This window comes from Lysinibacillus sp. G4S2, assembly GCF_030348505.1.
GTDB lineage: Bacteria > Bacillota > Bacilli > Bacillales_A > Planococcaceae > Lysinibacillus.
On sequence record NZ_JAUCFJ010000002.1, the window covers coordinates 634,386 to 692,056 of the forward strand.

General features: G+C 38.7%; 59 protein-coding genes and 1 riboswitch (1 of these 60 only partly in view). Of the genes, 50 read left to right on the top strand and 9 right to left on the bottom strand.

The annotated features are described in order from the left end of the window. Positions 1 to 409 precede the first annotated feature (409 nt). The 9 genes from QUF91_RS03430 (at position 410) to tnpC (ending at position 7,420) form a co-directional block, all read left to right on the top strand. Complete coding sequence (locus QUF91_RS03430) at positions 410 to 589, top strand: hypothetical protein (RefSeq protein ID WP_289416851.1); 180 nt, start codon at positions 410 to 412, stop codon at positions 587 to 589. A 235-nt stretch (positions 590 to 824) separates the two neighbouring features. Further along, complete coding sequence (locus tag QUF91_RS03435) at positions 825 to 1,154, top strand: hypothetical protein (RefSeq protein ID WP_289416852.1); 330 nt, start codon at positions 825 to 827, stop codon at positions 1,152 to 1,154. Beyond that, complete coding sequence (locus QUF91_RS03440) at positions 1,142 to 1,402, top strand: hypothetical protein (RefSeq protein WP_289416853.1); 261 nt, start codon at positions 1,142 to 1,144, stop codon at positions 1,400 to 1,402. The genes QUF91_RS03435 and QUF91_RS03440 overlap by 13 nt, the downstream gene beginning before the upstream one ends. Then, complete coding sequence (locus QUF91_RS03445) at positions 1,402 to 1,704, top strand: S24/S26 family peptidase (RefSeq protein WP_289416854.1); 303 nt, start codon at positions 1,402 to 1,404, stop codon at positions 1,702 to 1,704. Before QUF91_RS03440 ends, QUF91_RS03445 begins: the two co-directional genes overlap by 1 nt. Positions 1,705 to 2,891: 1,187 nt before the next feature. Beyond that, complete coding sequence (locus QUF91_RS03450) at positions 2,892 to 4,304, top strand: AAA family ATPase (protein WP_289416855.1); 1,413 nt, start codon at positions 2,892 to 2,894, stop codon at positions 4,302 to 4,304. Next, positions 4,294 to 4,986, top strand: coding sequence for a hypothetical protein (locus QUF91_RS03455; RefSeq protein WP_289416856.1), 693 nt, complete (start codon positions 4,294 to 4,296; stop codon positions 4,984 to 4,986). The genes QUF91_RS03450 and QUF91_RS03455 overlap by 11 nt, the downstream gene beginning before the upstream one ends. Before the next feature lie 255 nt (positions 4,987 to 5,241). Beyond that, positions 5,242 to 5,436: a hypothetical protein gene (locus tag QUF91_RS03460; RefSeq protein ID WP_285395386.1), complete on the top strand. Its 195-nt coding sequence runs from the start codon at positions 5,242 to 5,244 to the stop codon at positions 5,434 to 5,436. Beyond that, positions 5,433 to 5,786 carry an IS66 family insertion sequence element accessory protein TnpB gene (gene tnpB / locus QUF91_RS03465; protein WP_289416857.1) on the top strand — a complete coding sequence of 118 codons (354 nt, stop codon included), beginning with the start codon at positions 5,433 to 5,435 and terminating at the stop codon, positions 5,784 to 5,786. The genes QUF91_RS03460 and tnpB overlap by 4 nt, the downstream gene beginning before the upstream one ends. A gap of 62 nt (positions 5,787 to 5,848) precedes the next feature. Then, on the top strand, positions 5,849 to 7,420 hold the full coding sequence (gene tnpC / locus QUF91_RS03470) for an IS66 family transposase (protein ID WP_289416858.1): 1,572 nt from the start codon (positions 5,849 to 5,851) through the stop codon (positions 7,418 to 7,420). Positions 7,421 to 8,048: 628 nt separating this feature from the next. Here tnpC and QUF91_RS03475 read toward each other — a convergent pair. Further along, positions 8,049 to 8,765 carry a 3-ketoacyl-ACP reductase gene (locus tag QUF91_RS03475; RefSeq protein WP_289416859.1) on the bottom strand — a complete coding sequence of 239 codons (717 nt, stop codon included), beginning with the start codon at positions 8,763 to 8,765 and terminating at the stop codon, positions 8,049 to 8,051. Positions 8,766 to 8,933: 168 nt separating this feature from the next. Between QUF91_RS03475 and QUF91_RS03480 the strand changes: the two genes are divergently transcribed. The 4 genes from QUF91_RS03480 (at position 8,934) to QUF91_RS03495 (ending at position 11,303) form a co-directional block, all read left to right on the top strand. Further along, positions 8,934 to 9,320: a winged helix-turn-helix transcriptional regulator gene (locus tag QUF91_RS03480; RefSeq protein ID WP_285398978.1), complete on the top strand. Its 387-nt coding sequence runs from the start codon at positions 8,934 to 8,936 to the stop codon at positions 9,318 to 9,320. A 159-nt stretch (positions 9,321 to 9,479) separates the two neighbouring features. After that, positions 9,480 to 9,674: a hypothetical protein gene (locus tag QUF91_RS03485; RefSeq protein ID WP_285398979.1), complete on the top strand. Its 195-nt coding sequence runs from the start codon at positions 9,480 to 9,482 to the stop codon at positions 9,672 to 9,674. Between the two features lie 301 nt (positions 9,675 to 9,975). Continuing rightward, positions 9,976 to 10,545, top strand: coding sequence for a TetR/AcrR family transcriptional regulator (locus tag QUF91_RS03490; RefSeq protein WP_289416860.1), 570 nt, complete (start codon positions 9,976 to 9,978; stop codon positions 10,543 to 10,545). Further along, complete coding sequence (locus QUF91_RS03495; protein ID WP_289416861.1) at positions 10,542 to 11,303, top strand: CPBP family intramembrane glutamic endopeptidase; 762 nt, start codon at positions 10,542 to 10,544, stop codon at positions 11,301 to 11,303. The genes QUF91_RS03490 and QUF91_RS03495 overlap by 4 nt, the downstream gene beginning before the upstream one ends. Positions 11,304 to 11,367: 64 nt before the next feature. Here QUF91_RS03495 and QUF91_RS03500 read toward each other — a convergent pair whose 3' ends face one another. Then, positions 11,368 to 12,303 carry a threonine ammonia-lyase gene (locus QUF91_RS03500; protein ID WP_289416862.1) on the bottom strand — a complete coding sequence of 312 codons (936 nt, stop codon included), beginning with the start codon at positions 12,301 to 12,303 and terminating at the stop codon, positions 11,368 to 11,370. A 733-nt stretch (positions 12,304 to 13,036) separates the two neighbouring features. Here QUF91_RS03500 and QUF91_RS03505 point away from each other — a divergent pair. The 3 genes from QUF91_RS03505 (at position 13,037) to argS (ending at position 16,291) form a co-directional block, all read left to right on the top strand. Further along, positions 13,037 to 13,756, top strand: coding sequence for a hypothetical protein (locus tag QUF91_RS03505; protein ID WP_289416863.1), 720 nt, complete (start codon positions 13,037 to 13,039; stop codon positions 13,754 to 13,756). A 436-nt stretch (positions 13,757 to 14,192) separates the two neighbouring features. After that, the gene (locus QUF91_RS03510; protein ID WP_289416864.1) at positions 14,193 to 14,624 is read left to right on the top strand and encodes a YwiB family protein; all 432 of its coding nucleotides are present in this window, start codon (positions 14,193 to 14,195) and stop codon (positions 14,622 to 14,624) included. After that, positions 14,624 to 16,291, top strand: a complete 1,668-nt coding sequence (gene argS / locus QUF91_RS03515) for an arginine--tRNA ligase (RefSeq protein ID WP_289416865.1) — start codon at positions 14,624 to 14,626, stop codon at positions 16,289 to 16,291. The genes QUF91_RS03510 and argS overlap by 1 nt, the downstream gene beginning before the upstream one ends. 51 nt (positions 16,292 to 16,342) lie before the next feature. On the opposite strand, the gene QUF91_RS03520 is transcribed toward argS, so the two are convergent. Both QUF91_RS03520 and QUF91_RS03525 read right to left on the bottom strand, forming a co-directional pair. Then, positions 16,343 to 17,209: a hypothetical protein gene (locus QUF91_RS03520; RefSeq protein WP_289416866.1), complete on the bottom strand. Its 867-nt coding sequence runs from the start codon at positions 17,207 to 17,209 to the stop codon at positions 16,343 to 16,345. Next, on the bottom strand, positions 17,140 to 17,541 hold the full coding sequence (locus QUF91_RS03525) for a hypothetical protein (protein ID WP_289416867.1): 402 nt from the start codon (positions 17,539 to 17,541) through the stop codon (positions 17,140 to 17,142). The genes QUF91_RS03520 and QUF91_RS03525 overlap by 70 nt, the downstream gene beginning before the upstream one ends. Before the next feature lie 180 nt (positions 17,542 to 17,721). Here QUF91_RS03525 and QUF91_RS03530 point away from each other — a divergent pair, with 180 nt between their 5' ends. Genes QUF91_RS03530 through QUF91_RS03540 form a run of 3 tightly spaced genes read left to right on the top strand, consistent with a single transcriptional unit; the run spans position 17,722 to position 21,275 of the window. Next, positions 17,722 to 18,111: a MerR family transcriptional regulator gene (locus QUF91_RS03530; RefSeq protein WP_285396872.1), complete on the top strand. Its 390-nt coding sequence runs from the start codon at positions 17,722 to 17,724 to the stop codon at positions 18,109 to 18,111. Continuing rightward, positions 18,104 to 19,606 (top strand): class I adenylate-forming enzyme family protein, encoded by a 1,503-nt coding sequence (locus QUF91_RS03535; RefSeq protein ID WP_289416868.1) that lies wholly within the window; start codon positions 18,104 to 18,106, stop codon positions 19,604 to 19,606. The genes QUF91_RS03530 and QUF91_RS03535 overlap by 8 nt, the downstream gene beginning before the upstream one ends. A gap of 1 nt (position 19,607) precedes the next feature. Continuing rightward, positions 19,608 to 21,275 (top strand): acyl-CoA dehydrogenase family protein, encoded by a 1,668-nt coding sequence (locus tag QUF91_RS03540; protein WP_289416869.1) that lies wholly within the window; start codon positions 19,608 to 19,610, stop codon positions 21,273 to 21,275. A 43-nt stretch (positions 21,276 to 21,318) separates the two neighbouring features. Here the strand turns inward: QUF91_RS03540 and QUF91_RS03545 are convergent, their stop codons facing one another. Further along, a complete protein-coding gene (locus QUF91_RS03545) occupies positions 21,319 to 21,477 on the bottom strand; it encodes a hypothetical protein (RefSeq protein ID WP_289416870.1) in 159 nt (52 codons plus the stop codon). Positions 21,478 to 21,591: 114 nt separating this feature from the next. After that, positions 21,592 to 21,774, top strand: a riboswitch (cobalamin riboswitch). A gap of 211 nt (positions 21,775 to 21,985) precedes the next feature. On the opposite strand from QUF91_RS03545, the gene QUF91_RS03550 reads away from it, so the two are divergent. From QUF91_RS03550 to QUF91_RS03610, 13 genes are all read left to right on the top strand, one after another. Beyond that, a complete protein-coding gene (locus tag QUF91_RS03550; protein WP_285396812.1) occupies positions 21,986 to 22,987 on the top strand; it encodes a FecCD family ABC transporter permease in 1,002 nt (333 codons plus the stop codon). Next, positions 22,984 to 24,456, top strand: a complete 1,473-nt coding sequence (locus tag QUF91_RS03555) for an adenosylcobinamide amidohydrolase (protein ID WP_289416871.1) — start codon at positions 22,984 to 22,986, stop codon at positions 24,454 to 24,456. Before QUF91_RS03550 ends, QUF91_RS03555 begins: the two co-directional genes overlap by 4 nt. A 97-nt stretch (positions 24,457 to 24,553) precedes the next feature. After that, a complete protein-coding gene (locus QUF91_RS03560; protein ID WP_285396814.1) occupies positions 24,554 to 25,117 on the top strand; it encodes a cob(I)yrinic acid a,c-diamide adenosyltransferase in 564 nt (187 codons plus the stop codon). A gap of 476 nt (positions 25,118 to 25,593) precedes the next feature. Next, positions 25,594 to 27,816: a heterodisulfide reductase-related iron-sulfur binding cluster gene (locus QUF91_RS03565; RefSeq protein WP_285396815.1), complete on the top strand. Its 2,223-nt coding sequence runs from the start codon at positions 25,594 to 25,596 to the stop codon at positions 27,814 to 27,816. Positions 27,817 to 28,013: 197 nt separating this feature from the next. Next, the gene (locus QUF91_RS03570; RefSeq protein ID WP_289416872.1) at positions 28,014 to 29,219 is read left to right on the top strand and encodes an acetyl-CoA C-acetyltransferase; all 1,206 of its coding nucleotides are present in this window, start codon (positions 28,014 to 28,016) and stop codon (positions 29,217 to 29,219) included. Then, positions 29,219 to 30,070: a 3-hydroxybutyryl-CoA dehydrogenase gene (locus QUF91_RS03575; protein ID WP_285396817.1), complete on the top strand. Its 852-nt coding sequence runs from the start codon at positions 29,219 to 29,221 to the stop codon at positions 30,068 to 30,070. Before QUF91_RS03570 ends, QUF91_RS03575 begins: the two co-directional genes overlap by 1 nt. A gap of 69 nt (positions 30,071 to 30,139) precedes the next feature. Then, the gene (locus tag QUF91_RS03580; RefSeq protein ID WP_285396818.1) at positions 30,140 to 31,276 is read left to right on the top strand and encodes an acyl-CoA dehydrogenase; all 1,137 of its coding nucleotides are present in this window, start codon (positions 30,140 to 30,142) and stop codon (positions 31,274 to 31,276) included. A gap of 533 nt (positions 31,277 to 31,809) precedes the next feature. Next, positions 31,810 to 32,946, top strand: coding sequence for an acyl-CoA dehydrogenase (locus tag QUF91_RS03585; protein WP_285396819.1), 1,137 nt, complete (start codon positions 31,810 to 31,812; stop codon positions 32,944 to 32,946). A 3-nt stretch (positions 32,947 to 32,949) separates the two neighbouring features. Continuing rightward, positions 32,950 to 33,582, top strand: a complete 633-nt coding sequence (locus QUF91_RS03590; RefSeq protein ID WP_285396820.1) for a TetR/AcrR family transcriptional regulator — start codon at positions 32,950 to 32,952, stop codon at positions 33,580 to 33,582. 129 nt (positions 33,583 to 33,711) lie between these two features. Further along, positions 33,712 to 36,960, top strand: a complete 3,249-nt coding sequence (icmF, locus tag QUF91_RS03595; protein WP_289416873.1) for a fused isobutyryl-CoA mutase/GTPase IcmF — start codon at positions 33,712 to 33,714, stop codon at positions 36,958 to 36,960. A gap of 128 nt (positions 36,961 to 37,088) precedes the next feature. Then, positions 37,089 to 37,247, top strand: a complete 159-nt coding sequence (locus tag QUF91_RS03600) for a hypothetical protein (RefSeq protein WP_289420138.1) — start codon at positions 37,089 to 37,091, stop codon at positions 37,245 to 37,247. A gap of 154 nt (positions 37,248 to 37,401) precedes the next feature. Next, positions 37,402 to 37,941, top strand: a complete 540-nt coding sequence (gene rpoE, locus QUF91_RS03605; RefSeq protein ID WP_289416874.1) for a DNA-directed RNA polymerase subunit delta — start codon at positions 37,402 to 37,404, stop codon at positions 37,939 to 37,941. 606 nt (positions 37,942 to 38,547) lie between these two features. Then, positions 38,548 to 40,140, top strand: a complete 1,593-nt coding sequence (locus tag QUF91_RS03610; RefSeq protein ID WP_289416875.1) for a CTP synthase — start codon at positions 38,548 to 38,550, stop codon at positions 40,138 to 40,140. 312 nt (positions 40,141 to 40,452) lie between these two features. On the opposite strand, the gene QUF91_RS03615 is transcribed toward QUF91_RS03610, so the two are convergent. Next, the gene (locus tag QUF91_RS03615) at positions 40,453 to 40,983 is read right to left on the bottom strand and encodes a DUF2529 family protein (RefSeq protein ID WP_285396824.1); all 531 of its coding nucleotides are present in this window, start codon (positions 40,981 to 40,983) and stop codon (positions 40,453 to 40,455) included. Positions 40,984 to 41,141: 158 nt separating this feature from the next. Here QUF91_RS03615 and QUF91_RS03620 point away from each other — a divergent pair, with 158 nt between their 5' ends. Further along, positions 41,142 to 41,498 (top strand): response regulator, encoded by a 357-nt coding sequence (locus QUF91_RS03620; RefSeq protein WP_285396825.1) that lies wholly within the window; start codon positions 41,142 to 41,144, stop codon positions 41,496 to 41,498. A 77-nt stretch (positions 41,499 to 41,575) separates the two neighbouring features. Here QUF91_RS03620 and QUF91_RS03625 read toward each other — a convergent pair whose 3' ends face one another. Next, positions 41,576 to 41,845 (bottom strand): hypothetical protein, encoded by a 270-nt coding sequence (locus tag QUF91_RS03625; protein WP_285396826.1) that lies wholly within the window; start codon positions 41,843 to 41,845, stop codon positions 41,576 to 41,578. A 304-nt stretch (positions 41,846 to 42,149) separates the two neighbouring features. On the opposite strand from QUF91_RS03625, the gene QUF91_RS03630 reads away from it, so the two are divergent. The 14 genes from QUF91_RS03630 (at position 42,150) to QUF91_RS03695 (ending at position 55,374) form a co-directional block, all read left to right on the top strand. Then, positions 42,150 to 43,004, top strand: a complete 855-nt coding sequence (locus QUF91_RS03630; RefSeq protein WP_289416876.1) for a class II fructose-bisphosphate aldolase — start codon at positions 42,150 to 42,152, stop codon at positions 43,002 to 43,004. Positions 43,005 to 43,285: 281 nt separating this feature from the next. Beyond that, on the top strand, positions 43,286 to 43,936 hold the full coding sequence (gene fsa, locus QUF91_RS03635; RefSeq protein ID WP_068986678.1) for a fructose-6-phosphate aldolase: 651 nt from the start codon (positions 43,286 to 43,288) through the stop codon (positions 43,934 to 43,936). Between the two features lie 64 nt (positions 43,937 to 44,000). After that, the gene (locus tag QUF91_RS03640; RefSeq protein ID WP_285396829.1) at positions 44,001 to 45,287 is read left to right on the top strand and encodes a UDP-N-acetylglucosamine 1-carboxyvinyltransferase; all 1,287 of its coding nucleotides are present in this window, start codon (positions 44,001 to 44,003) and stop codon (positions 45,285 to 45,287) included. A gap of 95 nt (positions 45,288 to 45,382) precedes the next feature. Continuing rightward, a complete protein-coding gene (glpX, locus tag QUF91_RS03645; protein WP_285396830.1) occupies positions 45,383 to 46,339 on the top strand; it encodes a class II fructose-bisphosphatase in 957 nt (318 codons plus the stop codon). A gap of 145 nt (positions 46,340 to 46,484) precedes the next feature. Further along, entirely contained in the window at positions 46,485 to 47,768 is a 1,284-nt protein-coding gene (rho, locus tag QUF91_RS03650) for a transcription termination factor Rho (RefSeq protein WP_053484460.1), read from the top strand. 367 nt (positions 47,769 to 48,135) lie between these two features. Then, positions 48,136 to 48,339, top strand: a complete 204-nt coding sequence (rpmE, locus tag QUF91_RS03655) for a 50S ribosomal protein L31 (RefSeq protein WP_285396831.1) — start codon at positions 48,136 to 48,138, stop codon at positions 48,337 to 48,339. A gap of 126 nt (positions 48,340 to 48,465) precedes the next feature. After that, the gene (locus QUF91_RS03660) at positions 48,466 to 49,038 is read left to right on the top strand and encodes a thymidine kinase (protein WP_285396832.1); all 573 of its coding nucleotides are present in this window, start codon (positions 48,466 to 48,468) and stop codon (positions 49,036 to 49,038) included. 162 nt (positions 49,039 to 49,200) lie between these two features. Then, the gene (gene prfA / locus QUF91_RS03665) at positions 49,201 to 50,277 is read left to right on the top strand and encodes a peptide chain release factor 1 (RefSeq protein WP_285396833.1); all 1,077 of its coding nucleotides are present in this window, start codon (positions 49,201 to 49,203) and stop codon (positions 50,275 to 50,277) included. Next, positions 50,264 to 51,124, top strand: a complete 861-nt coding sequence (prmC, locus tag QUF91_RS03670; RefSeq protein ID WP_289416877.1) for a peptide chain release factor N(5)-glutamine methyltransferase — start codon at positions 50,264 to 50,266, stop codon at positions 51,122 to 51,124. The genes prfA and prmC overlap by 14 nt, the downstream gene beginning before the upstream one ends. A 44-nt stretch (positions 51,125 to 51,168) precedes the next feature. After that, the gene (locus QUF91_RS03675; RefSeq protein WP_289416878.1) at positions 51,169 to 51,759 is read left to right on the top strand and encodes a stage II sporulation protein R; all 591 of its coding nucleotides are present in this window, start codon (positions 51,169 to 51,171) and stop codon (positions 51,757 to 51,759) included. Between the two features lie 101 nt (positions 51,760 to 51,860). Beyond that, a complete protein-coding gene (locus QUF91_RS03680; protein WP_289416879.1) occupies positions 51,861 to 52,895 on the top strand; it encodes an L-threonylcarbamoyladenylate synthase in 1,035 nt (344 codons plus the stop codon). Between the two features lie 224 nt (positions 52,896 to 53,119). Beyond that, positions 53,120 to 53,617 carry a manganese efflux pump MntP gene (locus tag QUF91_RS03685; protein WP_289416880.1) on the top strand — a complete coding sequence of 166 codons (498 nt, stop codon included), beginning with the start codon at positions 53,120 to 53,122 and terminating at the stop codon, positions 53,615 to 53,617. A gap of 24 nt (positions 53,618 to 53,641) precedes the next feature. Further along, positions 53,642 to 54,082: a low molecular weight protein arginine phosphatase gene (locus tag QUF91_RS03690; protein ID WP_289416881.1), complete on the top strand. Its 441-nt coding sequence runs from the start codon at positions 53,642 to 53,644 to the stop codon at positions 54,080 to 54,082. Between the two features lie 8 nt (positions 54,083 to 54,090). Beyond that, positions 54,091 to 55,374, top strand: coding sequence for a methyl-accepting chemotaxis protein (locus tag QUF91_RS03695; RefSeq protein ID WP_289416882.1), 1,284 nt, complete (start codon positions 54,091 to 54,093; stop codon positions 55,372 to 55,374). 300 nt (positions 55,375 to 55,674) lie between these two features. Here QUF91_RS03695 and QUF91_RS03700 read toward each other — a convergent pair whose 3' ends face one another. Beyond that, entirely contained in the window at positions 55,675 to 55,992 is a 318-nt protein-coding gene (locus tag QUF91_RS03700; RefSeq protein WP_289416883.1) for a hypothetical protein, read from the bottom strand. Then, on the bottom strand, positions 55,968 to 56,156 hold the full coding sequence (locus tag QUF91_RS03705) for a hypothetical protein (protein WP_289416884.1): 189 nt from the start codon (positions 56,154 to 56,156) through the stop codon (positions 55,968 to 55,970). The genes QUF91_RS03700 and QUF91_RS03705 overlap by 25 nt, the downstream gene beginning before the upstream one ends. Before the next feature lie 300 nt (positions 56,157 to 56,456). Here QUF91_RS03705 and rpiB point away from each other — a divergent pair, with 300 nt between their 5' ends. The 3 genes from rpiB to glyA form a co-directional block, all read left to right on the top strand. After that, the gene (gene rpiB / locus QUF91_RS03710) at positions 56,457 to 56,894 is read left to right on the top strand and encodes a ribose 5-phosphate isomerase B (RefSeq protein ID WP_285396844.1); all 438 of its coding nucleotides are present in this window, start codon (positions 56,457 to 56,459) and stop codon (positions 56,892 to 56,894) included. Positions 56,895 to 57,001: 107 nt separating this feature from the next. After that, positions 57,002 to 57,544, top strand: coding sequence for a TIGR01440 family protein (locus QUF91_RS03715; protein ID WP_289416885.1), 543 nt, complete (start codon positions 57,002 to 57,004; stop codon positions 57,542 to 57,544). A 60-nt stretch (positions 57,545 to 57,604) separates the two neighbouring features. Beyond that, a protein-coding gene (gene glyA, locus QUF91_RS03720; protein WP_289416886.1) for a serine hydroxymethyltransferase crosses the window boundary here: on the top strand, positions 57,605 to 57,671 show its beginning. 1,175 nt of this gene lie beyond the right edge of the window; only the first 67 of its 1,242 coding nucleotides appear in the window; it begins with the start codon at positions 57,605 to 57,607; its stop codon lies off the right edge, out of view.

Genomic DNA, 57,671 nt, shown 5'->3' on the forward strand with positions numbered 1-57,671 from the left:
TTTTTAAGAAGAAAAAGCCCTCAAATTCAACCTCTAACACGTTAGCAATTTTTCGTAAGTCTTGTTCGCTAAAATTATCCTTTTTCAATTTCGTATTAATATTTTGTCTTGATTGCCCCAGTATTTAGGCTAAATCTTGAACAGACATATCTTTTCTATTCAAAAGAACTTTAATTTTTTCCCCCATTGTTAAAGGCATCCTAACACCTCCTACAATGTTATTAAAAGTTATCAATAGCCAGTCGGTAAATGGACTAGAAATAACCGACATGCAACATAAAGGTAGGTGAATGTATGAATGTACTATCATTGCAAGAAAGCCAGAAAATAACACGAGACATGGTAAAAGGCTATATGAAGTTGCTCACACACCGAATTAATAAGTGACTAAGAGGAGAGGAGAAGCGATATGCGTTTACAAAACACACTCGATTATCTTAAAGATCAATTCTATGCAGCTGGAGCTGAATGGAAAGAAACGAAGGATAGTAAATTGCTGACGGAGTTGAATGCGTTAGTAGCGGCAATCAATGCGATTGAGGTTTATCTGTATGACCAGCGTATTACTGTAATAACAGATTGCGTATAAAAAGCATGCTAGAAAGTAAATTTGGATGGAAAAAAGAATGGCTTGCTATGTCGGACCTCAAAAAGAAGTTACCCATGAAAATCAAGCGAGGCATGTATAAGAAATATATTTTAATCTCATGTAATAGATTCTTAGTTTTTTGATCATAATGGTGAAAAGATAGATTTTAACTTTAGTAAATTTGAACTTTCGAAAAGGTTGCTTTGAAAACAAATACAGAGATTGGGTGAGAGGCGTGAAAAGTAAAATTTATAGCGATAGATTTTTAATTTGTAGCGATAACACAGCAGGTATTTTAACCTTGAAACTTATACACAAAGTAGAAGGTATTGTTCTACATGAATGGAAAGAAAAAGTTAAGAATGAACGTGAAGCTACTATATCTTTAGAGGCCTATAAACGCTTTATGTTTGAAGAGGACGGTGCTCTGGTATATTCGGTGAAATATGCAGCTAATCTTTTTGAAATAGACTATAAGGGAAAAGGCTTAATCGAAGTTACTGAGTTGATAAAACAAAAAGCAGTAGAGTTGGAAAAGAAGGAGGAAACAATATGTATTCTGTAACAGATCATCCTCGTTTCAATGAATTATGGGATGCGAAAGCAGCAGCTTATAACGCTATAACCGAAGTATTAGTTAATAATGGGTTAGAAGAGGAAATTAGCAAAGTGATAGCATACCGGGAAGCACACAATGAATTAATAGAAGTTTATGAAGAAGTTGCCTATGATAATGGCGCGTTAGGTACCATCAATGACATAGAAGAAATTTTATTAGGAAAGAAAACACTCGAAAAAGGGGAGTATGTGTAATGAGCGAATTCAAATTAGAAATATCGAATGACAATAATTATTTAGGGCTATTAGAAGGTGACGAGGTGCTAGTTTCAACAGTAGAACAGCCTCGAAGCAACGGAAAGGATTTAGCAGTATTTGAAGCGGCCGGGGTGCGTTTTGTTAGTACCTTCACCCGCTTCGGAAATCAAATTATGCTGCTGGGTGAGTGTATCCAAGTAGTGCGTGAACATCAGGTGAAGATTATTGGCAAGGTGATTGAAAGAAGTTTCGAGGGGAAAGAAAAAGCCGCAGCGTTTGCAGACTCTACAGCCCATTGATTCATGCCCTTTAGGCGCTCTTTCTATATTTACATCTCAATTATAGATAAGAACATTTGTTTGTGTTTTTGAGATTTTTTGTTTCAAAAGTCGTTTATAACAGTTATACTGGAGGTAAGGAAAAAGTAAGGAAGGGAGACGTTAAATGATTATGTACGATATCTCATGTTAGCTTTTAACTAACTTCGAAGTAAATAGAATTAAAATAGGTCCAAAAGGGAATGTATTTTGAAATTGGTCTAACTATATAGGGTGATATCAAGATATGTAACAATCCAATTTATAACACATTGGATATCTAAGAATACAAGTTAAGATTTTATAGATAAAGTCTCGAAAACTCCTGTTGAAGGATAAGAAAGAAAAAATAATGATTCATCAGAAGATTGGATATATGTTTAAGGGTATTGAGATGTCAATTGAAGATAAGATAAATTCACAATTCGAGAAAATTATTATACTATTGATGTATTTTCGAAAAGATGTTGTATCTTGCTCCGTAGCTTCAAAATTTATTTATGAAATAAATTTTGAGGATGGGGAGTATTTTTAGTAATTAGTAAGATTGTTGATTGGGAGATTTTAAATCTTGAACATGAAGAAGTATACATTACATAAAGGCAACAAATTTAATTAGGTATAAACCTATATTTGATTTTGCGGATTAAATATAAACGTTGAAATATATACAAAAATGCTTATTTAATCAAGTACATTTTTGATTTTTGTCTATATTACAACTTAACAGGGAGTGGTGAGCATGATAGCCTTGATTGGTTAGCCAGCTCTTGATATAGCTAGGTTCTGGCTACCGATTCTTGCGAGTAGAGGCTCTATATCAAGTTGTAATTATTCACGCACTTGTATAGAAAAGTAGTTAATCAGCGAAAGTGTACATGTTTAGACTAGCAAAAATGTACATTGTTATTTTGACATTTATAATTAAAGACAAATCTCTACTATCGTTAGAAATTTTCGTTTTTGAATAAACGATCTATTACTAGTCTTTTGATATGTACTATATTTACAATGTTCCTATTGTACGATTAGTAATAGACTTTGGCATAATAATAAATATGGCGCATAAATTAATAAAATATGGCGCATAATCAATATAAATTGAAATATGAAGACAAGTACTTCATATTTAAGATATTAATTCTATAATAATTAAGGAGACGAGCTTAATGAAAGTTTTGATAGAAAACTTAGCCTTAATAAAAGACTCCAAATTTTCGGATGCGCAATTTAATGTGGTTGTAGGGAACAATGGAAGTGGTAAAACTATTTTTTTAGAAACTATAGTTTATATAAAAAAAGCCCTAGGTCAACTACTGAAGAAGAAAATTAGTGATACAGAAATTTTAAAGAAACTTATAAAATTATATTGGGATGATAAAGCTATAGTAAGTAAATTACTTAATACACCTTTTACTGTGTTCGAACGATCTCGTTTTGAAGGCGAGTGTTCTTTCGAATTACAATATAAGTTGTTAGATGCTTTTTTAAAAGATACTTTAAGTGATTTTAATAAGAGTATTAACACTGAGATTTTAGTGAACATTCTAGGTGGAAATTCAAATAAGAAATCACATGGTATGCGGTTAGAGGTTACAGAGGTTGATTATCTTAAAATAGATAAGGTTCAATTTGCAATTTCAAAAGTAGATGATACACAAGTTCGTTTAGATGTATTTAATGGTTTCCAAAAAGAGTTCAAGCTCTTTAGTATTGTTAAAGAGATGGAATACGATGTTGATCAATCGGAAGCTGTGAATCAAATAGATGAAGAAAATACTTTTACATTTAGACCTGTATTATTTGGAGTAGAAGAAATTGAAGAACAACTTAAAGATTATATAAATGAATGTATAATAAAGTTAATTATCAATGATGTAGTCTATAGTGACATAGCATTTTTCCCAACCGAGAGATCGTCTTTTTATGACAAAGGAATAGTAAAGATGATAGTGCATAATCCAGAAGATGTAGATATACGCTATAGTGAAAAATTGTTTTATAAGTCATACGACAATTTTAAAGACTTTACAAAGAGATTTAGGTTGCCTAGTATTAGAAATTCAAAGGTATTATCTGAGATGGTTGATGGAGATTATATTTACGACGATGATGGAGAAATTGTTGGATTCAAGCAAAAAGATGGTATAGAAGTGCCTAAAAGATTGTTTTCTACTAAGCAGAATCGAATGATGCCATACTTAATGCTAGAAAATCCTTTAGAGCGTTTTGAACTAGTTGTTATAGAGGAACCGGAGGCACATCTATCAATAAGTAGTATGAGAAAGTTAATTCCGTTTTTTGAAAATATAATAAAGAATAAAAAACAAAAGTTAATTATTAGTACACATAGTGAAATCTTATTGCAATTATTGAATAATACTCTACTTTTAGACGAAGATATATCTTCTAATGTATATGAATTGATTAACTTAGAAGATGGTAGAACAAACTTAAAAGAAGCAGAAAAAACACCATTTGGATATCGCGTAAAATTAATGACTCAAGGACTGGAAAAACTATTCGAAGAATCTAATAAAATACATTCTAAAATACTAGAGGACATGGACGATGATATTTGAGGAAATGAAGTTTATTAAGAAGTTATACCTAAAACGCATTTTTAGTGATCACTTGATAGAAATTGATCCACAGAATAAATTTTCTATGGTATTAGATATTGATAGTGATGGGTTTAATGATTTATATAGGGGATTTGTTGAAGTTGATGAAACTAACAAAGTGGTAAATATACACCAATATGAGGGGATTAAATATTTTAAAACCCCTCCCTCAGGTTTTATGAGATTCCTTTCTTTCAATAATTTTCCAGATGGAATTTATTTTGAGTACTGTACAGGTAAATTTATAAATTTTCATATATTTGAACTTAAGTTAAATCCACTTAATCAATATCCTAAAATGGCTAAGCAATTTAAAGCAGGGAGTATTCACTGTGAAATGCTAGCCAGAATACTAGGGGTTGAGAACCAATACAGTATTAAATATTATACAGTTTATTCGAAATTAGAAGTTAAGACTTCAATGTACAATTATCTTAACCCACCTAGAGCGGATCCTGGTACTGATACGACTCAAGTTAAGAAAATTAGCGACGAAATAATGTCGATGTGGAAGCATTCCGAAACTTGCTTTAATATGGGGAACATTACAGAGAATATCAAATTTAAAAAAATAGCAATAGAAGATATAGGTAGAGATACAAAGGGATATAGGTTAATAAGGGGACGATATGAAATATAAAAAATTGTGTAATGCAAAAAATATATAAAGAAAATATCAGTTTTTACTGTTTGATTTTTTATTACATAGTATTTGATAGAAACATGATTTGAGAAAACCTGATTAAAACGTCAACTGAATTGCTGGCGTTTTTTTATTATTGAGAATGTTTTATTAATTCATTAATCCACTGTAAGCCCGTAATCAAATAACGCATATAAACAACCTGGCACCTCCGGTACGATAGATGTATCTATCTAAGGAGGTGCTTTCCTTATGTCAACTAACAAATTAACCATTGTACCAGTTAAACTGGATCCCATACCAACTGAAACAACCTCGACTAATTCTTTCCAACAGACAGCTGGGCCAAGCTGTCTGATTAAAACTGCTGCGGGCGAAATCTCCTTCTTCAATGGCGTAGATGAGCACATCATTCAAGCTGTGATGAAGGAGCTGGTTCAAAAATGAAGCATGATTTTACGCGCGTGCAAAATATTTATATTGTCTGCGGGAAAACTGACATGCGTAAAGGGATTGACGGTCTAGCGACCCTCGTTCAGGACTCGTTTGAACTGGACCCTTATAGTGACTCGATTTTTTTATTTTCAGGTATAAGTAAGGACCGCTATAAATGTCTTTATTTTGACGGTGACGGCTTTGCACTACTTTATAAACGTCTAGACAATGGCAGGCTACAATGGCCCAAAAATGAAAAGGAAGTACGAAATCTATCTCAACAAGAATTGCGTTGGTTATTGGAAGGTTTATCTCTTCAACAACCGAGGGCAATACAGAAATCTGCAAAAGGTGTCTTTTAATCACTACTTTCTAAATGGTATAATTAACCGCAGATAATTTGAACGGAAATGTGGTGAACAAGATGAGTATGGAAACAACAGAAAAATTAATTCACTTATTAGAAGAGCAACTCGCTGTTATGAAGCAACAAAACGAAGAGCTTTCTAAAAAGTTAGACGTGTCACTCGCCCAAAATAAATACTTGTCTGAACAAGTTCGCCAGTTAACCAAAATGATTTATGGTTCGCGCTCGGAGAAGTCAAAATACCAACCACCAGATGGACAATGTTCGTTATTCGATAATGATCCGTCTTTTAATGGGTCTGAGCAAACAGAAGAACAAAGCACGGAAACTGTGACGTATACAGTGACCCGTTTAAATAAAAAGAAAAAGCGTAACGATTCATTCGTAGAAGGTGTGGAAGTGGAAGAAATTCACCATCATCCAGTAAATCTCCAATGTGACTGTTGCCAAAGTCAGTTACATGAAATCGGCTCCACAATTACCCGTGAAGAAGCAGCGTTTATTCCGGCCAAGTTGGTGCGTGTGCAGCATATTGAGCATGCCTATGAGTGTAAGCAATGTAAAAAAGATCGTGAACAAAATCAGTTTATTCAACGTGGGAAAGCGCCGATGGCAGTGATTCCTCGTAGCATCGCAGGGCCAACGGTGTTGGCGAAAGTCATCTATGATAAATTCTCACTCTACCTACCACTTTATCGCCAAGTAAAAGAATGGGCACGTACGGGTTTAATCACCAATGATAAAAATCTTTCGAATTGGGTGATTCGTGTTGCAGAAGAGTGGCTATTACCAATTTATGAAGAGATGAAAAATGTCCTTTCAGTCAAAACGCTACTTCATATTGATGAAACTGTTGCCCAAGTATTGAATCGTTCTGATGGAAAGCGAGCACAATCAAACGCGTATAACTGGGTATTCCGAACAGTCCCAACTGAGGGGCCAGTAATCATTCTATTTGAACATGCGTTAACGCGAAGTCGAACGGTATTGGAGGAATATTTGGCCAATTTTGAGGGCACCATTATTTGTGATGGCTACTCTGCCTATGATAAGTTACCCAACATCACATTCGCCAACTGTTGGGCGCACGTTCGACGTTATTGGTTAAAAGTCGATAGCAAGAACGGACGTATTGGTTTGGCCTACTGTAATCAGCTCTACGCTTTAGAGCAAAAATTCAAAGGGCTGCCGCCGAAGCAACGTCGAAAAATGAGATGGCGCTACGCAAGACGGGTCATTCGGAAGTTTTTTAACTGGCTCGAAAAGTCTCAATTCTTTGGCAAAAACGCATTAGCCACAGCAACAGAGTATACGTTGAACAGAAGAAATGAACTAAAAGCATTTTTGTATAATGGGCAAATCGAAATCGATAATAATCCAGCCGAAAATGCGATCCGTCCAACCGTGATAGGAAGGAAGAACTGGCTCTTTTCTGTCAGTGAGGCGGGCGCAAAAGCCAATGCAATCTGCTTAAGTCTAGCGGAAACAGCAAAAGCGAATGGTGTAGATTTCTATAAATACCTCGTCAAGCTTTTGACGGATTTACCCAATCTCGCAATTCATCAACAACCAGAATTATTACAAGAATACATGCCTTGGTCCGAGTCGATTCAAGCTACATGTGCATAATAAAGCCAGCTATCTGAAAAAACATCAGAAAGCTGGCCATTTGTCGTGCGTGCCGTGAGGTGCGCATATTTTTTTGAATTCGGGCTTACAATCCACTCACTCATTCCTGTACACACGCTCGCCATTTTATTAGTCCTATTCAGCCCCACATTAGCCCCAACTAGCCCCAAATTAAAGTTGTTTTATTCTTTATCTTGCGTAGTTTAAAATTTCATGAAATACATTTGCGTATTGATATATCAATACTTATAGGTTTTAGTTAGATATAGTATGCAACCAATCCACTTTAGGCTGGGTAAAATAAAGCTAGAAACATTAACTAGTGCATTCTGCGACGAAAGTGAAACGTCAGTCGCAAACACAGCTTCTAAATTGCTAAGAGAAATGATCTTGGGCTGGGTAAGAGACTTCAAATTGTTAATATGAAGCGGTTAGAGTGGGGTTTAGCTATGAGCTAGCCCCACTTTTTTGCTTAGAGAAGGTGATAAAAGGTCTTATCAAGCTTTTAAGAGTGATGTTGTTCTTGTGATAGACGGTTGGTAGTACCCCGTTAGCGCTTGATTCTAAAAAAAAGAAAGACACCATCCCAAATACATCGGATAGCGCCTTGATATTTCAAAGAGTTCTACTAAGGGTTCGTTGACCAAAGTCCAGCATGTTTTAAGACAACACGTGGGTGAAGTTTTAGTTGTGCAACCATTAAATCTGCTAGATCCTCTGCTTGCATCACTTTTTCTGGATTGCCGTCTGTTAGGTCTAGCTCAACAGCCATATCTGTAGCAACTGTACTTGGCGTTAATGTTGTAACGCGAATATTTTTCTTACGCACTTCAAGCATTAATGATTCACTTAGTCCGATAACTGCAGCTTTTGAAGCTGAGTATGCACTAGTAATTGGTGCACCTTTTTGACCAGCTGTTGAGGAGATATTAATGATGTCTCCTGTGTTGCGCTCGATCATCTCCGGTAATACAGCGCGTGTTGTGTAGTACACACCTTTTACGTTGACATCGATAATATTTGTCCATTCTTCAGGTGTTAAGTCCATGAAGCCACCGAATTTTGAAATGCCAGCATTGTTTACTAAAATATCGATGGCGCCAAGCTCACCGCGAATAGATTCAACGGCTTTAGTAATAGAGTCTAGATCCGCTACATTTGCCGCAGCGATGGCTACCTTCACATCATACTGTTTAAGTTCCTCTGCTACTTGTTGTAAATTTTCAAGCGTACGTCCAACAAGACCTACGTGAATACCTTCTTGCGCAAAAGCTACTGCTGTTGCGCGTCCAATTCCACGTCCTGCTCCTGTAATTAACGCCACTTTACCTGCGATTGCTTGCATGTTTTTCTCTCCTTTAGATAAGATCGTTTTATTTAGACGAAAAAAAAGATTAAGATTTGTCTTTAAGACTAACCTCATTCTACTATGATTTTCTATATTGTGAAGAGTGCACTTTTTTGTGCGGAGGTTACTAAAAGTTACTTATGTATATGAAAGGGAGTTAGCTCTATGTCGGATAAATTAAGAGAAGAGATCAAAGAGAGAATATTAAATAATGATTATCATTGCGAAAAAGAACTTACCTTATCAATTATTAGTGGGAAATGGAAGGTTGTTATTTTGTGGCATTTAGGTGTAGAAGGACCACATCGCTTCAGTGAACTTCAAAGACTTTTCCCGAAAATATCTCATAAGATATTAACAAACCAATTACGTGAACTGATGGATGATGGAATTGTTCATAGAGAAGTGTTTCCAGAAGTTCCTCCGAAAGTCGAATATTCAATGACAGAACTAGGGATGACATTATTACCAATCGTTGAGATGATGTACGAATGGGGAAAAAATAGAATCGATCAAATTAAACAAGAAAGCCATAACGAGGTCATTGGATGATTTAAATTGTCAGTGATGTTTTTAGACAACTTTAAAAGAGCTAATAGATGGGTACATTATTTAACGATATTAATTCAACCTTTTTCATATACATAAATTTATTAAGATGGGTGAACTTTCCTTAACTTTGAACGTCTACTTTGTAAAAGGGGTGAACTAATGGGAGTTTGGTATTTCTTAATCCTATTTGTAGGGTTGTTTTTGATATTTAAAGGACTATATATGAAAAAGCAATCTTTGTTCATTAAGAAAATTGGTATTGTGTTTGTAGGATTATTATGTATTTCATTCTCAATATTTATGTTTTCACCAGGAAGTGCAGAAATAATTGCTGATTTGCTAAATTTGGAATAAAGAAAAATATGGATTGGTGATATTTCTCGGATAACACTAAGAGAAATGGTACTGGGCAAGGTAAAATAATTTATTTTATAATGTGGGGCTAAAAGTGGGAAGGTATAATGAGATTACTTTTAGCCCCGCCTGCTTTTGAAATTTGACTTACATAATCATTCCAGGCATCAATAGATATTTGGAATTAACGGACTTTCTTGGGGAATCTTTTGATTAGAATCAAATAACTTATTGACATAGCAAGGAAAATATTGCTACATTATAGGTAACGGATGTTACCTATCGGAAGGAGGAAAATTATTTGGCACCGAAAGAGCAGATTACAGAGGAAATTTTATTGGATTGTGCTTTTGAAATGGCTAGAAAGAGTGGGATTGATAGTGTTAATGCACGAGATTTAGCAAAAGAGTTAGGTTGTTCGACAAAACCTATTTTTCGATTATTCACGAGTATGGACGATTTAAAGTACGCAATATATGAACGGGCTAGCAATCTTTATAATGAAAGAATGTTTCAGGGCTTGCAAGAAAGTTCTTTTTTAGGAATGGGGTTAGCTTATATTAACTTTGCTCGAGAAGAAAAAAAGTTTTTTGAGTTATTATTTCTATCCAATAAATATAAGATTTCAAGTTTTTCGGAATTAATAAATGATGTAGAGAATCAAGGTATTATAGCACTTATTTCAAAAAACACAGGATTAACTCAAACCTCTGCTAAATCTCTATTTATCGATATATGGTTAACTACGCACGGTATTGCGACAATGTGTGCGACGAATACTTGCGATTTAGACAGCTCGGAAATTGAGGGTATTTTAAAAGATGTTTTTGAAGGAGTTAAACTAAAATTATTGGATGGAGGAAATAAATGAAAATGAAAAATTCACCTATTCTTTTATCGATACTATTTACTTTGTTTGCACTTGTTTTTCCTTTCATAGCTGGTGCAATTATAGCTGTCAAAAATATAAGTAGCTTAAGCTCTATAACTTTGATTCAATTTATTGCCTTTGCAGTTGGAGTAATATTTACTCTTTGGATCATGAAAAAAAGTAAATTCTCTTTACAGGATTTTGGATTTAGAAGGTTTAAAGCCGAGGCGTGGATGGCTGTGATCGTTATTTCTGAGCTGATTGCTTTCTTTAATGGTATTACATATAAAGAGGGTTTTTCTGCGCAGTATGTATTTATTTTGCTTCTATTTGTTATTGCAGTTGGTCTTTATGAAGAGTTTATTTTCCGTGGCCTAATTTTCAAATATTTATCAGCGAAAGGGCTTAAAACGGCTATTATCGGCTCCTCTATTTTGTTTGGAATTGGACATCTTGAAAATTTACTTGCCGGTCATGATTTTTTATTGACATTAGTACAAGTAGCTTTTGCATGCCTCTTTGGGTTAGTTTGTGCAGAAATTGTTCTAAAGACAAAAAGTATTATTTTCCCGATTGTCTGGCACGCTTCGCACGATTTTATTGCTTTCTTGACTGATCAAAGTGAGCCAACGGTTCTTGCTACTTCTCTTTATATCTTTCATTGTCTAGTGTTAATTGGTCTCGCAATTTATTTCTGGAGAGCTTTATTTCCTAAGAATGATGTTACAAAATTGGGGAATACTGAAAGTTACGTTTAAACACGACATGTCAAAAAAAGCATCTACTCATTTATTTGAGTCGATGCTTTTTTTGCTAGTTTCCTTAAGTCAAAGCCTCTAATCCAACATTACCTCCTGAAATAAGAAAACACACTTTTTCATTTTGATGAATAGGTAAAAGTCCTTGAAGGGCAGCTCCAATACCGATTGAGGAGGAAGGTTCTGCGATAAATTTACCCTCGGTGAGTAAGGTTTTCATTCCACGTTGGATCGATGCTTCATCCACACTTACAACCTCATCGACAAGCTGCTGAACAATTGGAAAGTTTCGTTCTCCCGGCTGTAAAGTTAATAGGGCATCTGCCAAAGATTTTTGTTCCTCTAAAAGCAATCTTTCGCCAGCTTCTAAGCTTTTGGCATAACGCGAAACAACGGCAGGCTCCACGCCAATTATTTTGATAGGAGGGGCCAGAGATTTTACAGCAGTAGCAATTCCACTAATTAATCCACCGCCACCCATAGGAACAACTATGGTATTAACATCAGGAAGCTGTGCAAATATTTCTAAACCTGCTGTCCCTTGCCCTGCCATGATATCGTAATCATCATAAGGATGTATAATGCAATAACCATGATCACGACTGAGCTTTTCTGTTACAACATGTCGTTCTGCAAGCTTACATTGTACAACCTCAGCTCCCAAAGTACGTATTCCTTCTATCTTAATTGTAGGAGCTGAATCCGGTAGGACAATGGTTGCCTTAACATTTAAGAGCTTGGCCGCGTAGGCAACGCCTTTGCCATGATTACCCGAGGAAGCGGCAACTACGCCTTTTTGCAATTGTTCTAAAGGCATGGATAGCATTTTATTAAGAGCCCCACGCAGTTTGAAAGAGTTTGTTTTTTGCATATTCTCGGCTTTTATGTAGACATGACATCCTAAAAGTTCATCGAGCCCATTTAACCGAATAATAGGTGTTTCATATACATAGGATGAAATTCTTTGTTTAGCAGTAAAGATTTGTTCAAGTGTTAACATACAGCAACCCTCACTTTAGTAAAATAATTGAAAATTCTGGCGTTATAATATAACTGTAGATTTACAGGCAATTTGTGTCAATGAATAAAATGACTGTGATTATGGCCGCGACTCCATAGAATACTTCCTTCAACCTTGAAAAAATATTTGCTGAAAGACGGGGTAAAACGCCTCAGATGGTCCACACGGTTTATTGTCGAGATGGAGCAAGAATCGGTGACAGTATTGAGTTAAAGCTTAAATGTAGTTGGGGTTAATTCTTAAGGAGATAGCCTTTTAAATGTGTTGCAACTGCTTATGAAGCAGAAATTCAAAGTGGTTGAGGTGGCTAAACGTTCCTGAATTTTCATCCATTTGACGTAGGTTCATTTAATCGAAACTTCAAAAGTTAATATTTGTATATTATACTTATTATATGTGTATTAGGGAGTGTTTTAAGAAGTGGTAGAGGCTTCAAGAACCTTACTTAGAGTAACAATCTAGCAACTAATTTCATGACTTGCCAGTAACACTAATAATTATAATCCACCTTATAGACCTGCAGATTATTTCAAAATGGTATATGGAATTATTGATGACGAAAAAGAATTTAAAGAAACATTCGTTGTTATTTATGAAGATAAAATGATTTGTTTTGGAGTCATACCATTAAAGCCTCTGTTGATTCAAACGGATTATAAGAAGAGGATCCAATTTCGAGTTAGTTGTAAATACGATGAATGGAGGATACATAATGGACAATTTATTTAATCAAATCTCAACTTTTTTAAACATATCATTACCTCAAGAAATAATGAATGCTTTCGACAATTCAATCTATTTGAAGCACAAGAATGATTTTTTAATACGTTTATTATCTTTTGAAGAAGCAACAGAAGTGTATTCATACCTAAATGAAGAAGTTAATATTTCAGAGGTTTTTCCATTATGGACAGATGATAATTCCAATTATGTGGGTGTTTACATGTTCGGGTCACTAACAGGCAGAGTTTGCTTTATAAATCATGAGGAAATAGACTTGTCCCCAGTATATCCTAATGTACAAACGTTAATAAAAATCCTATTAGAACATCCTGAAAGTGATTGGTATGAACTTCCAAAATATTATCCTCGGTCCAAAGAGCATACTGATGAACTGCAACTAAAGCAAGATGTACAAGCCATTAAAGAATTGACGAACCTTCTTAAAAACCCTGAATTAGATGATGAAAAAAGAACTCAATATTTGTTTTCAATTATGGCTTTAACTTCTTACACACAATTGCATGAAATAATTCCCTTATTGGAAGACTCGGATATGTGGGTACAAGAGAGAGCTGCTGAAATTCTAGGTTTCCATAGATACGTGCCTGCTAGGGAAAAATTAGATTGGGTTAAAGAACACGGGCAATATAACGGGAAAATGGCAGCTGAATTAGCGTTAAAAAGGATAAGAATGGAATTAAAGAACTAAACAAAAAGAAGCAATAACATATTAGAGTAACTTGTTTTATATTTGTTCTTTATTAATCCCTACAAAGTGCTAATGTTCATATTTGTATAAAAGAAAGGTTCTGTTAACAACAATCTTTGCGAACTGAGCCAATAAAACAGAGCCTGTATCGACAATTACTTGGTAATTAAAGATACAGGCTCTTAATTTCAATATTTAGTTGTCGTTATATATATTTAAACAAAAAAGATTGAAACATAACGTACTCATACATTCCTGTACATTTAGCCCCAAAAACATGCTTGTTAATGCATTGACTTGCGCGGAAGAGACAACAGAGAATAATATCTCAAACGCTGATTTAACGGACTTCCTAACACATGCATGTTGTATTTTGCGTCATTCCTAATATATAATAAAAAGGTTATAGTAAAAACAATAAAAGGGAGCGTCCATAATGGCCAACGAAGCAAGATCGCAGGTGAACATTAAGCTCATTTCTACGATTCGTCCGATCGATGGGGAGTCCGAAAGTTATGAAATGTTGCTGTCAGGGCAGCTACTTGAAAAAGCAGGAAGCATGTATTTGAAATATGAAGAGGTGCAGGAGGATAAAACCATCCGCACAACTATGAAGCTAGGCAATGAACAGGCATTAATTATGCGTAATGGAGCAGTAAAAATGCGACTACCACTTAACATAATTGAACAACAAATGGGTCATTATGAAAGTGAGTTTGGTTCAATGCCACTTGTCATAGACACGAAAAAAATGACGTTTACAAAACAGGCAATAAGCGGAGATTTCCATGTACAGTATGATTTACTAATGGGTGGGCAATCCGTTGGCAACTATACATTAGACATTACATTTACGGAGGTACAATGATGAACGCAGTAGAACAAGTACAACAAGCCATTAAAGATGCAATTGCGCAGGCTGTTGAAAAAGCTGGCTTAGTAGAGGCTGGCACAGAGTTAAATATTCACCTTGAAACACCGAAGGATAAAGCAAATGGAGACTATGCGACAAATATCGCTATGCAATTAACGAAATTAGCAAAAAAACCACCTCGTGCCATTGCCGAAGCCATTTTAGAAAATCTTGAAACAGCAGGTACAGTTATTGAGAAAATCGATATTGCTGGCCCTGGTTTTATGAATATTACTGTACGTAAAGATTTCCTAACAGACGTAGTAAAAGCAGTACTTGAGCAAGGTGCTGATTATGGTCGTTCTAATGCTGGTGCCGGAGAAAAAGTTCAAGTTGAATTCGTATCTGCAAATCCAACTGGGGATCTACATTTAGGTCATGCACGTGGAGCTTCTGTAGGGGATTCTTTATGTAATGTGTTAGATATGGCAGGGTACGAAGTATCTCGTGAGTACTACATTAACGATGCGGGTAACCAAATTAATAACTTAGCTTATTCACTAGAAGCGCGTTATAAGCAAGCTTTAGGATTAGAAGCTGAAATGCCAGAGGATGGCTACCACGGTCCAGATATTATTGAAATCGCTGGTAAACTAGCTAGCGAGCATGGCGATGCAATTTTATCTAAAACTGATGAAGAACGTTTTGCATTCTTCCGTCAGCATGGTTTAGCGTTAGAATTAGACAAGTTAAAAACAGACCTTGCTAACTTCCGCGTAAACTTTAATGTATGGTATTCTGAAACTTCACTGTATGAAAATGGCAAAATTGAAGTAGCATTAGAAAAACTAAAAGCGAATGGTCATGTATTTGAAGAAGACGGTGCTACTTGGTTCCGTTCAACAACATTTGGCGACGATAAAGACCGCGTGTTAATTAAAAATGATGGCTCTTTCACATATTTAACTCCGGATATCGCATACCATGAGGATAAAATTGTACGTGGCTTCGATAAATTAATTAATATTTGGGGCGCTGACCACCACGGCTATATTCCACGTATGAAAGCTGCTATTCAGGCGCTTGGCTATGACCGTGATACGCTTGAAGTAGAGATTATCCAAATGGTTCAGCTTTATAAAAACGGTGAAAAATTCAAAATGTCTAAACGTACAGGGAACGCTGTTACAATGCGTGAGCTTGTAGAAGAGGTTGGCTTAGACGCAGTACGTTATTTCTTCGTGAAAACTGCAGGCGATTCTCATATGGACTTTGACCTTGACCTTGCCGTATCTCAATCAAATGAAAACCCAGTGTATTATGCACAATATGCACATGCACGTATTTCATCTATTTTACGTTCAGCAAATGAGCAAGGCTTTGCTGCAACAACAGACAATTTAAGCTTGTTAGTTGCTGAAAAAGAAATTGATTTACTGAAAAAAGTGGGCGACTTCCCGAAAATGGTAGCAGATGCTGCGAAGCACCGTACACCACACCGTATCGCCAACTATATTCAAGAAACAGCAGCCGCATTCCACAGCTTCTATAACGCTGAAAAAGTGTTAGATGCTTCAAATAAAGAGCTAACAGAAGCTCGTTTAGCCCTTATTACTGCTGTGCGTACAACAATTGCCAACGCACTACGCATAATCGGCGTATCTGCACCAGAAAAAATGTAATAAAAATCTTTCCAGCCCCGGCATGATAATTTGCCGGGGGTTTTTTGTGTCTTAGATAGCTAGAGCGATTGAAGTGGCAGAAAGAGCTGCAGGGGCGACGGATAAGCAGTCGAAGCGACGGAGAGAACGGTCGAAGTGACGGAAAGAAACATCGAAGCGACGGATAGCTTCGTCAAGGTCGTGGATAGAACGGCCAAAGCGACGGATAGAAGCCGAGGCGACGGATAGAATTGCAAGGACGACGGAAAGAAGCTGAGGCGACGGATAGAATTGCAAGGGCGACGGATAGAATTGCAGGGGCGACGGATAGAGTAGCCAAAGTCGTGGATAGAACAGCCAAAGCGACGGAAAGAAGCTGAGGCGACGGATAGAATTGCAAGGGCGACGGATAGAACTGCAAGGACGACGGAAAGAATCCTCGGAGCGACGGAAAGAAGCTGAGGTGACGGATAGAACTACCAGGGCGACGGATAGAACTGCAAAGACGACGGAAAGAATCGCCAGAGCGACGGATAGAAACATCGAAGCGACGGATAGAATCCTTGGAGCGACGGAAAGAAGCTGAGGCGACGGATAGAATTGCAAGGGCGACGGAAAGAACCGCCAGAGCGACGGATAGAACTGTAAAGACGACGGAAAGAATCCTCGGAGCGACGGAAAGAAGCTGAGGTGACGGATAGAACTACCAGGGCGACGGATAGAACTGCAAAGACGACGGAAAGAATCGCCAGAGCGACGGATAGAAACATCGAAGCGACGGATAGAGTAGCCAAAGTCGTGGATAGAACCGCCAAAGCGACGGATAGAATCCTCGGAGCGACGGAAAGAAGCTGAGGCGACGGATAGAACTACCAGGGCGACGGAAAGAACCGCCAGAGCGACGGATAGAGTAGCCAAAGTCGTGGATAGAACCGCCAAAGCGACGGATAGAATCCTCGGAGCGACGGAAAGAAGCTGAGGCGACGGATAGAACTACCAGGGCGACGGAAAGAACCGCCAGAGCGACGGATAGAGTAGCCAAAGTCGTGGATAGAACCGCCAAAGCGACGGATAGAATCCTCGGAGCGACGGAAAGAAGCTGAGGCGACAGATAGAACTACCAGGGCGACGGAAAGAACCGCCAGAGCGACGGATAGAGTAGCCAAAGTCGTGGATAGCACCGCCAAAAAACGTGGATAGAACGGCCAAAAACGTGGATAGCCCCGCCAAAGCGACCTCAGAACCGCTGATTCGACAAATAGAATCCTCAACAAAGCGCAAGATAGCCCCGCCAAAGTGCCGGAAAGAACCCGCCCAGCATCGAATAAAACCCCTAAACCGATCAATTCATCTTCTTAAAACAATAATTTTCTGTAAATTTCAAATATCTTGTTGAAATTTACGTTAGCGTCAATGGTATACTGTTGGAAAATCGGAAGGCGATGATGATGTTGAAGACGATTCAAGAAGTGGCTAAGCAGTTTAATGTTTCAACACGGACGATTCGTTATTATGAGGAGCTTGGGCTGCTTCATCCTAATCGTTCATCTACTAATCAACGAACCTTTTCAAAAAAAGAGTTAGCGAAGCTTAAGCTTATTTTCCGAGGAAAGCGTTATGGTTTTTCACTTGAGGAGATTAAGGAAATGGTATTGCTGTTTGATTTTGATCGCACGGGTATTCAGCAATTGGAGCGTACAGTTGAATATGGGGAGCAAAAAATTCGAGAGATTGATAGTAAGATAGCAGAACTTACACAAATGAAAAATGAGTTGCAGCAATTACAAGGTGTGTTTACTGAAAAATTAGCGACTTTAAAGGGAGAGATGCACGATGAATAGTTCGAATTTGTTAGCACGTAATGCGCGAAAGTATCCAATGAGCGAAGCGGTTATTTGTCAAGGTAGACGAGTGACCTATCGTGATTTAGATGAGCAAGTGACGCGTTTTAGTCATGCTTTATTAGAGCAAGGTGTGGGACAAGGCGATAAAGTCATCATTTTTATGCCCAATGTTGTAGAGTTTGTTGTTAGCTATTTTGCAATTCAGCGTATTGGAGCTATTGTCGTTCCAGTAAATGCGAAATTTACGCTACAAGAGGTCGAGTATGTAGCGAACCATGCAGACGCTAAAGCTATTCTAGCCCATGCAGCAATTTTTGCAGCGGTGGAAAACATCACGGTAGTTCCTTTAAAAATCAAAACAGGGCAAGAGCATGCGGGTTGGCTAAACTATGAAACTCTTATTCAACATGCAAGCACTCAAACAATCGATTGCCAGTTGAATGAAGAGGATGTCTCAACGATTTTATATACATCGGGTACAACTGGAAAACCAAAGGGTGTGTTGTTTAGCTATCGCAATATATTAACGGTAGCACAAATGATTGCAGTAGAAATGGAAGTAAAGCCAGAAAGCCGAATCCTTCTCATGATGCCGTTGACGCATTCAGCTCCATTGCATTTATTTTTAATGGCAGGCGTACTTGTAGGCTCAACTATCGTGCTAACACCGACATTTACACCTGATTTGTTTATTGATTCAATCGAGCAGGAAAGGACAACACATTTCTTTGGTGCACCTGTCGCCTATTTGTTAACAGCCCAAATGCCAAGATTGCAAACAACAGATTTATCCTCGATGAAATGGTGGGCTTATGGTGGCGCACCGTTATCACAAAATGAAGTCCGACATTTACAAAAAGCTTTCAGAACAGAAAATTTAACCTGTGTCTATGGCTTAACAGAGGCTGGTCCAAACGGTTCAATATTGCTTGGTGAAGAGCATGCAACGAAGGCAGGAAGTATTGGTCGGCGTGCACCACTTGGAGCGGAGCTGCGTATTATTAACGATGACGGAGAAGATGTTCGTGTTGGTGAAGTAGGAGAAATTGTTTTACTTGGTGAAGGCAATATGCTGGGCTATTACAAGGATGAAATCGCAACAAAGGCTGCCTTTATAGATGGCTGGCTGAAAACAGGTGATTTAGCTCGCATAGATGAGGATGGTTATATTTGGATTGTTGATCGTAAGAAGGATGTTATTTTTTCAGGCGGTGTGAATATTTATCCGAAAGAAATCGAAGATAGAATTTTGAGCTATGACGGGATATTTGAAGTTGCTGTAATAGGTGTCCCACATCCGGAGTGGGGAGAAACGGTGAAGGCTGTCTATGCCACTAAAACAGAAATTGACGAAGACGAACTTAAAGCTTATTTAGAGGAGCATCTTGCTAAATATAAAATTCCACGCATGTTTGAGCGTGTGGAAGCGCTACCACGAAATGCATCAGGCAAAATATTAAAACAAACCTTGAAAGGACAAGAGGTGAGATAGCATGAAGGTTTTACAGCAGGCAGAAATGAAAACAACGAACTTTTTTAAAGATAACGACACACTTCATAAAGTTTTAGAAATGATGCTAGATAAAGAGTTTGCAGAATATGCAACACGTGAGCTAACAGATTTCGGTGAGCTTTGTGCTGGAGATATTGATGTGAGAGCCAAACATACGGATCGAGAGGGTGAACCTCGCTTACAAAGGTATAATGCATATGGTGAAGAAGTGTCAGAGGTCTGGGTTAATGATGGCTATAAAAAAACAATTGAAGAATCATACAATACGGGTATTGTTGGCTATGTGCATAAGGATATTCCGCAATTAGGTAGAAAGGGTAACTATGTGTATAGCTTTGCTCAAGGTTATATACTGTCCCATACAGAGCCAGGCTTTTACTGCCCTGTTACGTTAACAATGGCAACGGCTTATTTACTTGATCATTATGCGAGCGATGAGGTGAAGGAGCGTTTTTTACCACATGTTTGTGCAACAGGAGATACCGAGCTGTATGAGGGAGCTACATTTTTAACGGAGCGTCAAGGTGGTTCTGATGTTGGTGCGAACGTTGTAGAGGCAAGAAAAGACGGTAATCAGTATCGTTTATTTGGTGAGAAATATTTCGCGTCAAACGCAGGAATGTGTGGGGTTGCCATGGTACTGGCCCGTATGGAAGGGGCTCAAGCAGGCTCGAAAGGTTTAACTCTATTTGCGGTCCCGTGGCGCAATGAGGATGGCACTGTTAACAACCTCCGTATTCGACGTTTAAAGGATAAACTTGGTGTTAGAGCAGTACCTTCTGGTGAGGTGGAATTTGATGGTGCATTAGCTTATGTTGTCGGTGAGCCGAATAAAGGAATTTATTATATGTTGGAGGCACTTAATTTATCAAGAATTTGCAATGCTGTTGCTTCTATCGGCATTATGCGCCGTGGTTTTTTGGAGGCGAAGCACTATGTGACAAATCGTCATGCATTTGGCAAGCCTTTAACGCAATATCCTATGATTCAGGATACATTAGGGAACTTTGCTGCCAAGCTTCATGTAGAAGTTGCTACTGTTTTTGATCTAATTCAGCTTTACGATAAAGTAACAAGTGGACAGGGTAATGAACAGGACATCATTATGAATCGCTTAAATATTGCTATTATGAAAAAAGAAACGGCAGAGCAAGCGGTCCATTATGCAAGTGAAGCGATTGAATTACATGGAGGGAATGGCTATATTGAGGATTTCGTTACACCTCGCTTATTAAGAGATGCACAGGTGCTGACTGTGTGGGAGGGAACTGCTAATATTTTAGCATTAGAACTCATTCGTTTAGTAGATAAGTTTCAAGCGCATGAATTGTTTGTTCGTGTCATGGAGGAACGTCTAGAAAAACTAGCTGACAGTCCATTGCTTCAAATTGTAGAGGAGCAATTAGCAAAACTAGACTTGACATTGCGAACATTTAGCGGCTTAGATGAAGCAACGAAAACGTTTGAGGCAAAAAAGGTTGCAGAAAAAATGGCACATGTATATGAAAGTGTTGTAGCGATCGAATGGGCACATAAATTCGGCGGTAAATATGAAAAGCTAGCAGATATTTATTTAGAGAGCACATGGGCATTGCGAGAAATGGGTGCGCCAATGAAAACGGTTCAGTATTTTTCTGATATAGTTTAACTTCTTTCAGCGGGTGTCCAAATTCCTGCCGAAATAGAGGAACTTAGTCTAAAAACGCCACGTCTTGTGGTAACAACTGAGTGACCAACATCATGTTGCTGACGCTGCGCTTTCGCACAAAAAACAACTGTTGCTGACGCTGCACTTTCGCACAAAAAACATCATGTTGCTGACGCTGCACTAGCACTACGCTTTCGCACAAAAAAACATCATGTTGGTCTAAAGCCTCCGGACGCAATTATGCCGGGGCATAATTGATTTGATTAGAAGTTGTCTCGAATCGAGGCGACTTCTATTTTTTTCATGTATAATAAAATCAACTGAAAATTATAAAGGTTCTTTACTTATGTAAAGTGAAAAGGGAAATCGGTGTCATTCCGATGCGGTCCCGCCACTGTATGTGTGAGTTTTTTCAATTTGCGCCACTGAAAATTTCGGGAAGGCATGGAAAAGCGAATGGAACACGAGCCAGGAGACCTGCCTTTATAGAAAACACGTTACAGCCTACGAGGATAGGGTGGTAGATTTTGTAAAAGTATTTTTGTGCAAATTTGATCCCCTCATCTTTTTATGATGAGGGGTTATTTGTTTTGTATGATTGATGTCGATAAATTCACAATCGTAGGCGATAAAAGCTAAAATGCATCGATAAATCAGAAAAACAAGTTGTTAAATATAGGCACAGATTGACTAAGGGGGAGAGCCTTTAAATGAGTAGAACGTTTATAGCCTATGTAACAGCAATTACGCTTCTAATTATTAGCATCTGGTGTGGCGTAGCGATAGGCTCAGTTCATATTCCACTAGAAGTATTGTGGAATCAGGCGGCAGATGAAACAGCTGCCAATATTTTATGGAAAATTCGTTTACCTCGAGTTCTGCTGGCTGGACTTGTCGGGGCATCTCTTGCCATAGCAGGGGCAGCTTTTCAAGGCTTATTAAAAAATCCTTTGGCAGATCCTTATACGTTAGGTGTTTCCTCGGGTGCATCAGTTGGCGCAGTTATGACGATTTTCTTTAGTATATCAATTCCAGTAATAGGCAATTATGCATTGCCAATCTTCAGTATGATAGGTGCAATATTAACGATGGTAGCTGTCATGGGCTTTGCTAGAATAGTAGACCGCACGCTAAAAATGGAAACTCTTATTTTAACAGGGGTCATCTTTAGTTCATTTTTAGGCTCCTTGATTTCATTAATGATTGCATTATCTGGTGAGGAGCTACGACAAGTTATGGGATGGCTGCTCGGCTCAGTATCAATGCGAGGTTGGCCTTATGTTCAAATGATTATTCCGTTTGTGATAATTGGCTCAATCATGCTTTGGACACAAAGACGCGAGTTAAATGTTCTGTTATATGGAGAGGAACGCGCGAAGCATTTAGGTGTTAATGTTAAGCGTAGTAAATATATAATTTTGGTAGGCGGGTCAATGTTGACAGGAGCAGCAGTAGCGGTTTCTGGTACGATTGGTTTTGTTGGCTTAGTTGTACCACATATGACGCGGATGCTTTGGGGTTCAGATCACCGTCATTTATTGCCATTATCATTTTTAAATGGGGCAACTTTGCTCATTATTTGTGATTTAATAGCTCGAACAATTATTATGCCAAGAGAGCTACCGATTGGCGTAATTACTGCATTTATTGGCGCACCCGTTTTTTCTTATATTTTTTATAAGCAACGTAGAAGCAAGGGGGGACGGGCATGATTGTTGTTGAACATCTTTCTGGTGGCTATGAAGACGTGCCGATTGTCCAGGATATAAGTTTTTCCGTTGAAAAAGGAAAAATATTAGGGATTTTAGGCCCGAACGGTAGTGGAAAATCCACACTGTTAAAAGTAATGAGTGGCATACTACCAGCAACTGCAGGCACTATATTAGTAGACGGTAAAAATATTAGCAGTTATAATGCCCGTGCATTGGCAAAAAAAATGGCAGTGTTACCACAATTACATGCAAATGCCTTTTCAAACAGTGTACGTGAGGCGGTATCACTTGGACGTTATCCACATCAAACAGGCTTCTTTTCAAGCTGGACTGAACGCGATGAACAAGCGGTCCAACATGCGATGCTACAAACAGGTGTGAAACGCTATGAACAGACACCGATGGAATTTTTGTCGGGCGGTGAACAACAACGAGTTTTTGTTGCCCAAGCCCTTGCGCAAACGTCGGAAATATTACTGCTAGATGAGCCAACAAACCATCTCGATATTGCCCATCAACGTCAAATTTTAGATATGGTGCGAAAAGAAGCAATTGAATGTGGATTAACCGTTATTATGGTACTGCATGATATGAATTTAGCTGCCCTCTATTGTGATGAATTATTACTAATGGAAGGCGGAAGGATGCGAGCATTTGGGGCACCACATGAAGTATTAATCGCTTCGCAAATTGAAGACGTTTATCATGCGCGAGTAGCGACTTATGCACATCCTGAAATTCCAAAGCCTCAAATTACAATGATGCCGGCCTCAGTCGAACATCAGCAACGTGCTGTCATCGAAAAGGAAAATTTCACTGTTACGGATCATTACATTCAGCTTCAATCAGAGTTTCCGTTAAAAACGGTTTCCTCAGCAGTCCATAATCCGGGTATCGGTTGGTATGATTGCCTATTAAATCGCTCTGTACCAATAGATTATGTCATTAATGATGTAAAGAAAGAGGTCGCTGAATTTTTACAAAAGGAGCATTTTTCACCTACAAGTACAGTCGTTATGTTAACAGCTGTCCCAACAAATCTTGTAGCCATTAATGAATTTAAAGCTTCTTTTGGTAGCGTATTTGTTGCTGTTACGGCTGGTGTTGGTAATGCAGTGGATGTGTCACGAGCACATGAAAGACAGGATGAGCCATATATTGGTACTATAAATACATGGGTCATCGTAAATGGTTGCTTATCAGAGGAAGCGTTTTTCCAAGCAATGATGACAGCTAATGAGGCAAAAACAAAGGCATTGCAATCAGAAAATATTCGTGATGAGCTAAGTGGTACGATTGCAACAGGTACTGCTACAGATAGTTTATTAATTGCGGCGACACAAAAAGGGGAAGAAATGCAGTATGGTGGCCCAATTACGGATGTGGGCAAAATTATCGGTAAAGGTGTTTTTGAAACAACTGTACAGGCAATAAAAAATTATCTTCATTCAGCAGAGGGTTTTCTGTAGCGAAAGCGCAGTGTCAGCTACAGATGATTTATTGTAGCGTCAGCTATAATTACGCCAAAGTGAAATTGATAAAAATAAATTCTAGGAGATGAGAGAAATGAAGCTTTACACAAAAACTGGCGATACGGGGAAAACAAGTCTTATAGGGGGACGTGTTGACAAAGATAGTTTACGCGTAGAGACATATGGGGCAATTGATGAGTTAAATTCTTTTATTGGCAAGGCAGTAAGTGAATTAGATCGTGAGTTATTCAAGGATATTTTAATTGATTTAGAAACGATTCAGCATGAGCTTTTCGATGCAGGTGGTGACCTTGCTAACGTCATGAAGGAACGACATTATAAGCTGACAGAGCAGCCAATTGAAGTGTTAGAATCTCGTATTGATGCATTATCAGATGAAGCGCCACCATTACAGCGTTTTATTTTACCAGGTGGTGCACCAGCAGCTGCAACCTTGCACATTGCTCGCACTGTAGCGCGTCGAGCAGAGAGACAAATGGTAACGCTTATGAAGGAAATTGAAGATGTACCGACAATTGTGCAAAAGTATTTAAACCGTCTATCGGATTATTTATTTGCGGTTGCACGAGTTGTTAATCATCGATTGAATGTTGCAGATATTGAATATATTCGAAGTGGCAATGTCTTTAAAAAATAACTTGATCTCCAAAAGCTGTGGATGACATTTGATATAGGTTGATTGTACTTTGAAGATTTATCGGAACAAAATCTCATTTTATCGGAATAATTTTAGCTTTTATCGGAATAATTCAGTTTTTATCAACTAAGATCCTACTTTGAAATCTAGCACACTTAAAAAAGTCGATTTGCCATCAAAAACATGATGCAAATCGGCTTTTTAAGTATCTATATACATTCAAAAGGTAGATTTATAATATAAATGAATAAATCTCTTTAGTTTTTCAATGCCCTCTAAAAAAATTCAGGGTGGCTTTTTTTCTTGTAAAATGTAAGAATATAAAATTATCAGAAATATTTCCGTTTTATGTTGACTGAATGCTCACTCATTTATTAGAATAGGAATATAATGATGAAATGATGTACATTTACGTATGAGCTAGCGAATTTATCACAAAGAGAGAAATTGACGACAAATTAAAGGGGGGACCAACCATGAGTCCATTACTAATTGCAAACATTGTTCTAACAGTCGTGGTTGTGCTTTATGCAGTAGGATTGTTCTTCTATCTGTTAAAAACACGCTATAAGTATGTTCAATTGGGGAAAAAGGTTGAGTTTGATGAAAGTGTTAAAGAACGCATTCGCTATATTATGGTCAATGTGTTTGGCCAAAATAAGCTATTAAAAGATCCGAAGAGTGGTTTAATTCACGTAATGTTCTTCTATGGATTTTTAATGGTGCAGCTAGGCGCTATTGATTTAATTTGGAAGGGGTTAGTACCTGGATCACATCTGCCACTTGGCATTTTCTATAGTGTCTTTACATTCATCCAAGAGCTTGTGGTATTAATGATTTTAGTGGCGGTTGTGTGGGCATTTTACCGTCGCTATGTAGAAAAGCTAGTACGTCTAAAACGTGGCTGGAAAAATGGTCTTGTCTTAATTTTTATTGGCGGGTTAATGGTATCAACATTGCTTGCAAATGGTATGGGATTAATTTGGCATGGTGAAGAACTATCATACACTGAGCCAGTAGCATCTGGTATTGCCGCTATTTTCAGCTTCCTACCAGCATCAGCAGCGGCAGTTGTGTTCTACGTGATGTGGTGGGCGCATTTATTAATTTTACTGACATTCTTAGTGTATGTACCACAATCGAAGCACTTCCACTTGATTGTAAGTCCGATCAATGTGTACATGAATCGTTTAGATCGTACAGGTACGCTAACACCAATCGACTTTGAAGCGTTAGAAAATGCTGAAGATGAAGATGATATTCCAGCAATTGGTGTTGGACGTATTGAAGACTTTACACAAAAACAAATGCTAGATTTATATTCTTGTGTAGAGTGTGGACGCTGTACAAATATGTGTCCAGCATCAGGAACAGGGAAGATGTTATCACCGATGGATTTAATCGTGAAGCTTCGTGATCACTTAACGTTTACAGGTGCTGTTGTGACAAAGCAAAAACCTTGGGTACCTTATCAATTCTTTGCTAATACAAAGGGGAATCAGTTAGCAATGGCAGCTGGTGCTGAGGGCGCAGTCATTGAAGATATTTACAGCCCTTCTTTAATCGGCGATGTCATTACGGAAGAAGAGATTTGGGCATGTACGACTTGTCGTAACTGTGAGGATCAATGTCCTGTAATGAATGAGCATGTCGATAAAATTATTGACTTACGCCGTTACTTAACGATGACTGAAGGGAAAGTAAACCCTGACGCACAACGCGCGATGACAAACATCGAACGTCAAGGCAATCCATGGGGCTTGAACCGTAAAGAAAAAGAAAACTGGCGTGACCTAGATCCAACAATTCATATTCCGACAGTAAAAGAGCTGAAAAAATCAGGCGAGGAAATGGAATATTTATTCTGGGTAGGCTCAATGGGTGCATTTGATAATCGCTCACAAAAAATTGCTTTAGCTTTCTGTCGCTTATTAAACGAGGCAGGCGTGAAGTTTGCGATTTTAGGAAATAAAGAGAAAAACTCAGGGGATACTCCTCGTCGTTTAGGAAATGAGTTTTTATTCCAAGAGCTTGCTACAGCGAATATTGATGAATTTGAGAAAAACGACGTTAAGAAAATCGTTACAATCGATCCGCATGCTTATAATATCTTTAAAAATGAATATCAAGATTTTGGCTGGAAGGGCGAGGTTTATCACCATACTGAGCTATTAAATGAATTGATTGATGAAAATCGTCTAGCGTTAAATTACGAAGTTCATGAAACAATTGTGTTCCACGATTCTTGTTATTTAGGTCGATATAACGATGTTTATGATGCACCACGCGAGATCCTACGTGGTATTCCAGGTGTTAAGCTTGTGGAAATGGAGCGTAATCGTGAGACAGCAATGTGCTGTGGCGCAGGTGGCGGTTTAATGTGGATGGAAGAGCATGTCGGCAACCGTATTAACGTAGCAAGAACAGAGCAAGCTTTAGCAACTGATGCTTCAGTTATTTCTTCTGGATGTCCTTACTGTTTAACGATGCTTGAAGATGGTACAAAGGCAAAAGAAGTTGAGGATACAATCAGTACATTCGATGTTGCAGAGCTATTAGAGCGTTCTGTGTTTGGTGAAAAAGTGAAAGCTGTCGAAGAGTCTGTTGAAGAAGCAGCGGATGTGATGGTTGAAGAAGTAGTAGCTTCTGTAGAAAATGTCGAACAAGACAAGAATGCAGAGACTAACGCAGAAAAATGATAGTTATTGCAGAAATATTTTTGTTATCTGAAAAATATAAATTGCACAATAAATAATTGTTTTGTAGAATAAGATTAAATGGGAATGGGAGTTAACTTAAAACTCCCATTTTTCATAGCAAGAGGTCGAGCGAGCGTTCAGTCAACAGAAATGCTCTGATACTTCTTCTAGAACGTAAAACAAAAGGGGTGTTTTACTTGAATAGAGCTGTAATTTTAGCAGGAGCAAGAACTGCATTTGGTAAATTTGGAGGTTCACTATCAGCATTAAGCGCAAGTGATTTAGGTGCAATCGCCATAAAAGGGGCACTTGAGAAAGCGAATATTTCGCCTGATGAAGTGAATGAAGTGATTTTAGGCTCCGTTTTACAAGGGGGACAGGGCCAAATTCCTTCAAGGCAAGCTGCAATAAAAGCAAATTTACCAATAGCGGTGAAAACAGAAACGATTAATAAGGTTTGTGCATCAGGTATGCGCGCTGTAACACTAGCTGATCAGCTAATTCGATTAGGGGACGAAGAAGTGATTATCGCTGGTGGTATGGAGTCAATGTCCAATGCACCGTATTATCTACAAAATGGTCGAACAGGCTTACGCATGGGCGATTCAACAATGGTGGATGGCATGCTATATGATGGCTTAACATGTGCCTTTGATAAGGCAAGGCCACATATGGGAAGCTACGGCAATACGACAGCGAATGAATTTTCTTTAAGTCGTGAGGAGCAGGATGCTTGGTCTGTTCGTAGTCATGAACGTGCGCTTACAGCAATTGATAAAGGTTACTTTGCTGAGGAAATCGTGCCTGTGGAAATTCCACAACGTAAGGGAGAGCCGCTTCAAGTCGATACAGACGAGGCACCAAGAGCTGGTACGTCAATGGAGGTACTAGCAAAACTCAGACCAGCCTTTGACAAGGGCGGAACGATTACAGCAGGTAACGCACCTGGCGTTAACGATGGTGCATGTGCCTTAGTAGTAATGAGTGAGGAACGTGCAACGCGTGAAGGTAGGGAGCCACTTGCGGTGATTATCGGCCATGAAGAGCTTGCTATTGAGCCAGAGAATTTCCCACAAACACCGGGGCTTGTTATTAACAAGTTACTGAAAAAGACGGGTAAATCATTAGCGGACATTGATGTCATTGAAATTAATGAAGCCTTTGCAGCAGTAGCTCTTGTTAGCAAGCAACTGGCAGATTTAGATGCTGAAAAGATCAATGTTAACGGCGGTGCAGTAGCATTAGGTCATCCGATTGGAGCATCTGGAGCACGCATTATTTTAACACTTGCACATGAATTAAAGCGCCGTGGCGGTGGTATCGGAATTGCTGCTATCTGCTCAGGCGGAGGGCAAGGCGATGCGATTATGATCGAAGTACCAAAAACAGGGGGACATGAATGATGGGTATTCAAAAGGTAATGGTTATTGGTGCAGGACAAATGGGCTCTGGCATTGCACAAGTTTGTGCACAAGCTGGCTATGATGTCAAACTGAACGATATGAAGCAAGAATTTTTCGAGCGCGGTTTAGGGGTGATTACGAAAAACCTGACACGTGATGTCGAAAAGGGTCGTAAAACTGAGGATGAGAAGGTGGCTATTCTAGGTCGCATTAGTATGTCACTAGATTTACAGGATGCTAGTGATGTAGATATTATCATCGAGGCCGCTGTGGAAAATATGGAAGTGAAGCAATCCATCTTTAAGCAAATTGATCAGATTGCACCGGCACATGCCATTTTAGCTACGAATACATCATCTTTACCAATTACGGAAATTGCCGCTGTTACAAATCGTCCAGAGCAAGTAATCGGTATGCACTTTATGAATCCTGTACCTGTTATGAAACTTGTGGAGATTATTAGAGGGCTAGCTACAAGTGATGAAGTCTACAAAGCCGTTGAAGACATGACAGTAAAATTATCGAAAACACCAGTGGAAGTAAATGACTTCCCAGGTTTTATTTCAAATCGTATTTTACTACCAATGATCAATGAAGCCATCTATGCACTGTATGAGGGTGTAGCATCGAAGGAAGCCATTGATGATGTGATGAAGCTTGGTATGAATCATCCAATGGGGCCTTTAACTTTAGCAGACTTTATTGGTCTTGATACATGTCTATCCATCATGGAGATCTTACATGAGGGCTTAGGTGATAGTAAGTACAGACCTTGTCCATTGCTACGTAAATATGTGGCAGCAGGCTGGCTAGGTAAAAAATCAGGAAGAGGCTTTTACGTTTACGAATAATCCTATGGGGATGGGGCGATTCAAACGAAATGGAATGATACGGGACAACATTTAGGGGTGACATTATAGATGCAATTACGATTTACAGATGAACAAATAATGATGCGTGATATGGTTCGAAGTTTTGCTCAAGAAAAGATTGAACCGTGGGTAGAGCGTATGGAAGCAGGCGAGTTTCCACGTGAGCTACTTACGCAAATGGGAGAATTAGGTTTAATGGGGATAACAACCCCAGAAGAATTAGGCGGCTCTGCGATGGATTTTACATCGTACATAATTGCTATAAATGAACTATCGAAAGTTAGTGCAGTAATGGGTGTTATTTTATCTGTACATACTTCGGTAGGAACAAACCCTATTATTTATTTTGGTAACGATGAACAGAAGAAACGTTATGTTCCAAAGCTTGCTGCAGGTGAATATTTAGGAGCATTTTGTTTAACAGAGCCTAGCGCAGGTTCTGATGCGGGCTCTCTGCAATCGAAAGCGGTGCGAGACGGGGATGAATATGTCATCAATGGTTCCAAGGTGTTTATTACAAATGGTGGAGAAGCAGATGTATATATTGTCTTTGCATCAACAGATCCTACTGCAAAAACACGCGGTATTTCAGCATTTATTGTGGAAAAGGGAACACCAGGCTTAATCATAGGGAAAGATGAACATAAAATGGGCTTACATGGTTCACGTACAGTCCAATTAACATTTGATAACTGTCGTATTCCAGCTGCAAACCTTCTTGGGGAGGAAGGGGAAGGCTTTAAAATTGCGATGGCTAACTTAGATGTAGGACGTATTGGCATTGCTGCACAATCTTTAGGCATTGCTGAAGCAGCGCTAGAAGCAGCTACTGCTTATGCCAAAGAGCGTGTTCAATTTGGCAAACCTATTGCCGCGCAACAAGGGGTTGGCTTTAAGCTTGCTGATATGGCGACTGCTGTAGAATCAGCAAAATTACTAGTATATCGTGCAGCGGATCTACGCTCAAAAGGGTTGCCGTGCGGAGCAGAGGCTTCCATGGCAAAACTCTTTGCCTCACGCACAGCCGTACAAACGGCAATCGAGGCGGTACAGATTTTTGGTGGTTATGGCTATACAGAAGACTACCCAGTAGAGCGTTATTTCCGTGATGCGAAGGTGACAGAAATATACGAGGGTACAAGCGAAATTCAAAAGCTAGTCATTAGTAAACATTTACTTAAATAAGTCTTATGTTATGTGGTCGAAGTTGATTTTTTACGGACGATGTCAAATGCCCAGGGAAAACCGTCAATTGCTCAGGGCCGCCCCGGTGAACTGCTCGGGCCCCGCGTGAAACTGCTCGGGCCAAGCGACAAATCGCTCGGATCCCGCGTGAAACTGCTCGGGTCAAGCGACAAATCGCTCGAATCCCGCGTGAAACTGCTCGGGTCAAGCGACAAATCGCTCGGGTCCCGCGTGAAACTGCTCGGGTCAAGCGACAAATCGCTCGGGTCCCGCGTGAAACTGCTCGGGTCAAGCAACAAATCGCTCGGGTCCCGCGGTGAACTGCTCAGGTCAAGCGACAAATCGCTCGGGTCCCGAGTGAAACTGCTCGGGTCAAGCGACAAATTGCTCGGATCCCGCGTGAAACTGCTCAGGTCAAGCGACAAATCGCTCGGGTCCCCAAGCAAACTAGGCAATAACCACGAAAACGATATCAAATATAAAAATCAACAGTTTAGCAAGAACAGAGTCTAATTAAAAAGGGGAAATGGACAATGAACTTTCAATTAACAGAAGAGCATGAACAATTACGTGAAATGATTCGTGATTTTGCTATTAATGAAGTGGCACCGACAGCAGCGGAACGTGACGAGAATGAAGAGTTTGATCGTGCAATTTTCGATAAAATGGCGGAGCTAGGCTTAACAGGTATTCCATGGCCAGAAGAATACGGTGGTGCAGGCTTTGATTATCTTGCATATGTTATTGCTGTAGAAGAATTATCACGTGTATGTGCTTCAACAGGGGTAACTTTATCAGCACATACTTCGCTTGCTGGTTGGCCGATTTATAAATTCGGTAATGAAGAACAAAAACAAAAATACCTTCGTCCAATGGCAGAAGGTAAACATATCGGTGCATATGGCTTAACAGAGCCAGGGTCAGGTTCTGATGCTGGTGGCATGAAAACGTATGCGAAACTTGACGGTGATGATTATATTTTAAATGGCTCGAAAATCTTCATTACGAATGGTGGAGTAGCAGATACATATGTTGTATTTGCAGTAACGGATCCAGAAGCTAAACATGGCACAACTGCTTTTATCGTTGAAGCAGGCTTTGAAGGTTTCTCCGTAGGGAAGAAGGAGAAAAAACTAGGGATTCGTTCATCTCCTACAACTGAAATTATTTTTGATAACTGTCGCGTTCCAAAAGAAAACATGCTTGGAGCTGAGGGAGAAGGCTTCAAAATTGCGATGACAACACTTGATGGAGGACGTAACGGTATTGCGGCTCAAGCTGTAGGTATTGCACAAGGGGCATTGGATGCAGCAATTGAATACGGTAAAGAACGTGTACAATTTGGTAAACCGATTACTGCTAACCAAGGTGTATCTTTTAAACTAGCGGATATGGCAACTCAAATTGAAGCATCTCGACTGCTGACATACCAAGCGGCTTGGTTAGAATCAAATGGCCTACCTTATGGTAAAGCATCTGCAATGGCGAAATTAATGGCTGGCGATACTGCGATGAGTGCAACGACTGAGGCGGTTCAAATCTTTGGTGGATATGGTTATACAAAAGATTATCCAGTTGAGCGCTTCATGCGTGATGCAAAAATTACACAAATTTACGAAGGTACGCAAGAGATTCAACGTCTTGTAATCTCTCGTATGTTGACAAAATAACGTATGACAGAAAGAGATAAAAGACCCCAAGTACAGTCAACGGTAAAAGATGAAAATCTCATCGCCATTCGTCGAGAACAAATGATAGAGGGAGCCATTAAACTATTTAAAGAAAAAGGATTTCATCGTGCCACGACGAGAGAAATCGCAAAAGCTGCAGGTTTTAGTATCGGTACATTATATGAGTATATTCGTACAAAAGAAGATGTCCTGTATCTAGTATGTGATAGTATTTATCACCATGCGATGGAGAGACTTTCAAGTTATGAGATTAAGGCAGGAACTATAGAAGAGTTAAAAGAAATGATTCGAGAGTATTTCTTGCAAATTGATAGTATGGTTGATGAGCTGACAATCATGTATCAGGAAACTAAAACATTGTCAAAAGAAGCACAGCGTTACGTATTTAGTAAGGAATTTGAAATGGTTGCTACTTTTGAGCGATTACTAAAACGCTGTGTGCAGTCAGGTGAAATAACGATGACGGATAAACAAATCCATTTGGCAGCAAATAACTTAGTTGTTTCTGGACAAAGCTGGGCATTCCGTAAATGGGCGCTCCACCGTCAGCACTCTATTGACGAATTTATTGAAATGCAAACAACATTGTTTATTTCAGGCATAAAGGGGTTCTAATACGTTCCGTTAAGGGGTTGTCGGTAATTGCATAGAGCGACATTGCAATTGCCGACTTTTTTTATGAATTGAAGCTTTTTATTTAACACAAAGGTGTAATTGATTAAGGGGAGAAAGTGGGGATTTCATATGACAAAGGTAGAAGTATATCGTCCAAAAAATCACGTACGTTTTGTTACAGCATCGAGTCTTTTTGATGGGCATGATGCTTCGGTTAACATTATGCGACGTATTTTACAATCAAGCGGTGTAGAGGTAATCCATTTAGGACATAACCGCTCCGTGGAAGAAGTCGTAAATGCTGCGATTCAAGAGGATGCTCAAGGCATTGCGGTATCTTCTTATCAAGGCGGACATATGGAATACTTTAAATATATGTATGATTTGTTGCGTGAAAAAGGAGCGCCACATATTAAAATTTATGGTGGCGGTGGTGGTGTAATTTTACCACGTGAAATTAAAGAGCTACATGCTTATGGGATTGCAGGAATTTTCTCGCCGGAAGATGGTCGTGTCTTAGGTTTACAAGGGATGATTAATGAGAAAATTAAAGGGACTGATTTCCCAACTGCTACGGGTAATTATCAAGAAAAGCTTGATGCTGTAACGACAGATACACCCGAAATTTTAGCGAATTTAATAACTGCTGCAGAGTCGAATGACGATGAGGAAACGAATAAGATGCTAGAAGAAGCTCGCAAACGCTCAAAAGGGACACCTGTCTTAGGTATTACAGGAACTGGTGGTGCGGGTAAATCTTCCTTAACGGATGAATTAATTCGTCGTTTCTTAAAAGAATTCCCAGATAAACGGGTAGCGATTCTTTCAGTCGATCCGACAAAGCAAAAAACAGGTGGGGCTTTACTTGGTGACCGAATTCGTATGAATGCGATTTTCAATAATCGAGTATATATGCGTAGTTTAGCAACCCGTGGATCTCGTACAGAGCTTTCTGCTTCTATTGGGGACGTACTAAATGTAGTGAAAGTAGCGGGCTATGATTTAATCATTGTAGAAACAAGTGGTATTGGTCAAGGTGATGCGGAAATTACGAAATATACGGATTTATCCATGTACGTTATGACAAGTGAGTTTGGTGCTCCGACACAGCTTGAAAAAATTGACATGATTGATTTTGCAGATGTGATTGCCATCAATAAATTTGAACGTAAAGGCTCTGAGGATGCGCTACGCCAAGTGCAGAAGCAATACCAACGTTCGCGAGAGCTTTGGGATGAATCAATCGATAATATGCCTGTTTACGGTACGATTGCAAGTCAATTTAATGATAAAGGAACGAATGCTTTATTTGCTGCATTAGTAAATATCATTAATAAGAATACAGGAAGTAACTGGGAAACGGGTTATGAGCAATTTGCGAAAACCCAGAAGCAGGATGTTATTATTCCAAACGATCGTCGTTATTATTTACGAGAAATTACGGATACTGTGCGTGGCTATCACAAAAAATCAGAGCAGCAAGTTGGATTTGCTCGCCGTCTATTCCAATTAGAAGGAGCTATTGCAGCGGTTAAGGAAAAAGCGCCAAATGATGCACTTATCGCATCTCTTACTTCTTTAGTAGAAGGTGTCAGAGATGAATTAACGGCTGAGTCCAAACGTATTTTAGATAATTGGCAAGCTTTAAAAGAAGCGTATGCTGGGGACGAATTTGTAACGAAAGTTCGTGATAAAGAAATTCGTACGATTTTAAAGACAACAAGCCTATCTGGTACAAAAATCCCTAAAGTGGCCTTGCCGAAATTCGTAGATTACGGTGAAATTTTACGTTGGGTTTATAGAGAAAATGTACCTGGCGAATTCCCATTTACTGCAGGGGTATTCCAATTTAAACGTGAAGGTGAAGATCCGAAGCGACAATTTGCTGGTGAGGGTACACCTGAGCGTACAAATAAACGATTCCATTATTTATCAAAGGATGATGATGCAAAACGTTTATCAACAGCATTTGATTCGGTAACGCTATACGGTGAGGATCCAGATTACCGACCAGATATTTATGGTAAGGTTGGAGAATCGGGTGTATCCATTTGTACGCTAGAGGATATGAAAAAGCTTTATGCAGGCTTTGATTTATGTGCACCATCAACTTCAGTATCGATGACAATTAACGGTCCAGCACCGATTATTTTGGCGATGTTCATGAATTCGGCTATTGATCAGCAAGTGAAACTACGTGAGAAAGAACTTAGTCGACCTTTGACAGTTGAAGAATTTATGGAGACACGAGAGAAAACATTACAGGTCGTGCGTGGAACGGTGCAAGCAGATATTTTAAAAGAAGATCAAGGGCAAAACACATGTATTTTCTCAACAGAGTTTGCGTTACGTATGATGGGAGATATTCAGCAATACTTTATTGATCATAAAGTGCGTAATTACTACTCAGTATCTATTTCTGGTTACCATATTGCTGAAGCTGGAGCGAACCCAATTTCACAGTTGGCCTTTACATTAGCAAATGGCTTTACGTATGTGGAATATTATTTAAGTCGTGGAATGAATATTGATGATTTTGCGCCAAATCTATCATTCTTCTTCTCTAACGGACTTGACCCAGAGTACACAGTTATTGGACGTGTAGCACGTCGTATTTGGGCAGTTATTATGCGCGATAAGTATGGCGCTAATGAACGTGCACAAAAACTAAAATATCATATCCAAACATCTGGACGTAGTTTGCATGCACAGGAGATCGATTTTAATGATATCCGCACAACGTTACAGGCATTAATGGCTTTACAGGATAATTGTAATTCATTGCATACAAATGCATATGATGAAGCAATTACAACGCCTACGGAAGAATCTGTACGTCGCGCAATGGCCATTCAAATGATTATTACGAAGGAACATGGCTTAGCGAAAAATGAAAACCCATTACAAGGTGCATTTATTGTGGAAGAATTAACGGACCTTGTAGAAGAAGCGGTACTAGAAGAGTTCGATCGTATCAATGATCGTGGTGGCGTGCTAGGTGCAATGGAAACACAATATCAGCGCGGTAAGATTCAAGAGGAATCCATGTACTACGAAATGCTAAAACATTCGGGTGAGTTACCAATCATTGGTGTAAACACATACTTAAATCCGAACCCACCTTCAGAGGACGAAATTGATAATATGGAAATTGCGCGTGCATCAACGGAAGAAAAAGAGACACAAATTCATAATTTACATGCCTTCTGGAAGCAACATGAAAGTGAAGCGGAAGCGGCAATTGCTCGTTTACAACAAGTAGCTGTAAACAATGGCAATATTTTCGCGGAGCTTATGGAAACCGTAAAAGTAGCTAGCTTAGGGCAAATCACGAATGCTTTATATGAAGTAGGCGGACAATATCGTCGTAATATGTAAATCGTAAACGTGCATATATTCTATTTTATACAAAATGCTTCTGTATTTTTAAGTGTCTAGTCTTAGGATTAGGCACTTTTTTTTAATTCCGTTATAATAGAAATGTAAAAAAAGGGGAGGCGCAGTAGTTGATGAAATCAGGTATTCACTACATTATTATTTTAGCTTTAGTGCTAGGAGTTATTTTCCTTTATGATAAGCAATTTGGCGCTATTCCGATATTATTATTATCTGTCTATTTGTTTTACTTTGGGATAAAAAAAATGCGTGATATAAAAAACCAATAATTGAAGCTAGCAATGAGGATAAAACTTTGTATATAATGGGTATTATGCTTATGATATGGAAAGTTACTTTTGTGCGGCCTTTTTTGCTGCACTCCGAAAATAAAGCAATATAATTTTAAAACGTCCATTGTGATGAGGGAAAGGAAGTGCACGAATGAATTTTCGTGAAATGACAAAGGAACAATTAACGGAAGAATCGTTAATTAACTTAGCTTATGCAATTTTAAATGAAAAACGTGCCTCAGTGTCTTTTAATGACTTATTAACAATACTTCAAGAATTTACAGGCTATAGCGATGAAGAAATGAAAGCTCGCCTACTACAATTTTACACAGATTTAAATGTAGATGGCCGCTTCTTATTTAATCAGGAGGCTGGTTGGGGCTTACGTGAATGGTATAAAGTTGAACAAATCGAAGAAGAAACAGCTCCTTCTGTTAAAACTCATAAGAAAAAATCTAAAGCTGCCCTTGAAGATGAAGAAGATTTAGAAGAAGATTTAGAAGAAGAAGATATTGACTTTGATGAAGACTATGAAGAATTCGTTGAAGAAGATGAGCTAGATGAAGATAATGATAAAGAAGATATTGATTTTGAAGAAGAAGAAGATATAGAAGACATCGATGAGGAAATCGATGAAGACTTTGTTGATGAAGATGAAGATGAATTTGAAGACGAAGAGGAAGAAAACTAACTTATTTCAGCAAACATCTGTTGAAATAAGTTAGAAGCCTCTGGCGGATGTCACGGAAATCGGAAAGGAGTTCTTTGTGCATGTACAAAGCCGATTTCGGACGCAATTATGCCGAGGCATAATTGATGATAATGACTCTTTGAATTTTCTTTCTTTTATACTTGTAGTAAAAAATCTTGACTTCTATCGCGGTTACGTTTAATCTTTTACTTGGGCTCCTTAATTAAAGGAGAAAGACCGTGTATGTAATACGCTCCCCCTGCAAACCTATGCAGGAGGGGCGTTTTTTTTGTTTTTTTAACTTTATTTAGTTTACTCTCCCAAGCTTATTGCTACAGAAATGAATATAAATGTTCTAAATCATTCATGATGTATAGTAATCAGTGACTGAATAAATGTTAAAGAAAAGAAAGTAGAAAAGAGATAGAAACGATTACAGCTTCGAATCGACTACAATTTTGTAGGCATTCTCGGCTTTTCTTATTTTAGGGATAAGAAATATCAATTTTCTTATCCTGTCGAGACATTTGCATCGTTTTAGCATAGGGACGTGAATGCACTTTTCTTACTAGCAATTTCTAGTACAACATAAGGAGGAATTTTTTCATGACGAAGTATATTTTTGTAACAGGTGGGGTTGTATCATCACTTGGAAAAGGGATTGTAGCTGCATCTCTAGGTCGTTTATTAAAAAATCGTGGATTAGAAGTAACGATTCAAAAATTTGACCCATATATCAATATTGACCCAGGTACAATGAGTCCTTATCAACATGGTGAGGTTTTCGTAACAGATGATGGCGCTGAAGCTGACTTAGACTTAGGTCACTACGAACGTTTCATTGATATTAACCTAGGAAAACATTCTACTGTAACTTCAGGTCGTGTTTATCAGTCTGTATTACAAAAAGAACGCCGTGGTGATTACAACGGTGGAACAGTACAAGTAATTCCTCACATTACAAATGAAATCAAAGATCGTATTCAACGAGCTGGTCGTGAAACAAATGCAGACGTTGTTATTACTGAAGTAGGCGGAACAGTGGGAGACATTGAATCACTGCCATTCCTTGAAGCGATTCGCCAAATGAAAACAAATTTAGGCCATAACAATGTAATGTATGTTCATTGTACGCTTATTCCTTATATTAAAGCTGCGGGTGAGCTTAAAACAAAGCCAACTCAGCACTCTGTAAAAGAATTACGTTCTTTAGGTATTCAACCAAATATTATCGTTGTGCGCACAGAGCAAGAAGTACCTCAGGATATGAAAGAAAAACTAGCTTTATTCTGTGATGTTCAGCCACACGAAATTATTGAATCTCGCGATGCAGAACATTTATATGAAGTACCATTAAATCTTCATGCACAAGATTTCGATGATATTGTTCTTGACCATTTTGGCATTGAAGCTCCAGAGGCGGATATGGAAGAATGGCGTGAGCTTGTAGCAAAAGTGAAGAGCTTACCAAATAAACGAAAAGTAGCATTAGTAGGTAAATATGTAGAATTACAAGATGCTTACATTTCTGTTGTAGAGGCATTAAAACATGCAGGCTATGCATTTAATTCTGATATTGAGATTGACTGGATTAATGCTGAACATGTAGATGCTGACAATGTAGCTACTCTATTAAAAGGTGCTGACGCAATTTTAGTTCCAGGTGGCTTTGGTGATCGTGGAGTTGAAGGTAAAATTTTAGCGACACAATATGCTCGTGAAAATGATGTACCATTCTTAGGTATTTGCCTAGGTATGCAACTTGCAACAATTGAATTTGCTCGTAACGTACTTGGTTTACAAGGAGCACATTCTACAGAGCTTGATGCAAATACAGAATATCCTATTATCGACTTCCTACCAGATCAAAACGACAGTGTAGACATCGGTGGTACATTACGTTTAGGTTTATATCCATGTAAGTTAAAAGATGGCTCAAAGGCAAGTCAAGCCTATGGTAAAGAGCTTGTTTATGAACGCCACCGCCATCGTTATGAATTTAACAATGAATATCGTGAAGCAATGGAAGCAGCAGGCCTTATCTTCTCAGGTACAAGCCCCGATGGCAAATTAGTGGAAATTATCGAGTTACCAGAAAAGAATTTCTTCGTAGCATGCCAATTCCACCCTGAACTTGTATCACGTCCAAACCGTCCACAACCATTGTTCCGTGATTTTATCGGAGCAACATTCAAATAATGAAAAAAGAGTTGTCTCAAGCACTGAGACAACTCTTTTTGTTCTCCGGCAAAACGAGATTATTCCGATAAATCTTCAAAGTATTCCTATATAAAAAGAGTTGTCTCAAACGCTGAGACAACTCTTTTTTGTTTTCCGGTAAAACGAGATTATTCCGATAAAAGTTAAAATTGTTCTGATAAAACGAGGGAATGTTCCGATAAAAGCTAAAATTATTCCGATAAAACGAGAAAATATTCCGATAAATCTTCAATGTATTCCTATATAAAAAGAGTTGTCTCAAACGCAGAGACAACTCTTTTTATAGATTCTTTATAACTCTTCGTCATCAAGACCAAGCATTTCATCATACGCAATTTTTACTGCTTCATAAACAAAAAGGGCAGCAATAGCATGTGGCACAACTATGCGCTCTCCTAAATCGTTCGGTAATAAACCACCACGTATGCGTGTAGAAATATACGTATACGCTAAATCTGCTAGTGGGTTTTCAGAATCCGCTACTTCGCTAGCAACTGCTGCAAACGGAATAAAATTGTTATTGAGTTGTTGTGCTAAAGCTAATGCTTCTTCATCATGTGCACTCCGTGTGAAAATGAATACACGATCAGCTTCCGTTATCATTGTATCCTTTGTCCACGGTACTAGTTTGCTAAAACGTTCAACTGCATGACATGCATTTAATTCGACAACTTGCATTTCACCAAAGCATGCGAAATAGACGTTACCTTCACCAATACCTGCTTGTGCAAGTAATCGTGCTGTTTCTTCGATAGCTTCCTCTTCATTTTGTGTTATTCTTTGTAATAATCCACTAAGTTGTGTTGTTAGAATTTTTGACATGGTCCCACCTCAATCAATATTATATGTTTGAAAAGAGCATAAAGCAAAAGTAGATAATTTATAATACTAGAAGGTATTAAGCTATTGAAGGAGAATAATACATAATATAGGAAGTTTTTTTTTGCAAGAATAATAACTCAAAAAGGGCGGAATGAAATGTGAAACGATTACTAATTGTTGATGATCAACCTGGAATTCGTTTGCTTTTAAATGAAGTGTTGAAAAAAGAAGGTTATGTTACATACTTAGCTGCAAATGGTACTGAAGCACTGCGATATGCAGAAGAAGAAATGGATTGTGTCCTATTAGATATGAAAATTCCGGGGATGGATGGTATTGAAATTTTAAAGCGCTTAAAAGAGAAGTGGCCACAACTTCCAGTATTCATGATGACTGCTTATGGTGAACTGGATGTTGTACAGGAAGCATTAGATTTAGGCGCAATTCGATATTTTACTAAGCCTTTTGATATTTTTGAAGTGCGTGATGAGGTTAATAAAACATTACAGGTTTAGATGAACAGGCAGTGGTTAACACCGCCTGTTTTTCATGGTTATTATACGATTAGTAGAAGTTTTCTACCGTTTCACTTTCATTTTGCTTCCACAATAAATGGCTCATCACTATAACGTGTGGTTGGTTTCCGTTCCAACTGGGCGCTTTCCGATGAGCCGCTTTTATTTTTCTGCAGCGCAATGATAGCGACACAAATCTTTAATGAGCTGCAGTTTTGAGATTTATCGAGAACTTTTGATTGTTTATCGACCAACTTTATCGATTTATCCACCAACTTTTTAAATTTATCACCCAACTTTTTTAATTTATCGACCAACTTTCGAAAAATATCGACATCTACCTTCATGCAACACTATCTGACCGCATGGGGGCTTGAACCTCCGTTACGTTGCACTACATTACGGTTGGACACTGCCGCTTCGTTGCACTTCGCTTTCGTACAGAAAAGAAGACGCTGTCGCTACGTTGCTCTTCGCTTTCGCGTAACCTCCGTTACGTTGCACTACACTACGGTTGGACACTGTCGCTCCGTTCCACTTCGCTTTCGTGTAGAAAATAACAGCCCCTGCTTTTCAGGGGCTGTTATTTTTGCTATGATTAAATAGCATATTTATGTAGAAAGAATAGTCCTATAGAGGAGGATTTTTAGTATGGCATTAGTATCTATGAAAGAGATGTTAATTAAAGCAAAGGGAGAAGGTTATGCAGTTGGTCAGTTCAACATCAACAACCTTGAGTGGACTCAAGCAATTTTACAAGCAGCAGAAGAAGAAAAATCTCCAGTTATTCTAGGCGTTTCAGAAGGCGCAGGTAAATATATGGGCGGATTTATCTCCGTTGTACACATGGTAAAAGGTTTAATGGAATCTTATGGCACTACAGTACCAGTAGCTATTCATCTTGACCATGGTTCAAGCTTTGAAAAATGTAAAGAAGCGATTGACGCTGGCTTCACTTCAGTTATGATTGATGCATCTCATCATCCATTCGAAGAAAACATTGCAATTACATCTAAAGTGGTTGAATACGCTCATTCTAAGAATGTTTCTGTTGAAGCAGAGCTTGGTACAGTTGGTGGAGACGAGGATGGCGTAATCGGTGGTATTATGTACGCTGATCCAGAAGAATGCCGTAAAATGGTTGAGTTAACAGATATCGATTGCTTAGCACCAGCTCTTGGCTCTGTACATGGTCCTTACAAAGGAGAACCAAATTTAGGCTTTAAAGAAATGGAAGAAATCTCTAACTTAGCTGACCTTCCATTAGTATTACATGGTGGTACAGGTATCCCAACAAAAGATATCCAACGTTCAATTTCATTAGGTACAGCAAAAATTAACGTTAATACTGAAAATCAAATTGCTGCAACAAAAGTAATCCGCGAAATTCTTGATAACGATAAAGTTGTTTATGATCCTCGTAAATTCCTTGCTCCAGCACGTGAAGCGATTAAAACAACTGTAGTTGGGAAAATCCGCGAATTCGGCAGTGCACAAAAAGCATAATTTTTGCATTTAATAAGTTAAAAAAGTATAGATGACTACACATAATAAGAGAAGCGTTGATGCTGTTATCGACCTTCTCTTGTTTTTGAAATAAAAAATTTTCGGCAAATATTCAATTATAAGGCTCATCATTAAAGTTGAGGATGACATTTATTAAACGTATGTCGTGTGAATAAGTTGATTGGAGTGAAGACTGAATGCATCCAGAAAAACGCTCAGTCAGAACGGAAATTAACCTTAAGCATGATGATGAACCTAAAAAGTGATCAGGAGGGAATATTATGAAATTTTTCATTGATACAGCAAATTTCGAAGAGATTAAAGAAGCACACGCATGGGGTATTTTATCAGGCGTTACAACAAACCCATCATTAGTTGCTAAAGAAGAGAATGTTTCTTTCCATGATCGACTTCGTGAAATCTCAGAGCTTGTAGACGGCTCAGTGAGTGGGGAAGTAATTGCTCTTGATGCAGAAGGTATGATTAAAGAAGGCTTAGAATTAGCTGCTATTGCTCCAAATATTACAGTTAAATTACCAATGACTCCAGCTGGTTTAGAGGCGTGTCGCTTCTTTGCGGACAAAGGTATTAAAACGAACGTAACATTAATCTTTAGTGCAAACCAAGCATTAATGGCTGCTCGTGCGGGTGCAACATATGTATCACCGTTCATCGGTCGTTTAGATGATATGGGTCAAAATGGTGTAGAGCTAATCGAAACAATTGCAGATATTTTCACAATTCATAATATCGACACGCAAATTATCGCTGCATCTATTCGTCATCCGCAGCATGTAACGGCGGCAGCACTTGCTGGTGCACATATTTCAACTACTCCATTTAAAGTGTTAAAGCAACTTTTCAACCATCCATTAACGGAAAAAGGAATTGAAGGATTTTTAGCGGATTGGAATAAGAGAAAAGGCGAATAATAAGATTATATAGTGAGCCATTCGCAAAAAAATATTACTTTCCAATCATGAGGGAGAACGCAAAATGGATGTTTATAAAATTACAGGCGAAAATCGTCTGCAGGGTACAATTAAAGTTAGTGGTGCAAAAAATAGTGCGGTCGCCTTAATTCCGGCATCAATTTTGGCGAACTCTCCAGTGACAATTGGAGGTTTACCAGAAATTTCTGATGCGTGGACATTAAAGGCTTTATTAGAGGAAATTGGTGGGGAAGTTTCATTTGAGGATGGCACAATGACAATTGATCCAACGGACATGATTGCGTTGCCATTACCAAACGGCAACGTGAAAAAGCTTCGTGCCTCCTATTACTTAATGGGCGCTATGCTAGGTCGCTTTAAAAAAGCTGTGATCGGTTTGCCTGGAGGCTGCTTCTTAGGTCCGCGTCCTATTGATCAACATATAAAAGGCTTTGAGGCATTAGGTGCAAAAATCACTAATGAGCATGGAGCAATTTATTTACGCGCTGATGAATTAATTGGTGCAAAAATATATTTAGACGTTGCCAGTGTTGGAGCAACAATTAATATTATGCTAGCTGCTGTCCTTGCAAAGGGACGTACAGTTATTGAAAATGCAGCGAAAGAGCCAGAAATTATTGATGTGGCAACTCTTCTCACTAACATGGGTGCTAATATTAAAGGCGCAGGTACGAGTGTTATTCGAATTGAAGGTGTTGAGGAGCTTCATGGTACGGAGCATACGATTATTCCGGATCGCATTGAAGCTGCCACGTTTATGATTATGGCTGCTGCTTTAGGTGAAGGCGTTACGATCGATAATGTTATTCCACTGCATTTAGAGGCGATTACTGCGAAGCTTCGTGAAATGGGTGTGAAGATTGATATCGGTGAAGAAAGTATTTTTGTGCCAAAAACGGATCTCTCCACATTGCATGCAGTTGATGTTAAAACATTAGTGTATCCGGGGTTCCCAACGGATATTCAGCAGCCACTTGCTGTATTAATGTCTCAGACATTTGGTTCCTCAAAGGTAACAGATACAATCTATACAGCTCGCTTTAAGCATATTGATGAACTTCGTCGTATGAATGCCAATGCACGTGTTGAAGGAAATACAGCTATTATTACAGGTCCTAGTAAATTACAGGGCTCAACTGTAACAGCTACTGATCTTCGTGCTGGTGCCGCATTAGTATTAGCAGGCCTTTTAGCTGAAGGCGAAACAGAAATTCATGATATCTATCATATTGAGCGCGGCTATAGCTCACTTATTGAGAAATTACGTGATTTAGGCGCTAATATTCGACGTGAAACAATAATGGCACGCGTAGCAGAGGCGAAGGAATAATGAGAGCTAAAAGTTTTGAACTAACTATGTTACAATAGAGGTAATTTGAATGTTTCGGTGAAGAAGTATGCCGATAACGGGAGGCAAATAGAACAATGGAACGTAGTTTATCGATGGAAGTAGTCCGAGTAACAGAGGCAGCAGCAATCGCATCCGGGAAATGGATGGGTCGCGGTTTGAAAATTGAGGCAGATGATGCAGCAACGACAGCGATGCGCGTAATGTTCGATACAATTCCAATGCATGCTACAGTAGTGATTGGTGAAGGCGAAATGGATGAAGCACCAATGCTTTATATTGGTGAAGAGCTTGGCTTGCGTAATGGAGGTCCTAAAGTAGATATCGCAGTTGACCCATTAGAAGGTACAAATATTGTAGCGAAGGGTACAAATGGTGCAATGACAGTTCTTGCCATTGCAGATAAGGGTAATCTGTTAAATGCACCAGATATGTACATGGAGAAAATTGCAGTAGGACCTGAAGCGGCAGGAAAGGTCGATATTAATGCTTCTGTTACGTATAATTTATTACAGGTAGCAAAAGCTAAAAATAAAGATATTTCAGATGTAGTAGCTACTCTTTTAGATCGACCACGTCACCAAGCGATTGTTGATGAAATCCGAGAAGCTGGCGCGCGTATTAAATTTATTCAAGATGGCGACGTTGGGGCAGCTATCAATACTGCTTTTGATGAAACCGGCATTGATATTATGTTTGGTACAGGCGGTGCTCCAGAAGGTGTTATTTCAGCTGTTGCATTAAAATGTTTAGGTGGAGACTTCCAAGCGAAACTAGTACCAGAAGATGAGGAACAGTTAGAGCGCTGCAAAAAAATGGGCGTAGACGTAGATAAAGTTCTTCATTTAGATGACCTAGTTAAAGGTGACGATGCTATTTTTGCAGCGACAGCTGTAACAGATTGCGAGCTATTAAAAGGTGTTCAGTATAAAGGAGCCTACGCATTAACACATTCCGTTGTTATGCGAGCTAAATCTGGAACTGTGCGTTTTGTAGAAGGTCGTCACGCTCTTGATAAAAAACCTAGCTATTAATAAATTTTTCTTCTAAAATATACCTAGTGCATCTTTTTGCGCTAGGTACCTTCTTCTAAAAAATTAAACCATCCCATAGTTTTAAAAACTTCTATGATAACCCCAAAAATTGCATTATATTTTGAAAAAGACTGGAGTTGTGCATATGTCTGCATTGACAATCGCTCAATTAGAAAACATGACGTTAAAAGAGCTTTACGCCCTTGCACGCCAATATAAAATTTCATATTATAGCAAGCTAACGAAAAAAGAATTAATATTTGCTATTTTGAAAACGCGTTCAGAGCAAGAGGGCTATTTCTTTATGGAAGGCGTACTAGAAATTGTTTCGCAAGAGGGCTTTGGCTTCCTTCGACCAATTAACTACTCTCCAAGTAAAGAAGATATTTATATTTCTGCTTCTCAGATTCGTCGTTTTGATCTACGAAATGGGGACAAGGTGTCTGGTAAGGTGCGTCCACCTAAAGAAAACGAACGCTATTATGGACTACTACAAGTGGATGCTGTTAACGGCGAAGACCCAGAAGTGGCAAAGGAACGTGTGCATTTTCCTGCATTAACGCCTTTATATCCTGATCGACAAATTAAACTTGAAACAACACAGCGCAATTTATCGACACGTATTATGGATTTAGTGGCACCTGTAGGCTTTGGTCAACGTGGATTAATCGTTGCACCACCAAAAGCAGGGAAAACATCGTTATTAAAAGAAATAGCGAATGCCATTACAACAAATTATCCTGACGCAGAGTTAATTGTATTACTTATTGACGAACGCCCTGAGGAAGTAACTGATATTGAACGTTCTGTGAATGCAGATGTAGTGAGTTCGACTTTCGATGAGGTTCCAGAAAATCATGTGAAAGTTGCAGAAATTGTGTTAGAACGTGCACGCCGCTTAGTTGAGCATAAACGTGACGTTATTATTTTAATGGACTCTATTACACGTTTAGCGCGCGCTTATAACTTAGTTATTCCTCCGAGCGGTCGTACGCTTTCAGGTGGTATTGATCCTGCTGCGTTCCATAGACCAAAACGATTCTTCGGTTCGGCACGTAATATTGAAGAAGGCGGTAGCTTAACAATTTTAGCAACAGCTTTAGTGGATACAGGGTCTCGTATGGATGAGGTCATTTATGAAGAATTTAAAGGAACAGGTAATTTAGAGCTTCATCTTGATCGCCAATTGGCAGAGCGCCGTATTTTCCCTGCGCTTGATATCCGTCGTTCAGGTACACGTAAGGAAGAGCTTCTGCTTGAGCCTGAGCAACTTGAAAAGCTGTGGGCGATTCGTAAAACATTCTCAGACGCACCAGATTTCGCGGAGCGCTTCATGAAAAAATTACGTACAACAAAATCAAATGAAGAATTCTTTGAAAAGTTAAATGAAGATATGAAAAAGGCTACTAAAGGTAAGGGCCTACTATAAACATGAATCACCATTGACTAGCAATAGTTGATGGTGATTTTTATCTATTTTCTGTTTGAGAATATTTACTATTGGATCATCTCCCTATTAAGGCTAGGCGACTCCTTAGAGATTAGCCTCACAGATGGCCCTTAAGCGCAAGTGAAGTGGCTCATCGGACGCCTTCAGTCGGAACAGAATCAACCCCTGTTACAGTGCAGAGTCTTAAAACTAAATATATTCAAAACTATTGTCAAACGTATATTTTATATGGTACTATTGCAAAGTATGCAACGTGTACATATGTAGCTGACATATTCGAGCTATGTAAGGTGCAGTTCGATATTACTCTGTTCCAGATGGTTCAGGGCGAGAGGAGAAAACGAATATGAAACAAGGAATTCATCCAGACTACAAAGTAGCAACAGTAACTTGCTCTTGTGGTAACACTTTCCAAACTGGTTCAGTAAAAGAAAACATCGTTGTCGAGTTCTGCAACGAATGTCACCCATTCTATACTGGCCGTCAAAAATTCGCGTCTACTGATGGTCGCGTGGATCGTTTCAACAAAAAATACGGTCTTAAAAACTAATGTTAGTTTAATACCTGCCAAGCATGTGCTTGGCAGGTATTTTTTTCAGTATATCAAAATAGTAAGAATCCCGTTGATGCAAGTCTTTTCAAAATCCAGATTGACAAAAAGAAAGGGAGAAGACACATGGCACAGCTATATTTTAAGCACGGCGCAATGAATAGTGGTAAATCTATAGAAATTTTAAAAGTTGCGCATAACTATGAAGAACAACAAAAGCCTGTAATGATGTTTACATCAGGATTAGATACACGAGATGAGGTAGGCTTTATTTCAAGTCGAGTAGGCTTACGTCAACAAGCCATTCCTGTTAATGATGATACAAATATTTTTGAGCTAGTAAAAAACAATACCGAAAAACCATATTGTGTACTAGTTGATGAAGTACAATTCTTAAAAAAAGCTCATGTTTTGCAATTAGCAAACATTGTAGATAAGTTAGATATTCCAGTCATGGGCTTCGGTCTAAAAAATGATTTCCAAAATGAGCTATTTGAAGGTAGTCAGTACATGCTTACATATGCAGATAAAATTGAGGAAATGAAAACAATTTGCTGGTTCTGTCATAAAAAAGCAACAATGAATTTGCGTGTTGATGAAAGTGGAAAGCCTGTTTATACAGGTGATCAAATTCAAATTGGAGGGAATGATTCCTACTATCCAGTTTGCCGAAAATGTCACGCGCATCCGCCGCTATAACGCTAAGAAAAAGTAGCATACATGTGGAAATTTTCTTATACTAAGTAGTGGAAATAAAGAATGTTCATACTTTAGTGTAAGTCTGATTTAGATTTTTCTTTTTCAGAAATGCGACAGTTATAAAAGAGGAAACTTATAAAAAACTAAATAGAGGTGAAACCCATGTTTGATCGATTACAAGCAGTGGAGGATCGTTACGAAAGGCTAACAGAGCTTTTAAGTGATCCTGATATTGTGAATGACAATAAAAAATTACGTGAATATTCCAAGGAACAATCAGATATCCAGGAAACTGTAGATTCTTACCGTGAATATAAAAGTGTAAAAGAGCAATTAGTTGAAACACGTGAGATGCTAGATAGTGAAAAAGATCCTGATATGCACGAGATGGTGAAAGAAGAATTCAACCTACTTAAAGATCAGCAAGAAGAGTTAGAGGAACGTTTACGTATTCTGTTAATTCCAAAAGATCCTAATGATAATAAAAACGTTATTATGGAGATCCGTGGTGCAGCTGGTGGCGACGAGGCGAATATTTTTGCGGGAGATTTGTTCCGTATGTACTCTCGTTATGCAGAGACACAAGGTTGGAAAATTGACATAATGGAAGCAACGCCAAACCCAATGGGCGGCTATAAAGAAGTTATTTTCATGATTAATGGTCAAGGTGCGTATTCTAAATTCAAGTTTGAAAATGGTGCACACCGTGTGCAACGTGTACCTGCAACGGAGTCTCAAGGCCGTATTCATACATCGACAGCGACAGTAGCCTGCTTACCTGAAGTGGAAGAAGTAGATGTTGAAATCCATGAGAAAGATATCCGTGTTGATACATTTGCATCTTCTGGTGCCGGTGGTCAATCGGTAAATACAACGATGTCAGCTGTACGTATGACCCACTTACCGACAGGTGTTGTTGTATCGATGCAGGATGAACGTTCACAAATTAAAAACCGTGAAAAGGCGATGAAAATTCTACGTGCTCGTGTTGCAGATATGTATTTGCAAGAAGCACAAAAGGAAATCGATGCCACACGTAAATCAGCTGTAGGTTCAGGCGATCGCTCTGAGCGTATTCGCACATACAATTATCCACAAAACCGTGTAACAGACCACCGCATTGGTTTAACGATTCAAAAGTTAGATCAAATCGTCGAAGGTAGACTAGGCGAAATCATTGATGCACTTATTTTAGAAGAGCAAGCATCAAAGTTAGAGCGATTAAATGATGACTTATAATAATGTAATGGAGGCCCTTCAATGGGCTTCTTCTTTTTTAGTGGATCATGGTTGTGAGGAAACAGCGGCGCGTATTGTCATGCAACATGTACTTGGCACTAGCTATTCAGAAGTGATGTTGCACTTACAGGACGTATTAACAAATGAACAAAAAGATCAATTTAAAAAACTAATCGAAGAGCATGCGAGTGGACGACCTGTACAGTATTGCGTCGGCAGTGAAGAATTTTACGGTCGTTCATTTATTGTCGATGAGTCAGTGCTTATTCCTAGACCTGAGACAGAGGAATTAGTGCTTGGAACAATCAATCGCATGAACAAAATGTTTAATCATAGAGCATTGAAGCTTGCAGATATCGGAACTGGTAGTGGTGCAATTGCTATTTCTATGAAGCTAGAACGTCCAGAGCTAACAGTCGTAGCCACAGATTTATCCGAAGCTGCTTTAACTACAGCACAAAACAATGCCCAAAGATTGGCGGCAGATATTGATTTCCGATTAGGCGATTTAACGGCTCCTTTAGCAGGTGAAAAATTCGATATTGTGTTATCTAATCCGCCGTATATTGCTTTTGATGAAGCGAAAGAAATGTCAAGAACCGTGCTAGAGCATGAACCATATAGTGCTCTTTTTGCAGAAGAAGACGGACTTATTTTATATAGAAAATTGGCTGAGCAGCTACCAGCACTTGTGAATAAACCGGCCCTCATCGGCCTTGAAATCGGTTATACACAAGGGGAGCAGGTGGCTAAATTCTTTAAAGATAGTTTTCCACAGGCTATTGTTTCGATAGAAAAAGATATTAATGGTAAACCGCGAATGATTTTTTGTGAAATTCATGTATAAAGTATCTACTTCTTGCCAACAATGTTGAGCAAGGAGGGATTTTTATGTTAAACGAATACAAGATTATTAGATTACCTAAACAAAATATTTTTCTAGCTTTTGTAAAACTAGTTTTCATTGCGATTGCTTTACAATTATGTATTTTATATATTCCATCATTAGTAGGTTTTGCGAAAGAAACTACGAAGTATGAGCAAGAAAATGATTTTCGTATACGCGTTATTGCCAATAGTAATACGACACAGGATCAGCATGAAAAGGAGCAGCTTGTCAAAGATTTAAAGCCGTATTTTAAACAAGTAGTAGCTAGTGCTGGAGCAGGAACTGTGGATAACGAGCAAATACTTTCGTTAAAACAAGAAATTGAAGCAGAAATAAAAGAAAATTATCCACAACTTAATATACAGGTTGTAATTGGGGATAACTTATTTCCACCAAAGAGACAGAACGCTGTGCTTTATCCACAAAATATGTATCAATCTATTGTCGTGAAAATCGGTGATGCACGTGGTGATAACTGGTGGTGTAGCGTATTCCCATCAGTTTGTGAGCCTGATAAAGAAGAACAAAAAGAAGAAGAGGAAGAACAAGTTACATTCTTTATTTGGGAATGGATTAAAGGTTTTTTTGAATGAATTGTGCACAAATTCAGATAACTTATACACAATTTTTGATAAGTTATAAACATTTTGTGGATAATTCAGTAAAAACGAATAGTTAAAGGAAGGTTTTAATCATGAAAACCGTTTGCAAGATTGTGGATAGTAATGTGAATAGTCAGACAAATTATACACAGGCTGTGGATATCTTAAATGCAGGTGAGGTTGTGGCATTTCCAACAGAAACGGTTTATGGCTTAGGTGCTGTTGCAACAGATGACACAGCAGTCAAAAAGATATTCGAAGCAAAAGGTCGTCCTTCAGACAATCCACTAATTGTTCACATTGGCACGAAAGAGGAAGTTGAGCTCTATATAGAGCATATTTCAGAAGTAGCCAAAAAATGTATGGATTTATTTTGGCCAGGTCCACTGACACTTGTTATGCCTGTAAAACCAAATGTGTTGGCAAATAGTGTGACAGCTGGACTAACGACTGTCGGCATTCGCATGCCAGATCATCCAGTTGCACTCGCATTACTTCGACAATTAAAAAAGCCACTTGCTGCGCCGAGTGCGAATCGTAGTGGGAAGCCAAGTCCTACAGAAGCAGTACATGTTCAGGATGATTTGGCAGGGTACATACCTTATATTTTAGATGGAGGTTCTACAGGAATTGGGCTCGAATCAACAGTATTAGATGTTACACACGAACCTCCAGTTATTTTGCGTCCAGGTGGAATTACAAAGGAAATGTTAGAGGATAAGATTGGGCCAGTTATTCAGCCGACAAAAACTGAGCAGAAATTAGAGGCTACCCCAAAAGCCCCTGGTATGAAATATACACACTATGCGCCAAACGCTCCTGTCTTATTAATTGAAAGTGATTTAGGGGAAGTTCATGATGCTGTCCATCAATTACAAAAACAAGGACATAAAGTAGCACTACTTGCACCAGCTAGTTTTGTTAACAGCGAGGCTGATTTTTATTTTTCAGTAGGAGAAGCTGGTAGTAAAGAAGAAATGGGTGCGACTTTGTACCATGCACTAAGAGCCTGCGATAAAACAGCGGCAACAATTATCTTAGCAACCACTACATCGACTGAAGGAGTAGGAGCTGCGATTATGAATCGACTTGAAAAAGCTGCTGGGGGTAAATGGTATACCCTATAAATAAATTAAAAAAGTATGCTAGAGGTTACTTCTGGCATACTTTTTTTGTATTAATGATAAAAATCTACTTATCCTTTTATATTTATGCTCTGGCTGTGGAAGCGTAACGATGCAAATACATCGAGGCATAATTGATCACCTCGTTACTAAGGAAAATGTCATATGATAATACTGTATTTTCGAGCATAAAATGATAAAATATTAGAGAGCGAAGGAGTGCTTTCTTGCAGGGAATTCTTGCAGGTATTATAACGTCTGTAGATGTGATTGGTTTATATGTGTTAATACCAAATGTTAGATATCGATTATTTTTGTCAGTGTGGACGGCTGCTTTGCATATGCTTTTCCCTTTATTAGGTTTCGAATTAGGAAACTATTTAGTTCGTTTCTTATTAGACTGGGGACAATGGATTTCAAGTATTTTATTATTTTGTATTGGCTTGCATTTACTATTATTCTCGCATAAAGATGAAAAAGTAACGATTTCTCCAATACTTTTAGCCGTGACTGCAAGCCTAGACACCTTTTCAGTAAGTATTTCTTTTGGTATGCTACATTTAGAGAAAACATTATTTATTATTAGTGCAGGTGTAAGTGCTCTTATTTGTTCTTATGGGTCATTAGTCATTGCGCGTAGAAGTCAGGTCTTGTTAGGCAATAAATTCCAAAAGATTGCAGGGGTTATTTTAATCATTATGGGTTTTTTAGCTATTTGGCAATAGAGAAAACAAAGGAAGGTGATAAGTGTGAAGATATTATTTGTTTGTACTGGGAATACTTGTCGCAGTCCGATGGCAGAAGTTATTTTGAAACATAAACAAATTGGCAATATAGAAGTCCGTTCAGCAGGTATTTATGCTATGCCTAATGCTGAGATGTCTGCACATGCGCAACAAGTATTATATGAAGCAAATATGTCACATCAGCATTTAGCAACACAATTATCAATAACTGAAATGGAATGGGCTGATTTAATTTTAACAATGACGACAGCCCATAAAGATACAATCATCGCTAATTATCCACATGTAGCACAAAAAGTTTTTACTTTAAAAGAGTATACAAGTGAAGGTAGCTTAGGAAATGTTGTAGATCCTTACGGTGGTAGTAAAGAAATTTATGAAGTAACATTTGCAGAATTAAAGGAATTGGTAGAACGATTAGTAAAAAAACTTGAAGAGAATTGAGGAGCTCTATGAAAAAACAGTTTGGCTTACGACTTAAACTAGTATTATTTGTTAGTATTCTTGCACTAATCACATACAGTATCAGTTTTATATTTATCGAATATATACAACCTACCTTCTTCCCAGAGAGCAATCGTCAACTGTTTGAAATTGTTACTTATCTGTTAGGGATTACGTGGTCAGGCATTTTGGCTGCGATTTTCTGTGTAGTCCTAATTAAACCTTTACAGCAGCTTGAAAATTCTGCTTCCCGTGTAGCGGAAGGAAAAATTGGACAGGATGTTGAAATGCCGAAAACAAGTGATGAGATTCGTTCTGTTGCAGAGGCATTCCAGCAAATGGTGTTAAATTTACGACAAATGGTAGAAAGTATAGACCAAAACTTCCAACAAACAAATCAATCGATTATTCAACTATCTGATGAAGCAGCTGTTGCAACGACAAAGGCAGAGGGTATTGCCTATACGGTAAAGCAGATTTCTACAGGTGCAGAGTCTTCAGCTGCAGCAGTACAAGATACAGCTGAGGCAATCGAAGATGTACGAGCTCTCGCTACAGAAGTAAATAGTAGAGCCGAGGCATCAGCAACGCAATCTAAAGAGATTCTACATAATTTAACGACAACAACAAAAGCAATCGAAACGTTAGTGAATAGTATTCAGCAAATTGCTGCTGGCAATAATGAAGCATTAGAAAGCATTCGTGTATTAGAAGATAATGCTGGACAGGTAGAGCGCATCATTGGCTTAGTTGGTGATATTGCAGCACAAACAAATTTACTAGCTTTAAATGCTTCGATTGAGGCAGCGCGTGCTGGAGAACATGGAAAAGGCTTTGCTGTAGTAGCTGAAGAAGTTCGAGGCTTGGCAGATGAGAGTGCGAAAGCAGTACAAGGCATTACTTCTCTTATTCAATCAATGCAACAAAACGTTGAAATTGTTGTCAAACAAATGAATCAGCAAGTGGCATTTGCGACAAAAGAAGCTGCACGTGTATCAGAAACGACAACAGCGGTAGAAGGAATGTCGTCAAGTGTACATGAAATGGCAAGTGCAATTGTAGAAATTTCTTCACTGATTGAACAACAAATGCATAATATTGAAACTACTGCTCGTCAATCTCAAGAAGTTGCAGCCATTGCTCAAGAAACATCAGCAGGTGCACAAGAGGTTCGCAGTGCAGCAGAAGAACAGGCATATGCCATTGAACAAGTAGAGCAACTAGCAGAAGGTCTAAAGAAACAATCAGAAGAGCTACATAAAATGATTCAACAATTTGACAGACAAGCATAGATGTCATTTTAAACTGTAGATAGACTCGAGTGATGATAATCGAGTTTGCTACAGTTTTTTTGTATTTCATATTAAATGTAAGGCGATGGGAGAAAGAGGCAGAGCGGCGGATGGAAGAGCTAGGGCGATGGAAAGAAGCCAAGTGACGGATAGAAGAGTCAAGGCGATGGATAGAATCAAGGAAGTGACGGAAAGAAGGGTCCGAGCGACGGATAGAATCAAGGAAGTGACGGAAAGAAGAGCCGAAACGACTGATAGCCAAAGAAGCGACGGAAAGAAGAGTCCGAGCGACGGATAGAATCAATGAAACGACGGAAAGAAGAGTCGAAACGACGGATAGCCAAAGAAGTGACGGAAAGAAGAGTCCAAGCGACGGATAGAATCAATGAAACGACGGAAAGAAGGGCCAAAGTGACGGATAGCCAAAGAGGCGACGGAAAGAAGGGTCCGAGCGACGGATAAAATCAATGAAGCGACGGAAAGAAGAGGCTGAGCGATGGATAGAAAGGTAGAATCGACGGATAGAACAGCCAAAATCGTGGATAGAACCGTCAAAGTCGTGGATAGAACAGCCAAAATCGTGGATAGAACCGTCAAAGTCGTGGATAGAGCAGCCAAAGTGACGGATAGCCAAAGAAGCGACGGAAAAAAGAGTCCAAGCGACGGATAGAATCAAAGAAGCGACGGAAAGAAAAGCCGAAACGACGGATAGCCAAAGAGGCGACGGAAAGAAGGGTCCGAGCGACGGATAGAAAGGTAGAAGCGACGGATAGAACAGCCAAAGTGATGGATAGCCCCGTTAAATCGGCAGATATTAATATAGTATGTCCACTGTAGTTGAAAGGCTAAAAAAACTTCGGAAGATGGAATATTACAACAATAGATTAGAATCCGAATTTATCAACATGATATTCACATTATCCACAGAAAAATGGATTTGAAAGTGAATGATTTTATGTTAATATACAAGAAACGTTCGTCTTTTAGGAGAAATCAGCATAAAAATGCAAGAAAAATCATGTTATTTATGAGATAGAAGTGGTACACTAGTGTTGACTATAATTTCGAAATGAGGGAACCCAGTGAGAATAGCAATTTCTTCTGATCACGGAGGCAATAATTTACGTCGTGAGATTATGCAACTGTTAGATGAGCTAAATATTAGCTACGAAGATTTTGGTCCACAATCTGCGGATTCAGTAGACTATCCTGATTATGCAAAACCAGTTTCTGAAGGTGTTGCTAGCGGGGAATTTGATAAAGGTATTTTAATTTGTGGGACAGGCATTGGTATGTCTATTGCTGCAAATAAAGTTAAGGGAATTCGTTGTGCTTTAGTGCATGATGTATTTAGCGCAAAGGCAACGCGTTGTCACAATGATTCAAATGTTTTAGCGATGGGTGAGCGTGTTGTTGGGCCAGGCCTTGCACTTGAAATCGTTAAAACGTGGCTTGAAACAGATTTTGAAGGTGGTCGTCATACACGCCGCATTGAAAAAATCGCTGAGCTAGAGCAATAAGGAAAGCAATTATATTTGTTAACTCATGTCATAAGCTAGCCAGTTTTAACAATGGCTTAATAGTGTGCGTGACATAAATAGATATATAAATAAAGGGGCTGAGCATCTTGGGTGTACAACAAATACGAACACATTTGACTCAGTTACTCAGTGAATTTGAAGAGCAGGTAATCCTACGACCAAATACAATTTTTGTCGTAGGCTGCTCAACATCTGAAGTGATTGGTCAGAAAATTGGCACAGCAGGAGCGCTTGAAATTGGAGAGGCGATTTTTGAGCCGTTGCAGGCATTTGCAAAGAAACATCAGCTTCATCTAGCGTTCCAAGGCTGTGAGCATATTAATCGTGCTATTACAATAGAAGCAACAACTGCAGAACAATTTGGCTATGAACCAGTAACAGTTGTACCAGTGCGTACAGCAGGTGGCTCGATGTCCGCTTATGCGTTTACGCAATTTACAAATCCAGTTGTTGTAGAAGCTGTGCAGGCAAATGCAGGTATTGACATTGGTCAAACACTCATTGGTATGCATTTAAAGGCAGTAGCCGTACCAGTTCGTACTTCTGTGCGAATGGTAGGAGAAGCAGTTGTAACGATTGCAACAACACGTCCGAAGCTAATTGGCGGAGAACGTGCAGTATATAAATAAAACTACCTCTGAAATCAGTGGTATACAAATGACGATTATACTTAGGAGGCTTTTTTGAACATGGCATACGAAAAATTAGCAGTACAAGACAAAGCAGTATTAGATGGGATTCTTGCGGAAAAGAAAC

Excerpts from the sequence above, each read along its gene's own strand:
- QUF91_RS03430 (WP_289416851.1), top strand. The coding sequence starts at position 410 with ATGCGTTTACAAAACACACTCGATTATCTTAAAGATCAATTCTATGCA.
- QUF91_RS03440 (WP_289416853.1), top strand. The coding sequence starts at position 1,142 with ATGTATTCTGTAACAGATCATCCTCGTTTCAATGAATTATGGGATGCG.
- QUF91_RS03445 (WP_289416854.1), top strand. The coding sequence starts at position 1,402 with ATGAGCGAATTCAAATTAGAAATATCGAATGACAATAATTATTTAGGG.
- QUF91_RS03450 (WP_289416855.1), top strand. The coding sequence starts at position 2,892 with ATGAAAGTTTTGATAGAAAACTTAGCCTTAATAAAAGACTCCAAATTT.
- QUF91_RS03455 (WP_289416856.1), top strand. The coding sequence starts at position 4,294 with ATGATATTTGAGGAAATGAAGTTTATTAAGAAGTTATACCTAAAACGC.
- QUF91_RS03460 (WP_285395386.1), top strand. The coding sequence starts at position 5,242 with ATGTCAACTAACAAATTAACCATTGTACCAGTTAAACTGGATCCCATA.
- tnpB (WP_289416857.1), top strand. The coding sequence starts at position 5,433 with ATGAAGCATGATTTTACGCGCGTGCAAAATATTTATATTGTCTGCGGG.
- tnpC (WP_289416858.1), top strand. The coding sequence starts at position 5,849 with ATGAGTATGGAAACAACAGAAAAATTAATTCACTTATTAGAAGAGCAA.
- QUF91_RS03475 (WP_289416859.1), bottom strand. The coding sequence starts at position 8,765 with ATGCAAGCAATCGCAGGTAAAGTGGCGTTAATTACAGGAGCAGGACGT.
- QUF91_RS03480 (WP_285398978.1), top strand. The coding sequence starts at position 8,934 with ATGTCGGATAAATTAAGAGAAGAGATCAAAGAGAGAATATTAAATAAT.
- QUF91_RS03485 (WP_285398979.1), top strand. The coding sequence starts at position 9,480 with ATGGGAGTTTGGTATTTCTTAATCCTATTTGTAGGGTTGTTTTTGATA.
- QUF91_RS03495 (WP_289416861.1), top strand. The coding sequence starts at position 10,542 with ATGAAAATGAAAAATTCACCTATTCTTTTATCGATACTATTTACTTTG.
- QUF91_RS03500 (WP_289416862.1), bottom strand. The coding sequence starts at position 12,303 with ATGTTAACACTTGAACAAATCTTTACTGCTAAACAAAGAATTTCATCC.
- QUF91_RS03505 (WP_289416863.1), top strand. The coding sequence starts at position 13,037 with ATGGACAATTTATTTAATCAAATCTCAACTTTTTTAAACATATCATTA.
- QUF91_RS03510 (WP_289416864.1), top strand. The coding sequence starts at position 14,193 with ATGGCCAACGAAGCAAGATCGCAGGTGAACATTAAGCTCATTTCTACG.
- argS (WP_289416865.1), top strand. The coding sequence starts at position 14,624 with ATGAACGCAGTAGAACAAGTACAACAAGCCATTAAAGATGCAATTGCG.
- QUF91_RS03535 (WP_289416868.1), top strand. The coding sequence starts at position 18,104 with ATGAATAGTTCGAATTTGTTAGCACGTAATGCGCGAAAGTATCCAATG.
- QUF91_RS03540 (WP_289416869.1), top strand. The coding sequence starts at position 19,608 with ATGAAGGTTTTACAGCAGGCAGAAATGAAAACAACGAACTTTTTTAAA.
- QUF91_RS03550 (WP_285396812.1), top strand. The coding sequence starts at position 21,986 with ATGAGTAGAACGTTTATAGCCTATGTAACAGCAATTACGCTTCTAATT.
- QUF91_RS03555 (WP_289416871.1), top strand. The coding sequence starts at position 22,984 with ATGATTGTTGTTGAACATCTTTCTGGTGGCTATGAAGACGTGCCGATT.
- QUF91_RS03560 (WP_285396814.1), top strand. The coding sequence starts at position 24,554 with ATGAAGCTTTACACAAAAACTGGCGATACGGGGAAAACAAGTCTTATA.
- QUF91_RS03565 (WP_285396815.1), top strand. The coding sequence starts at position 25,594 with ATGAGTCCATTACTAATTGCAAACATTGTTCTAACAGTCGTGGTTGTG.
- QUF91_RS03575 (WP_285396817.1), top strand. The coding sequence starts at position 29,219 with ATGGGTATTCAAAAGGTAATGGTTATTGGTGCAGGACAAATGGGCTCT.
- QUF91_RS03580 (WP_285396818.1), top strand. The coding sequence starts at position 30,140 with ATGCAATTACGATTTACAGATGAACAAATAATGATGCGTGATATGGTT.
- QUF91_RS03585 (WP_285396819.1), top strand. The coding sequence starts at position 31,810 with ATGAACTTTCAATTAACAGAAGAGCATGAACAATTACGTGAAATGATT.
- QUF91_RS03590 (WP_285396820.1), top strand. The coding sequence starts at position 32,950 with ATGACAGAAAGAGATAAAAGACCCCAAGTACAGTCAACGGTAAAAGAT.
- icmF (WP_289416873.1), top strand. The coding sequence starts at position 33,712 with ATGACAAAGGTAGAAGTATATCGTCCAAAAAATCACGTACGTTTTGTT.
- rpoE (WP_289416874.1), top strand. The coding sequence starts at position 37,402 with ATGAATTTTCGTGAAATGACAAAGGAACAATTAACGGAAGAATCGTTA.
- QUF91_RS03610 (WP_289416875.1), top strand. The coding sequence starts at position 38,548 with ATGACGAAGTATATTTTTGTAACAGGTGGGGTTGTATCATCACTTGGA.
- QUF91_RS03615 (WP_285396824.1), bottom strand. The coding sequence starts at position 40,983 with ATGTCAAAAATTCTAACAACACAACTTAGTGGATTATTACAAAGAATA.
- QUF91_RS03625 (WP_285396826.1), bottom strand. The coding sequence starts at position 41,845 with ATGAAGGTAGATGTCGATATTTTTCGAAAGTTGGTCGATAAATTAAAA.
- QUF91_RS03630 (WP_289416876.1), top strand. The coding sequence starts at position 42,150 with ATGGCATTAGTATCTATGAAAGAGATGTTAATTAAAGCAAAGGGAGAA.
- fsa (WP_068986678.1), top strand. The coding sequence starts at position 43,286 with ATGAAATTTTTCATTGATACAGCAAATTTCGAAGAGATTAAAGAAGCA.
- QUF91_RS03640 (WP_285396829.1), top strand. The coding sequence starts at position 44,001 with ATGGATGTTTATAAAATTACAGGCGAAAATCGTCTGCAGGGTACAATT.
- glpX (WP_285396830.1), top strand. The coding sequence starts at position 45,383 with ATGGAACGTAGTTTATCGATGGAAGTAGTCCGAGTAACAGAGGCAGCA.
- rho (WP_053484460.1), top strand. The coding sequence starts at position 46,485 with ATGTCTGCATTGACAATCGCTCAATTAGAAAACATGACGTTAAAAGAG.
- rpmE (WP_285396831.1), top strand. The coding sequence starts at position 48,136 with ATGAAACAAGGAATTCATCCAGACTACAAAGTAGCAACAGTAACTTGC.
- QUF91_RS03660 (WP_285396832.1), top strand. The coding sequence starts at position 48,466 with ATGGCACAGCTATATTTTAAGCACGGCGCAATGAATAGTGGTAAATCT.
- prfA (WP_285396833.1), top strand. The coding sequence starts at position 49,201 with ATGTTTGATCGATTACAAGCAGTGGAGGATCGTTACGAAAGGCTAACA.
- prmC (WP_289416877.1), top strand. The coding sequence starts at position 50,264 with ATGATGACTTATAATAATGTAATGGAGGCCCTTCAATGGGCTTCTTCT.
- QUF91_RS03675 (WP_289416878.1), top strand. The coding sequence starts at position 51,169 with ATGTTAAACGAATACAAGATTATTAGATTACCTAAACAAAATATTTTT.
- QUF91_RS03680 (WP_289416879.1), top strand. The coding sequence starts at position 51,861 with ATGAAAACCGTTTGCAAGATTGTGGATAGTAATGTGAATAGTCAGACA.
- QUF91_RS03695 (WP_289416882.1), top strand. The coding sequence starts at position 54,091 with ATGAAAAAACAGTTTGGCTTACGACTTAAACTAGTATTATTTGTTAGT.